Consider the following 53029-nt stretch of genomic DNA (forward strand, 5'->3'; position numbering starts at 1 on the left):
GCGGGGTTTTCTGTTTTGCGGGCATCGACGCGCGCCGGTCCGGACCGGATCTGCCGGCTTTGTCAGGCTGTCGTAAGCTCGGCCCGCTAGGGTCGTTTGGCTATGGTGTTGCAGCCCAGCACCTCAGCCTCCAATAACCTTCGCCCCGCTTGGCTCTCCCCAAGCGGGGTTTTTTCATGCCGGCCGGAGGCCTCACGCGCCCCGCTCCTCCCGCGTCAGCCGCAGCGAGAAGGCGCGGATTGCGGGCGCCGCCAGCAGCACCACGGGCAGCATCGCAGCCCATGCGATCAGCCACGTCACCATCCAGTGCCGCACGAACAGCATGGCACCATCAGCGGGCAAGCTGGCGATTCCGGCTGCGATCAGCGAGGTCAGTCCGGACTGGATCACGCCGAAAACGAAATGACTGTAGCGGCGGGGAATGCCGAGCATGATGCACCCGTGTTGCTTGCCGTGGTCGGGTCAAGCAAGGCACATGCCGTGACGTTCATCGCGACGGCGTTGTGCCGGGAGCCGCGGGCGCTCGATCAGTGCCGCGAGTTCCGTGCACATGCAAAAGTGGCAATGAGGACAAGTCGCCTGTTCTTTCTGAATGGCGGAACCCGTCAGGCAGCGACACGGGACGACCAAACGCTCCGTGGTTCTCCGACCATGAACAGAGTTCCTCAGCCGCGCCCGATCGCATCCGCGCAAGGTCTGATGGTCCCACGCTACCTTGCGGAGGCCGCATCTTTCGGAATCCGATTTCGTTTGTTTCGGAGCGCGCGCGCTTTCAAGATTTCCGTGAACTATCCAAGGCTTACCAGCAGATTTTGCTTGTCCCCGGAATATTTAGACGCCCAACGTGTTCCTGTGATCGAGGGTGAATCGTGGGAGGTGACCATGAATCACAGGGGCGTTGAGTTCACCGTCGCCAAGACGGCAATTCCTGGTATCTGGCAGTGGCAGTTCCGCATCGGCGAGCAGCTCAAGAGCGGCAAGACCGAGACCAAGATTGATCTCCTGGCAATCCGGCGGGTGCAGCTGCGTATCGATCGGGAACTGAAGGCCGTCGGGCGCAAGATGGCCTGAGAGCGGCCGTGTTCCGCATCGTCGCCGGCGGCGGGCGGCTAATCCGCGCTGGGCAACCGCCGCATGGTGAATTCGATGTCGCCGCCCGGCAGCTCGCGCCAAGTCTCGACCGCGCTCATATAGCCGGCCTTGGGATAGCGGGTGAAGAAGGCCTGCGCCCTCGCCCGCGCCGCCGCGCGCGGCAGGGTGAAGGTCTCGCGCAGATAACCATCGTCGCTGCGCATCGCCGGCTTGTCGCCGATCTTGCGCCGGCGCGCCATCCGCTCGGCAAGATCCCGCGGACGATCGGCCATGACCTCCCTCCTCTACGCAACAACTACCGACAATGTAGGGAGCGGGCCGGACGAAGAGGAGTCCCGGCCGGAGGCGTCAACCGCCTCCGCTCGGGCGGCAGGATCAATTCGCGGTCGCGCCGGACTTCTTCTTCGGCACGCTGGAGGCAGTCGATGCCTTCGGCGCGGCCTGCTTCGGCGGCGGATCGGAGCGCATGCCGCCCCAGGGATCGTTGGACGCCTTGGCGTCGGGGATCTTCTTCAGCGTTTCCTTGTAGGCCTTATCGCGCTCGACATCGGCGGCCTTCTCCTCGGGGGTCTTGCCCGGCCCTTCCTGCAGCAAATTGATATTGGGCATTTGCGCGTAGGCCGGTCCCGCCAGCACGGCCAGCAGCACCGCCGCCATACGGAAAAGCTTCATCATGCACTCCTCGATCATCCACAGGGGGCGGATCAACCGCGCCCCGTCATTCCTGTCAACGGCTTGTCTGTCAACGGCCCGTTCAGGGCCGAATGCCGCGCTAGAGCCGGTCCGATCTGCACGATTTCGGGGCGTGCAGCCAATCGTCCCAGATCGGGCCGCATCGGGTGCACCCGTTCAGCACCAGGCCGAGCGCCACCAGCCAAAACATGAGGACATACCGACGCAACATCGCCCACCTGCTCCCAAGCATGGCATCATATCGGGCCAAGTCAGGCATTTTCAAGCCGACCGGACCGCTCCAGGCCGGGTGACTTTGCCGCGCCGATCCGCGCAGAATGGCCGAAATATCCGGCAACAAGGGAGGACACACCAGCAATGCCATCGCAGCCAGAAGCCGAGTTCGGCATCATCGATGCCAGACGCATCCTCGGCGAGGTCTTTGCGCCCTGGGTCCAGGATCTCAACCTCTCGGTCGAACGCATCGAGCACGTACAGCCTGCGGATGCGCCGGACTGGCAGCCGGGCGCGCTGCTGCGCATGCCGTTCTCGGAGCGGCTGTGCCGCAACGGCGGCGTGGTCTGCGGCCAGGCACTGATGGCGCTCGCCGACACCGCGATGGTGATCGCGAACCTTGCCGCCAGCCGTGGCTACCGTCCGATGACCACGGTCGACCAGACCACGCATTTCATGCGCGCGGTCTCCTCCTCGGACGTGCTTGCGGATGCTCGCGTGGTGCGGCTCGGGCGCACCATGAGCTTCGGCCGCGTCACGCTGCTCTCGGCGTCCGACAACAAGCAGGTGGCGATGGTGTCGAGCGCATTCGCGATGCTGCCGGGGTGAGCATCGCCCGAAAAGCAGAGAGCCGCGTGAGCGCAAAAGCGCTCCGCGGCTCTCGATCACATCGGATCAAGGCAACATGCTGAGGCGCGATTACTATCGCACGTCAGGAGTTGCGCAGATCACTTGCCGAGCACTTCGTCGGCTGCGGTGACAATGCTGACGTTCGGATTGGTGCCGCAATAGGTGCCGAACTTCTTGGCGTTGTCGACGAACACGTCGGTGTCGATGATCGCGTTGTCCTCGTCGCCCTTGTACCAGCCGTCCATCCAGGTCAGCACCATCTTGATGGTGTCGTCGCCGCTCTCGAGGAATTGCTTGCAGCTCATGGTCGCGAGATCGAGCTTGGTGGCGTGGGCGGGCATGGACGACAGCGAGAGCGCTGCAGCGAACAAGATCGAAAGCTTGGTCTTCATCGGAATCTCCATCGGCGCGTAAGGCCATAAAAGAAAGATTTATCAGGAAAGTCGGCGGGTGACTCACCGCTCCAACGTCGTAAACGAAGTCTGAAGCGCAGTGCAAGTAGCGCCAGTATTGAGTTTATTTCAACGTAATTTCTATGCACTACTTCACAATCGTCGTTATGGATTAATGCCGATGATCGAGAAGCGTGCAGCGCCGCGTCACCGTATTTTCAAGGGTGGAACGCTCACCTTTGAAAATCGCGGAATCGCGTGCACGGTACGAAACATATCGGAAAGCGGCGCTGCAATCGACCTCGATGCTCCCGTCGCATTGCCGCAATCATTCACGCTCTCGATCGCGCGCGACAATTTCGAGCGGAATTGCCGCGCCGTTTGGCGCAGCGACAGGCGCATCGGATTAGCTTTCGTACAGTAGTACATAGCGTGTGAATGTCTGTTCGCATGGCGCGCGCGATGCGGTGTCATGCTCGCGTGATACGATTTCGGCGACGCCAGCGCAGGCCCGCGATCACGAGCGCGATGATCGCGAGCACGATCGCCGACGATGTCGCAAAGAACCGTCCGCCCGGACGATCGATCGTGCGTGACCACAGCGAGGGCCCCTCGCCGGGCCGCGCCAGGCGAAACGCAACGACGCTGTCGCCGATCGAGGTGCCGACCTCGGAGTGACCGCCGGCGCCGATCGCGACATATTGCTCGCCCTTCCAGAGATAGGTCATGGGATTGGCGACGCCTGGCACCGGCAGCCGGCCCTGCCACAGCTCTCTTCCGTTGCGCGCATCGAAGGCGCGCAAATAAGCATCCATCGCACCAGTGAAGACGATACCGCCCGCGGTGACCGCGAGCCCGTTGACGAGCGGCGCGCCCCAGGGCAGCGGCAGGCCGAGCGGCGCCAGATCCTCGGTGGTGCCGACCGTCGAACGCCAGAGAATCTTGCCGGCCTTCAGATCGACCGCGACCATCTCGCCCCATGGCGGCTTGTTACAAAGAAACCCGAGCGGCGACATCGCCACCGCGCGCGACATCGCGAACGGCGCGCCCGTCTGCTGGCCAAAATCATGACCAGGCGGCGGATTGAATCCGGCAGCTTCCGCGCGCGGGATCAGCTTGATGAGATGAACGGCGCGGCCGGTGTTAGCGTAGAGGATCTGGTTGACCGGATCGAACGCCGCGCTGCCCCAGTTCACGCCGCCGCCGGTGAAGGGAAACTCCAACGTCCCCCCCTGTACTGAAGGCGGCGTGAACAGGCCCTCATTGCGCGCCTCCGCGAACTGGCGCTCGCAGAACGAACGGCGCAAGCCCGGCAGCAGCGAGAGCGCATCCTCAGTCGAGATTTTCTGCGACGTCAGCGCCGGAACATGCGTCGGGAACGGCTGCGTCGGCGACAGTTGTTCGCCTTCTGCGCCGCCTTGCGGCACCGCGCGCTCTTCCACCGGCCACACCGGCTTGCCGGTGTCGCGATCGAGCACGAAGACAAAGCCCTGCTTGGTCGGCTGAATCACGACGTCGCGCTGACCGTCCCCGGTGTCGATGCGCGCCAGGGTCGGCTGCGCCGGCAAATCGTAATCCCAGACGTCGTGATGCACGGTCTGGAAGGCCCATGCGATCTCGCCGGTCTCGATGCGCAGCGCGACCACCGAATTGGCGTGCTCGTTATTGCCCGGCCGCTTGCCGCCCCAAAAATCCGGCGACGGCGAGGACGTCGGCAGGAAAACCAGCCCGCGCGCCTCGTCGACCGACATCGGCGCCCAGACATTGGCGTGACCGGCCTCGATGCCGTCGCGCTTGAGCGGCTCGAAGGTCCAGCGCGTTTGACCAGTGCGCGCGTCGAACGCGCGCACCACGCCGCTCGGCGCGTCGACGCGGCGGTTGTCGCCAATGGACGAGCCGACCACGACGACACCACGGCCGACAGCCGGCGGCGAGGTGATCTGGAATTCGCCCGGCCATTCGAGCTTCATGCCGATCTCAAGCTTGATCTCGCCGCCCTTGCCGAAATCGGCACAGGGACTTCCCGTCTTCGCATCGAGCGCGATCAGGCGGACGTCGTTGGTGCCCATGAAGATGCGCGACCGGCAGGCGGCGTTCGCGGGCGCCGCGTCATCGCCCCACCAGGTGACACCGCGGCAGACATAGCGATTGGCGGGACGCTGATTGGTCGCGATCTTCGGATCGTAGCGCCATTTCTGCGCACCCGTGCCGGGATCGAGCGCGATCACCTCGTTGAAAGGCGAGCAGAAGATCAGGCTGTCCTCGACGAACAGCGGCGTCGCCTGGAATTTGGTTCGCCGCATCACTTCGAGCGAGCGCGCGGTGAGATCGCCGGTGTGATATTCGAAGGCGCGGACGAGTTGGCCGACATTGTCGGGCGAGATCTGTTGCAATGGCGAGAAGCGCGAGCCGCCGGCATCGCCGCCCCAACTTTCCCAAGCGGAGCATGGCCGCACTGCAAACAACAGAAGCCCAGCGAGTGCGGCCGGAATTCGCAGGCCGGTCCGCAACGCCCGTCTCACTCTATTTTGGTTTCTTGGCTGGCTCGCTTGGACGGGCTCCGCTCCAGGGATCGTACTTCTCCTTGGGTTCCGGAATGCGCTCGAGCGCGGCCTTATAGGCCTTTTCATCGACCTTGGGCTTGTTGTCCGCCTTGGGGCCCTCATTGCCCTGGCGCTTAGCGCCGGCGCCCATCTGCGCCTGCGCCGACCCAGCTGCCAGCGCCAACACCGCAGCCGCTATGACCAAAATCCTCATTGGCGCAATTCCCCTCATCTGGGGTACAAACTAGCCTGCAATCCCGTAATAGCAAATGCCGCGGGTTCCAGGCCTTCTGGATATCTTGCGCTCAGCAAATCTTGATCAGCCCGGACTTCGTCGGATCGCATTCGTGCCTATCTGTTGGCCCGCAGGGGACCTTCACGGATGTTGCGGATTATTGCCCATGTGACGCTGCTGGCCGGCGCGCTTGCGCTTGGGGCCTGCGGCTTTGCCGACAGCCGCGCGCCCGTGCCCGAGTTCATGCGCATCAAGGAAGCCGAGCAGCCGCCGCACGAGCCGCCCCCCGACGTCAAGCGCGTGGTGCGCGAGCAGATCGATAGCGTCTTCCTCAACACGTCCTATCCGCGCGAGGTGCATGTCGCTTCGCCGCATCGCGAGGTGCGCGGACCGGGCTGGACAGCCTGCGTCCGCGCGCAGCTCACCTCGGCAACCGGCTCTTCGCTCGGCCCCCAGACCTATGTCGTGACCATCAACGGCGGAAAGGTCGTCGATCGCCGCCGCGCGGAGGCTGACGACATCTGCGGCACGGAAAGTTATGAGCCGATCTAGCTCGGTCGTTTTCAGACGTGGTCATCAGACCGGACTCGCACCGCAAAGGTCCGGCCAGTATAGCGAGGCCATGCCAGAGTTCGACGCACGATACGAAGCCCTTCGCCGCCGTGACGCAGCAATGGACGGCATCGTGTTCGTCGCGGTGAAGACGACCGGAATCTACTGCCGCCCTGTCTGTCCAGCAAAAACTCCGCTCGCGCGTTGCATTCGATCGAAGCGCCGCCGCTGCCGAGCAGGCCGGCTTCCGCCCCTGCCTCAGATGTCGTCCAGAAACCGCCCCGTTCTGTCCAGCGTGGAAGGGCACACGGACAACGGTTGAACGTGCGCTCGCCTTCATCGAAGCCGGAGAGCTGGATCGCAGCAGCGTGGATCGGCTAGCCGAACGACTGGGAGTCGGTACGCGTCATCTGACGCGCTTGTTCGCCCGGCATCTCGACGCATCCCCGCTGCAAGTGGCCCTCTCGCTCCGTGTGCAGCGCGCCAAGCGGCTGCTTGACACCAGCGATCTTCCGATCGCGGCCGTGGCGGAACGCTCCGGCTTTTCAAGCGTGCGACGTATGAGCACGGCGTTCGCGCAACTCTACGGTCGTCCGCCTTCGGCATTCCGAAAAAGAAGCTGCGAGCGCAGGTTCGCGGTCGGCTGAGCAACAACGAGGACATCAATGGCCAGCAGGATCTACGGAACAGTTGATGCCGAACGTCAGAACCAGATGAGCGGGCTCGAATTCGTCCAGGGCCTTGCAGCTGGAACACTCCCCCTCAACACGATCGCGCAGACCCTCGGCTATGACGTGGGAAGCCGAGAGCGGCCGTGTCGTCGTCGCGCTCGTGCCCACCGGCGCTCACCTCAATCCGGCAGGCACGGTGCATGGCGGCCTCACGGCCACCTTGCTCGACAGTTGCATGGGTTTGGCAATCCAATCGACGCTTGACAAGGGAATCGGCCAGACAACGCTCGAGTTCAAGATCTCGCTGCTGCGGCCGATCACGCCGGAGACAGGCCCGATCACGGCCGAAGGCAGGGTCCTGAATTGCGGCCGTCGCATTGGAACGGCCGACGGACGCGTGACAGATGCCAAGGGCCGATTGCTTGCCCATGGCACGACGACGTGCCTCATCTTCCCGACGTGAGACGAGAGGAACAAACCGCGGCATGCGAGCGGTTCCGGGAAAAACCTGTAAGTCGCCCGGAACGATCCCCGCCTCCCCTTCTTGTTACCGCCGAGGGCAGTTTCGGAGGAGGACAGGATGAGGAATTTTACGATTGCACTGCTGGCTGGCGTCGGCGCCCTCGCGGCGGCGAGCGGCGCAAAGGCCGCCGATATCTACACGACCAGCGAATACGCCAACCCCGCGCTCGTTCAGCAAGTCCGGCTCGTGTGCGATGATGCCGGCAATTGCTATCGCACCCGCGGAGGCGCGCGCGTGATCGTGCGCGACTCCTATAATTCGATGCCGCGCGAGCGATATTACGAGCGCCGCAGCTATCGCGACTGGGACGATGGTCCGCGTGGCGGCGTCGGCATTCGCGCACCGGGCGTCAGCGTAGGCGTCGGTGTCGGCGGCGACCGCTGGTAGTCGATGAAACCATGAGAGACGGGACCGGACGAGACAGCTCGTCCGGTCCCGTTCCGTCAGGTCTCGAGCGGATCGGCCGGCGTGACGATGCACGTTGACGACGGGAGCTGCGCGATGAAGCGCGCGAGCACCATGCCGGCGCACATCGCGGCGACGAAGATGAAGGCCGAGGTCGAGCCGAATCCGAGCGCGGTCAGCGCCGGTCCGGGACAGAAGCCGGCCAATCCCCAGCCGATGCCGAAGATGGCGGGACCAACGATAATCTTGGGATCGATGTCCGTTCGCGTCGGGACGTAGAAGCGTTCGGCGAAGGACGGCCGCGCGAGTTTCAGGACGCGCCTGAATCCGATGAAGGTCACTGCGACCGCGCCGGCCATGACGAAGGCAAGGCTGGCGTCCCACGTCCCTGCCGGAATGCCGCCGACGTCGAGAAAGTTCAGCACCTTGGCCGGATTCGACATGCCCGAGACGATGAGGCCGAGGCCGAAGATCAGGCCGATCGCAAATTGAATGAGAATCGCCATCGGCTCAGCTCCAGTGCCGCATCACGAAGACCGTGGCGACGCCCGCCGCCATGAAGGTGATGGTCGCGACCAGCGAGCGCACCGACAGCCGCGACAGGCCGCAGACGCCATGGCCGGATGTGCAGCCGCTGCCCCACACCGCGCCGAAACCGGTGAGCAATCCGGCGACGATCAGCACCGGCGTTGGCGCAGCGATCGTTTGCGCCGGCAGGCTTCCTGTGACGAGGCGGACCAATAGGGGCGCGGCGATCAGGCCTGCGACGAAGGCGAGCCGGCCGGCGAGTTCGCGGTCCTCATAGGGGGGAAACAGCCGCGCCGCGATGCCGCTGACACCGGCGATCCGCCCCGTCGCCCACATCAGCAGCACGGCGGACAGGCCGATCAGCGCGCCACCGAGGAGCGAAGTCATCGGCGTAAAAGGTGTGACGATCATCGTGATCCTCCGGGTCGAGAGCTATTCTTGCGTATCCATCGAGGCATCCGGCCGCCTGTCGCCCGCATGCTCAATGAGACGTTAATAATACCACTGGAATTGAAGCGGCGTCCCAACGGTATTTTCCAATCTTTGCGCTAAGCATGACCATGTAACACGGGCTCAGCCCGCGTGAACGGGGACGGGACGTGGTCGACATCGCGCATCAGGCAGCGATCAATCCGGCATCTGCAAAAGATGCCGCGATGGCGCGCGCGCTCGTCCCGCTCGCAGCGATCGACCCCGGCCAATGGCGCGCGCTCGCGCAGCGGGCGATCGAGCCGAACGGATATTACCTGCCCGCCTGGGAACTCGCCGTCAGCGCCACCGCGCGCGGCCGCACCGATGCCTCGGCGCTGCCCGCATTCGACGGATCTTCGAAGCGGTTGATCGGGCTGATGCCGGTAATCTCGCTCTGGCAGGCCCTGAAGATCCCCCTGCCCGCGCTGGTCAGCGCGCATCCCTATGGCACGCTGTGCAGCCCACTGATCGACCGTGACGCCCCGATCGAGGCGGCCGCACGCCTGTTGCAGCAGGCGCGCGAGGCCGGCGCGCATGCGCTCGTGCTGAACGACGTCGCACTCGACGGCGCAGCGATGAATGCGCTCAAAGAAGTTCTCAATCGCGACGGCCTGAAGCCCCGCGTTCTCTCTTCCTACGTCCGCGCCAGCCTCGATGCGACGCAAGACGGCGAGACGATGCTCCGCAATGCGCTCGGCACCAAGAAGCTCAAGGAGCTGCGCCGCCAGCGCCATCGCCTCCAAGAGCACGGCCCCGTCGTGTTCGAAATCGCGCGCAAGCCGGACGACATCAGGCCAGCGCTCGAAACATTTTTGCAGCTCGAAGCCAGCGGCTGGAAGGGCAAGCGCGGCACCGCGTTGATCCAGCATGCGGGCGACGCGACCTTCATCCGGCGCGCCGTTCCGGCGCTGGCAGACACGGCGCAATGCGAGATCATCACGCTTCGCGCCGGCACGACGCCGGTCGCCGCCGGCATCGTGCTGCGCCATCAGGACCGCGCGTTCTTCTTCAAGCTCGGCATCGACGAACGCTTCGCGAGATATTCGCCGGGCACGCAGCTCACGCTCGATCTCACCCGTCACCTCTGTGCCGATCCGGCCATTGCGAGTGCGGATTCCACCGCGAGCGCCGACCACCCCATGATCAATCCGATCTGGCGCGGACGCATTGCCATCGGCGACGTGCTGATTCCGCTGCGGCGGAACGATCCGGTTGTGGCTTTGATTCACGGAGCCCTGGTCAGCCTCAACGTCGCGCGCGAGGCCGCGCGACGTGTGGCGCACCGCCTCCGCAAGTCAGGGAAAGCTACTCCGCCGCCTGTGCGTTGATCTCCGCCGAGACCTCACGAATGGCGCGTGCGAGCATGTTCGGATCCTGCGCGCCGGAGACGGCGTATTTCTGCGCGAACACGTAGGTCGGCACGCCGGAGATGCCCTTCTCGGCGGCCTCTTGCGCGTCAGCCGACACGCGCGCGACTTCCTCGTCGGAGGCAAGGCGTTTGCGCACATCGTCGGCATCGAGGCCCACATCGGCCGCCGCCTGCACCAGCACGTTCACATCCGTCAGATCGCCGCCGTCCCGGAAGTACAGCTCCATCAGGCGCTGCTTCATCTCGGGCGCCTTGCCGATCGCCTCGGCCCAGAAGATCAGACGATGGCAGTCGGTCGTGTTGGGCTGGCGCGCGACCAGCTCCGGCTTGTAGACGAGGCCCTCCTCGCCCGCGGCCGCAACGACGCGTCCCGCAATGCCCTTATAGGCTTCGACCGAGCCGAACTTCTGGGTGAGATAGGCCTCGCGGCTGATACCCTCGCGCGGCACCCAGGGATTGAGGAAGAACGGGCGGAAATTCAGCTTGACGGGAACGTCGGGCACCAGCGCCAGCGCGCTTTCGATGCGATGTTTGCCGATATAGCACCACGGACACACCACGTCGGAGACGACGTCGATCTGGAGCGGTTTCAGCGTGCTCATGAGCGCCTCCTTCGGGCGGTTTGGGTTTGACCCAAGATAAGCCGAACGCGCCCCGAGGCAAGTGCGCCCGATGAGGGTGCTAGGCCATGGCCGCCGCCGTCTGCTTCAACCATTCGGATGTGCGCTCGTCGGCCGGAAAGAACGTCTCCAGCGCCAGCTCCGACAGGGTGATGTCCACGGGCGTGCCGAACACCATGGTGGTGGAGAAGAAACTGAGTATCTCCCCGTCATGCCGCAGCTTGAAGGGGATCGCGACATTGTCGCTCGACAGCGGCGCTGAGCGCGCCGGGATGGGGTAGCTTTTGAGATCGTTGTACAGCTTGATCAGCTCAGGATCGGCGGTCGCCTCGCATTGGCGGTGCAGCCGCTCCAGCAGATGCCCGCACCATTCCGCAAGATTGACCGTACGCGGCGCCAGCGCCTCGGGATGGAAGGCGAGCCTGAGCACGTTGAAGGGCTGGCCGAGCAGACGCTGCGGGATGCCGTCGAGCAGCGGCGCCACCATGCGGTTGGCGGAGACCAGGTTCCAGTGGCGGTCATAGGCCAGCGCCGGATTGGGCTCGTGCGCTTTGAGAACGAGGTCGATCGCCTGGCGGGCTGATTTCAAGGCGGGATCCTCCAGCCGACGCTGCGGAAACGCGGGCGCGTAGCCGGCGGCGACCAGCAGCACGTTGCGTTCGCGCAAGGGCACATCGAGACGCTCGGCAAGCCGCAGCACCATGTCGCGCGAGGGCGCGGCGCGGCCGGTCTCGACGAAGCTTAAGTGCCGCGCGGAGATCTCGGCATCGCCCGCGAGATCGAGCTGGCTCATGCGGCGGCGCTGCCGCCATTCGCGCAAATGGTCGCCGATATGGACCGGCTGGCTGGGCTCAGTGCGTGCCGTGGATGCATGTGCGTTCATGGTCGAAAACCTAGCACGCGGATTTCAGCGCTTCCATTACGTCTGAGGTAATCGAATTGGGCCCGCGACGCGCGCATCTTCGGTCGCAACAGGAGATGACCATGATCGCGCTGCTGCTCTACCGGACCGTCGCAGACCACATCGCACCCTGGGCCATGGCATTCGCAACCCGGGTGCTGGCGCGCAGCCTCAACATGCCCGAGCCGCTGGTGCATTCGACCGGCAACTATGTCGTCGCGCAGGTCACAGCCTTCGAGCACGGCGTCGGCAGGAGCCTCTGCCCGTTCCGCCTCGCACGCCTGCTCCGCGTCTGGTGGCGCGGACTGCAATGACCTTTCACCTCGAGCCCACCCCAACCATGGAGACCCCACGATGATTGACGCATCCACCTTCCTCCGCCGCGCCCTGCTCGCCGACGCGATCTTCAGCGGCGTCGCTGCGCTCGGCTTCACCTTCGGCGCCGTCGCATTCGCAGCGCTATTCAACCTGCCTGAAGCGCTGCTACGCGAGACCGGCCTGTTCCTGATCGCCTACACCGCGCTGGTTGGCTGGCTAGCCGCGCGCGCTGTGGTGCCGAAGCCGCTGGTGCTGCTGGTTGTGGTCGGTAACGCCGCATGGACGGTCGGCAGCATCGCGCTACTGCTCTCCGGCGCGGTCTCGCCGAACCTAGCCGGCGAGCTCATGGTCGTGGCGCAGGCGATCGCCACCGGCGTGCTCGCGGAGCTGCAATATGTGGGATTGCGCAAGAGCGGGAATGTGGTGGCAGCGTGAGGCCACATCACTTGCTGTCGTCGCCCGGCTTGACCGGGCGACTCAGTCCTCCGAGACAGTAGACGCATACGGGTAAGCTGCGGCGTACCGGATGCCCCGCTTTCGCGGGGCATGACACCGCGGTTAACGGCTATGCCCGCTCGCCGTTCTTCTTGCCAACGGCCTTACCATTGAGCTTCTTCTTTTTGGCCGCCTTCGTGCCGGCCTTCCCTGCTTTGCGTTCCGCGCGCGCCTTCACCTTGGCGCGCTCGACCCGCGCCTCGGCGCGCAGCTTCTTGCGCTTGGCTTCGCAGGACGGGCACTTGCAGCCGATCGGCTTCAGATAGGCTTTGAAGTAATCGGTGCCGTAATCGTAGTTGATCTCGTCGCCCGGCTCGATGTTCCTGATGGCGCGGATGAAGACCTTGCGCTCCCGCGGCCGGACGTCGGATTCGGCGTTGGGCCGGCAGGAATGGTTGATGTAGCGCGCGAGGTTCTTGCGCACCGAACCGTCGATGGTCCAGCGGTTATTGAGCTCGAACAGATATTTGTTCTCGATGGCGTCATGCGCGGGAATCCGCGAGTCCAGGATCGGTCCGTAATAACGGATGATCCGGGTGCCTTTCTTGATCGGCATGGTGGCGAAGAGGCCGAGTCCGGTCTTGGAACGGCCGACACGATAGGATTTGCGGGATGCGATGTCTGGCATGATCGAGAGAATGAGGACGCGAACGAGGCCCGATGCCTCAAGCGAAGCCGCTCTTCTAGAACGATTCCGCGCCGCTGTCAGGTATATCCCGCCCTTGTTTGAACCTTGCCCACAATGAAGACGTCTGATGGTACGGAGTTCCCGCTGCATCAGGGCGTTGTCATGAAGCGTATTGCGTTCGTTTGCCTGGCCGTGCTGCTTGCCTGCTCGCATGCTGGCAATGCCGACGCCCAATCGCTGGGCAGTACATACACGTCTGCCGCGCCAAAAGACTGCCGCCAGATCGGCAAGCCCAGCGAGCTCGATGGCAGCACGACGCGGGTGTGTCCGGGCAAGGCCGGGCTCGTGGTGCTGATCTCAGAGGACGATCTTCGCGAAATCGTCTCGGTCGGCCGCAACCGCAAGGTGGCAGCCGGGGAGCCGGCGGCACAGGTCTGGTTCGGCCCGTTCAATTCGTCGGAGAACACCGTCGAATGGCGCGCCGCGGGCGCAAAGCCTTTTGCGATCATCCAGCGCTGGCACATCGCCGATGGCACCGACCTCGACAGGCAGGGCCGTCCGAACACCAAGGCCATGCTGGTCGTGACCCGGCTGCCGCCGGGGCCGGTCTGCCATGTCGCCTATATCGATGCCATCGCCAATCCGAACGCCAATGAACTTGCGCGCAAGGCCGCGGACGATTTTGCCCGCGGCTTCAACTGCGACAAGGACGAGGTGGAGATCGTCGGCACAAGCGGGCGCGCGGTTGAGCTGGCGACGAGGCGCTAGGGCTATCCCGATCGATCAGGGGCCGGGCAGCTTGCCCGTGACCGGCGCCATCAGCATCGTCTCGAACAGGCGTTCGGGCGTCGTGCCCTCCGGCAGCCGCCCCAAAATGTCCTCGAGGCGCCCATCGAGCAGCAGCATGGTGAAGCCGTGCACCATCGACCAGGCACGCGCGATGGCGGCGCCCTGGTTCAGCGTCAGCGCATCGCCGCTGATCTGCTCCTGCCGCATCATGCCGATGGCATTGGCAAGCCCGGCGAAAGAAGCTTCGGCCGCCTCGTTCAGCGAGGGCCGGGAATAATCGAGCCGTTCGGTGCGGAACATGATGCCATACATGCCGGGATGGGCCTGCGCATAGGCGACATAGGCTTTCGGCCGCGCCAGCGCGCGCGCGAGCGGCGTGGTCGCAGCATCGCAGGACGACGCCATCGCGGCGTTGAACTGGCGGAAGCCGACGGCCGCAAGCTCGCTGAGAAGGCCGGTAAGATCGCCGAAATGATGGGTGGGCGCGGCATGCGAGACACCCGCCTCGCGCGCCACCGCGCGCAGCGTCAGGCCGGAGAGCCCGTCGCGCTCCAACACCCGCTCGGCGGCCTCGAGCAACGCCTCGCGCAGCGCGCCGTGATGATACGGCGTCTCGGCCTTCGCGGCCGCTGGCCGTCGCGCAGGACGCGACGGTGTGGCTGACGCCTTCTTCGGAGTGCGCGCGACGCGCGCGGTTTCAGTCCTGGTTTCACTTTTGCCCATGCGCCAAGCTATATGACGCAATATTGACAGTGTAAAGATTTCGCTTGACCAGAACCGCCGGCAAGGTTATTTCATCTTTACGATGTAAAGATAGGGAAGGATACGCTATGCAGCAGGCTGCCGTCACAGAGCGCCGCAATAATATCGCGCCGATTCCATTCGAGGCCGACGCGCCCGTCCTGAAGATCGTCGGCGAATTGCCGCGCGAGCTGAACGGGGTGCTCTATCGCAACGGGCCCAATCCGCAGTTCGATTCCCCCGGCGCGCACTGGTTCGTCGGCGACGGCATGCTGCACGCCTTCCATCTCGAGAACGGCCGCGCCAGCTATCGCAACCGCTGGGTCCGCACGCCGAAATGGCTCGCCGAGCACGATGCCGGCCGTGCCCTGTTCGGCGGCTTCGGCCGCAAGCTGCCGGATGCGCCGGCGACCATCACCGACGGCGGCGTCGCCAACACCAACATCATCTTCCATGCCGGCAAGCTGTTGGCGCTCGAAGAAGCGCACCTGCCGACCGAGATCGAGCCGGGCACGCTGGCAACGCGCGGCTATCACAATTATCAGGGCCGCGTCGCCGGTAGTTTTACCGCGCATCCAAAGGTCGACCCTGTGACCGGCGAGCTGGTGTTCTTCGGCTACAACGCCGCGGGGCCGCTGACATCAGCCCTCTCTTACGGATCGATCGATGCTTCCGGCAAGGCCACGCGCTTCGAACGCTTCGAGGCGCCCTATGCCAGCATGGTCCACGATTTCATCGTCACCGAGAACCATGTGCTGTTTCCGATCCTGCCCATTACCGGCAGCATGGAGCGCGCGATGAGCGGACGGCCGCCCTATGCCTGGGAGCCGGAGAAAGGTGCTTATGTCGGCGTGATGAAGCGCAACGGCACCGCGAGGGACATCGTCTGGTTCCGCGGCGAAGCCTGCTATGTCTTCCACGTCATGAATGCGTGGGAGGAGGATGACCGCATCGTCTCCGACGTCATGCAGTTCGAGGAAGCACCGCTGTTTACGCATCCCGACGGCACACCCACCAATCCCAACAAATCGTTTGCACGTCATTGCCGCTGGACCTTCGATCTCTCAGGGAATACCGACCGCTTCCAGCAGATTTATCTCGACGACCTCACCGGCGAATTCCCCCGCATCGACGATCGCCGCGCCGGATTGAAGAGCCGTCACGGCTGGTACGCCTGCGCCAACCCAAAGCTGCCGATGTTCGGCGCGCTGTCCGGCATCGTCCATGTCGACGGCGCCGGAAAACGGCTCGGCCATTATCTGCTGCCGGCCGGCGACACCATCTCCGAGCCGGTGTTCGTCGAGCGGTCGAAGGACGCGGCGGAAGGCGACGGCTGGTTGCTCGCGGTGGTCTGGCGCGCGCGGGACAACCGCAGCGACCTCGCCGTGTTCAACGCCACTGATGTCGAGGCCGGTCCCGTCGCGCTGGTGCAACTCGGCCACCGCGTGCCCGACGGCTTTCACGGCAATTGGGTGGGGGCGCAGTAACGCGTCGTCATTCCGGGGCGACGCGAAGCGTCGAGCCCGGAATGACGGTAGAGGAGTTTTTCATGCACATGCCCACGATCACCGCAGACTGCCTCGCCTTCCTCGCTTTGACCTGCACCGCGCTCGCACTCCAGATGATCCGGCCGCGGCGAAGCAGCCCTGCGATCTTCAACGGCGGCATCCTGCTCGCCGTGGGCCTCTTGATCGCCTCCGCGCTGCCGATCCTGTCGCACCTGCCCTGGGCGGAATTGGCCGAGGAGGCATCCGACCAAGCCATTGCAGCGCTCCATCTTTTAGAGGTTACCTACGTCATTTTGACACTGTAAAGATTTCACTTGACCCGGCCTCGCGCCTGAACTACTTATCTTTACATCGTAAAGATTAGCCTGACCGAGCAGCCCATGGCGATTTTCCTGATCCTCGCGCCCTACGGCGCTTACACCTTCCTGATGCTGGTGACGTCAGCCATTTCAAGCGTGTTCACGGCCTCCGCGATCTGCCTCGCCACCGTCGCAATCGATGTTGCGCGCGGCCGCTCGGCGAAGATCCTGGCCGTGGGCTCGGCGATCCTGTTCGCTGCCATCGGCCTCTACCTCGCGCTGATTGACCCGAAGCTCGGCACACTCGGTGTCAAGCTGTCGGTCGATATCGGCATCTTCGTCATCTCGCTCGGCTCGATGCTGGTGCGCCGTCCGTTCACGCTGCAATACGCGGTTGAATCGGTCCCGGCCGAAACCGCGGCGATCCCCGGCTTCCTCACCGCCAATTACATCATCACAGGTGCCTGGACGGCAGCCGCGCTGCTGATGGCGGCCGCCAACATTGCCCTGCTCTACTTCCCCGGCCTGCCGCTCTGGTCGAGCCTTGCAGTCGCCTTCGCTGCCCGCAACAGCGCGATCTATTTCACAAAGTGGTATCCGGAATATCGCCAGATCAAGTACGGTACGCCCGCCCGCGCGCTGCCCCAATCTCATTGAAGACAGGACAGACGATGAAAGACGTATTCCGCCGGCTCGTCTCCGACTTCCTTTCCACCATCGTCTTCGTGGTAATCTATCTCGCGACCGACAACGTCATCCTCGCAACGGCGGTCGCCATCCTCGGCGCCATCGGCCAGGTGGTATGGTCGCGGATCAAGGGTCAGGCGCTCGGCTACATGACCTGGGCAAGCCTCGGCCTCGTCATCGTGCTCGGTGGTGCAACGCTGCTCACCAACGATCCGCGCTTCGTGCTGGCAAAGCCCGCGATCGGACATGTCGCGATCGGCTTCATCATGCTCAAGCGCGGCTGGATGCTGCGATACCTGCCGGCGATCGTGACCGAGACCATTCCGGAATACGTCACCGTCGCGGGCTACGCCTGGGCCGCGCTGATGTTCGTGCTCGCCGCAGGCACCGTCGCGGTCGCCATGACGGGCGACCTGAAGCTGTGGGTCTTCTATATTTCGGTGGTTCTGGTCGGCGCGAAGATCACCGCGTTTGCCATCCAGTACGTCGCCTTCCGCCTCCTCGTCGGCAGCCGCATTCGCGCCGCGCGCGCTTGAGACCGCGTCAAAGAGAGCGTTAGGCACGCCCCGCGAGTTAGGCTATAGGCGTCCCTGGCGAACCCAGCGGATTGTCGCAAGGCGCCCGGAAAAAAAGTTGGGAGACGCGAATGGCCGTGGACGGCAACTGGAATCTGACCATGACGACGCCGATGGGCGAACGCCAGGCGACGCTGACCTTGCTGAGCTCCGGCGGCACACTGACGGGCACGCAGGGCGCCGATGGGAATTCTGCCGAGATCTTCGACGGCACCATCAGTGGCGATGCCGTCAATTGGAAGGTTTCGATCACCAATCCGATGCCGTTGACGCTAGAATTCATCGGCACCGTCTCGGGCGACAGCATGAGCGGCGAGATGGGCATCGGCCCAATGGGCAGTTTTCCGTTCACGGGCACCCGCGCGTAAGCCCGCGCTGCACCGATGCGCGTGCTCCGTCTCATCGCTGCAACGATCCTGTGTGTCGCGACACAAGCGCGCGCGGATGACACCGAACCGGCGTGGCGCGCAAGCGCGCTCGCCATGGTGCCCGCGGGCTATGTCGCAGGCCTCGCCTATCGGACCGATGGTTCGTCCGGCGACCTTGCCGTTTATCCCGCAACGTCGAACGATCCGAAGACGCCGGCCAGCGTGTTCGCCGCGCGTCAGGCCCTCATCGTCACGCTGACGCCGGATGCGGCGCGCGCGGTCTCAGCCGAGCTGAAGCCGCGCCGCGGGCCGGATCCTGACAACGACGACACTGACTTCGCAAAGCTGCACGCCGACCTCTCAGCCAAGCGCGCAACGCTGCCTGACGGCACCGAGCCCTGCGATCTCGGCGCCTGGTCGATCGACAAGGATCCAAGCGGCCTCAACGTGCGCGCCGAGCCGTCGGCAAAGGCGCGCGTGCTCGGAACGCTGCCGCCGCCGTACCGACTCAAGCTCGGCGGCAGCGAGAACACACCCGACAGCGGCTGGCTCACCGAATTCCGCATCATCGGTTTCAAGGACGGCTGGTTTCTGATCTGAAGGCGCAAAACCGCCGGGCAAGGACTACGAAGACGAGAAACGATATCCGCGCAGCGCGCCAAAGCCCTATGCGGGGCGCGGCTGGGTCGCGTCGAACAAGGTCGGCGCCGCCTACGCCAATGGCGCCACGCGCATGGGCGGACTTTTCCAGGCGCCCTTCGTCGATGCGAAGTGGATGCCGGCCCAGCGCGAGCTCGGCGGCGCGATCGACCGACGGCGGCCCGAAGCGCATCTTTGCCTGCAGCGGGCTCTGGGGTCTGGTCGAGAGCCAGGACGGCGTCCGCGGCTGGTGGCGCTCGCTGTGCTCGAACCAGGTCACGAATTGCAGTTAGCTCTCTCGTCTCCCTCGCCCCGCTTGCGGGGAGAGGGTTGGGGTGAGGGGGAGTCTCCGCGAGGACGGTGACAGTTGGACTCGTGGAGAGTCCCCCTCACCCGGACTTTGCGCCACGCGCAAAGTCCGACCTCTCCCCGCAAGCGGGGCGAGGTGAAGAGCTCAGCCTAAATTCAGCTCCTTGAAGAAGTCGTTCCCCTTGTCATCGATGATGATGAACGCCGGGAAGTCGACGACTTCGATGCGCCAGATCGCTTCCATGCCGAGTTCGGGATATTCGAGCACCTCGACCTTCTTGATGCAGTGCTCGGCGAGGTTCGCCGCCGCACCGCCGATCGAGCCGAGATAGAAGCCGCCATACTTCTTGCAGGCCTCGCGCACGGCGGGGGCGCGGTTGCCCTTGGCCACCATCACCATCGAGCCGCCGGCGGCCTGGAACTGATCGACGAAGGAATCCATGCGGCCCGCGGTGGTCGGACCGAACGCGCCGGAGGCGTAGCCCTCGGGCGTCTTGGCCGGACCGGCGTAATAGACCGGGTGGTTCTTGAAGTAATCCGGCAGCGGCTCGCCCCTCTCCAGCCGCTCGCGCAGCTTGGCATGGGCGGAATCGCGCGCGACGATCATGGTGCCGCTCATCGACACCCGTGTCTTGGTCGGGTACTTCGAGAACGTCGCCAAAATGTCCTTCATCGGCTGGTTGAGGTCGATCTTGACGACCTCGCCGCCAAGCGACTCCTCGACCTGCGGCAGGTATTGCGCCGGGTTGTGCTCGAGCTCTTCCAGATAGACGCCGTCCCTGGTGATCTTGCCGAGCACCTGTCGGTCGGCCGAGCAGGACACGCCAAGCCCGATCGGCAGCGAGGCGCCATGGCGCGGCAGGCGGATCACCCGCACGTCGTGGCAGAAATATTTGCCGCCGAACTGCGCGCCGACGCCGAGCGACTGCGTCATCTTCAGGATTTCCTGCTCCATCTCGATATCGCGAAACGCGTTGCCGTCAGGCGAACCGTGTGTCGGCAGTGCGTCGAGATAGCGGGCGGAAGCGAGCTTCACCGTCTTCATGCAGAGCTCGGCCGAGGTGCCGCCGATCACGATGGCGAGGTGATAGGGCGGGCATGCCGCGGTGCCCAGCGTCAACACCTTCTCCTTCAGGAAGGCGAGCAGCCGGTCCTTGGTCAGCACAGAGGGCGTTGCCTGGAACAGAAAGCTCTTGTTGGCGGAGCCGCCGCCCTTGGCCATGAACATGAACTTGTAGGCGTCATCGCCCTCGGCGTAGATCTCGCACTGCGCCGGCATGTTGTTGGCGGTGTTCTTCTCCTCGTACATCGAGAGCGGCGCGACCTGCGAGTAGCGCAAATTGCGACGCAGGTAAGCATCGCGCGCGCCTTCCGACAGCGCGGCCTCGTCGTCACCGTCGGTGATGACGTTGCAGCCCTTCTTGCCCATGATTATCGCGGTGCCGGTGTCCTGGCACATCGGCAGCACGCCGCCGGCCGCGATGTTGGCATTCTTCAAAAAGTCCAGCGCGACGAATTTGTCGTTCGGGCTCGCCTCGCTGTCCTCCAGGATCGCGCGGAGCTGCTTCAGATGGCCGGGCCGCAGATAATGGTTGATGTCGCCAAAGGCCGCCTCCGACAGCGCCCGCAGCGCCTCGCGCGACACCACCAGCATGTCTTTCCCCAAAACCTTCTCGACCCTGACGCCCTCGGCCGTGATCTTCTTGTAGGGCGTCTCGTCCTTGCCCAGGGGAAACAGCGGGGTGTGCTTGTAGGGCGGAACGGGTTTTGCGGGGTCGGGAAAAGCGGTGGGAGCGTTCATGGAGCGAATCTCGGGGTTTTGGAGCCCTCTCGGGCCTCTCAGCATAGAAGCGTTCTAAGCTTTTTTCCCGTAAAGGGAAGGCGTTCCGGCGCGGTCGGGGCATCCCGATTCGGCGGCATGGCGGCCCTCTTCCGGCGAGGACCAGCCGGGCCGCGAGCCCATCATGATGCTCGGGAAGACTTCGGCGCACCCCTTGCGCTTCGCCTCCGCCGACGCTTGAATGCGCGGCCTAAGGGGCTTTCCATCATGATTTTCAAACTGAACGTCCGCGGCGCGATCCTGGTCGCCGCCGCCATCACCGGCCTTGTGACCCTCGCCTCGCCCGCGCGCGCCGATCGCTGCGACGACAGCGCCAAGGAGCTGTCGAACCAGGTCGACCGCCTCAAGGTGAACTTTCGCGCCGCCAACGTCGTCTACCTGACCCATCCGGCGGCCAAGGAGTTGTCCGTGGCCTGCCGCGGCGACAAATATTCCATCGAGCTCTATGCCAAGGGCGATCGCAAGCCGACGCCGGAGTTCTTTGCGCTGGTCGGATCGATGGCGGCGATCGTCTTCACCGTGACGAAGGACGACACCACGACGGGCGCGACACGCTGCCTGAAGCGGATGGGATTGTTGCGCGGTGACAAGGTCGTCATGCGCTACCGGCGTCTCAATATGGAATGCACCCGCACCAAGACGGACGCGTCCATCGTGATCACGCGCGGCAAGGACGAGTAGAAGGGCGCTCGCTCTCTCCTCGTCTTTGCGAGCGCAGCGAAGCAATCAAGAGTCCCTCTGCGGCGACAGTCTGGATTGCTTCGTCGCAAGGGCTCCTCGCAATGACGAGGAGAGGGCAAGCGTCCCTCGAAATCATACAACGCGAAAGCGGCCTCATCCCGCCACACCAAATCCCTCGCATTTTAACGATTGGCTTGACGGAAGTTTCGTCCCTCGCAGGGCAAGGTCAATTGTTTCCATGTGTGAGGATTTGTGGATGAGTGTTTCGACCGTAGCACCGCCGCCGATCGCGATCGTGGTGCCGAGCTACGACACGACCAAGCAGCAGGACGACCAGAGCAAGACCAAGGACAGCGACCCGACCTACAAGCCGACGCCGCCCGCGCCGCTGCCGCCGGGTCAGGGCACGCGGATCGATCAGCTCGCCTGATCAGGCCCATCAAGGATGAAACGCCCGATCCAGTCGATCGGGCCTTTCGCGTGTCCGGCCGCATCTTTGCCGGATAGCGGGCCCAACATCGTGCGCGGCTGACCCTGAGATCTGCGCATGATCGCAAAACTGCTGTTGCAGAATACGATCACTACCGTCGGGATGGGCGCGCTGCTGTTCGCGTGCGCCGGGACCTTGCACTGGCCGTCGGCCTGGGTGTTCCTCGCGACCTGCGGCCTGCTCGGCCCGCTCTGCGGCTGGTGGCTTTATCGGATAGATCCCGCGCTACTCGCCGAACGTCTGCGGCCGGTTTTGCAAAGGGACCAGCCTGCGGCCGACAAGGTGTTCATGACCGTGTTCGTCGTCGCGATGCTGGCCTGGCTAGCGGCGATGGGGCTCGACCGGCGGCATCTCGCCTCGGACATGCCGGTTGCGCTCCAGGTGCTCGGCCTGGTGCTGTACCTCGCCTCTACGCTGTTCACCCTCTGGGTGTTCCGCGAAAACTCGTTCGCCGCGCCCGTGGTGAAGCTGCAAGCGGAGCGCGCGCAGCGCGTGATCTCGACCGGGCCCTACGCACATGTGCGCCATCCCATGTACAGCGGCATGATGTTGTTCTTCGCCGGCGTGTCGCTGCTGCTGGGCTCGTGGTGGGGAGTGGCGATGACGCCCGTCTTCCTCGTCCTGTTCGCGGTCCGCATCCGCATCGAGGAGCGCACGCTGCGCGAGGGCTTGCCGGGCTATTCCGACTATGCGACGCGCGTGCGCTATCGCCTGCTGCCTCGCGTGTGGTGAGTGCGCATCACTCCCCTCGGCACTGCACGGAAAAGCGTTCGCTCTCCTCCGATCGACTGACGTCGCCGCAACCGAACCCCGCTAGAGGGAACCCGCACCCATTCAAGGGAGACGCGACGATGTTCTGCAAACCCCCCTGCCCCGACGAGCATGAGCTCGCTCCCGTCCCCGATGATTCAAACCATCGATCTGGCCCGGAGCGCGCACAGATGCTCGGGAGCCACGACGCGTTCGGGCGACTGATCGCGCCTGAAACGGCCGGTCCGGAACGGGGGCTGCCGCCAGCCCCCTCCGGACCGGCTAATCGTCGAGCTCCTTGTAGCGTCGGAAGATGCCTTGCTCGTTGAACGGAATGCGGCGCTCGCTTTCGAGATAGGCCTTGATGTTCGGCCGCGCGGCAATGCGGTCGCGCAGGCCGACGAGGCCCGGGATGTCTTTCTCGAACGCCTTCATACGTCTGGGAAAGGCGTAGCGCAGCCCGTCGACGATCTGGAACAGCGAGAGATCGACGTAGGTGAGCTTACGGCCGGTGACATAGGCGCCGCCCTTGTTCTCAAGGAGCTGCTCGAAATAACCGAGATATTTCGGCACGCGCTCCGTCCAGAAATCGGCCGTGCGCTTCTTCGCCGCCGGCTTCTGGTCCTCATAGTAGAGCGAAGGCCCGAGCGGGTGATGGGTGTCGTGAATCTCCAGTACGAGATCAGTGATCGTTAGCTGAAGCTGGTGCAGCCAGAGTTTGCCGGCCTCCGTCTTCGGCGCGAGCCCATGGCGGGCGCCGAGATAGAGCAGGATGTTGGCGGTCTGGCCGATGACGAGCTTGCCGGCTTTCAGGAACGGCGGCGCAAAGGGCGGCGTGCCGTGCGCGTCCATCATCTTCATCATCGCAGCCGTCCCGCGCGCCCCCCGCGCGACGTCGACGTAAGCCGCCCCCGCCTCCTCCAGCGCCAACCGCACATATTCGCCGCGGCCCTGGATCTCGGGCCAGTAATAGAGCTCGTATTTCATGGGAGGGGGTCCGTGAGCGTTGGGGGGGTCCCGACCAACGTAGCACGCGGCGGCGGCGCGGGCGCCCCGAAAGCCGTGTCGATTAATTGCTTCCCGGGACCGTGGCGCCGGGCGAGCATACCAATGTGGGACGATCCTCAAGCGATCGCCCAGGGGAGGACGCGGGATCTGCTGCGGGACCGTTCGGGGCGGTATCCGCGATCACATCGGGGCTGCCGCCGAGCGCGGCGCGAGGGGAGATCGTCATGCACTGGAACACCGTCCGCCCAATCGCGGCAATTGCCGGTTATGCCTCGCTTTGCTGCCTCGCCATTGGTCTTGCCATCGGTCCGGACCGCGCCTCGGCCGCGGAACTGCTCAAAGCCCGGCTGGCGCAAAATCTCGGACCTATCTCCGGCCTTGCGATCGTCGCCAAATCGAAGGGGATTTTCGAAAAGCACGGACTGGACATCACGGTCTCGAACTTCACCTCCGGCAAGCAGTGTCTGGACACCGTGATCGGGGGCGGTGCCGACATCGCGACGACGGCGGAGGCCCCCGTCACCGCTTCGGCGATGGCAAACCAGCCCATCGCCTTCGTCGCCGGCATGGAATATTCCGATCTCAAGACGCTCGTCGCGGCCAAGGCCGGCGTCAAGACCAAGGCAGATCTTCGCGGCAAGCGAATCGGATTCACGGCCGGCACCGGTAGCGAGGTTTACACGGCGACCTTGCTGAAGTCGGCGGGATTGACGCCCAAGGATGTCACCCTCGTCAATCTGCGGCCGCAGGAGATGCTGCCGGCACTTGCGGCCGGAAGCATCGACGCGTTCGATACCTGGGAGCCCCACGTCGCCAACGCGAAGAAGGCCCTGGGCGAAGCCGTCGCTGAGGTCGATACAAAGGGCACCTACTCCGAGACGTTCAATATTGTCGTCATGAGGTCCTACCTGGACGCCAACCCTGCCCTGGTCGAGAAGTTCATCGCCGCACTGATCGATGCCGAGGTCTGGATGAAAGCACACCCGGATGAAGCGATCACGGCCGTGGCGGAGGCGGTCGGCATGAAGCGGGATGAACTCGCCCCGATCTGGGCCGACTATGTTTACCGGGTGCGTCTCGACGACCGGTTGATCGAGATTCTCAAGACCCACTCCGCATGGCGCCTCGAGAGCGGCAACCATCCTCCGGGAGCGGTGATGCCCGACTTCAGCAAGGTCGTCGTCACCGAGTCGCTGAAGAAGGTCGATCCCACACGCGTCACCCTGTCGTGGAAATAGGCGCCCGCACGGCCATGCAGGAAGCCACTTCAACACGACGCGCGATTGCCATCCGCACCGGCGGTCGCGCGCGGCGGCCGGATTCGGTTCGTCTTCGCCGTCTCAATATTCTGGTCGGGGCGCTGTCGCTTCCCTTGTTCGTCTGCCTCTGGGAACTCGTCTCCCGCTCCGGGGCCGTCAACATGGTGCTGTTCCCGCCGCCGACGGTGGTTGCTGCTGCCGTGCTCGAGTGGATACGTAGCGGACAGTTCTTTGGCGATCTGCTGGCCAGCCTCTTTCGCGTCACCACGGGGTTCATCATCGGCGGCGCGCTCGGCATCCTGTTCGGCATTCTCACCGGCCAATTCCCCGTTATCTCGAGCTTGCTGTCTCCGCTATTCCATATCCTGCGGCCGATTCCGCCGATTGCCTTCGTGCCGATCGTCATCCTCTGGTTCGGCCTGTCGGAGGCGGGAAAGCTGTTCCTCGTCGTATGGGGCGTGTTCTTCACGGTGTGGCTTTCGACCCACATCGGCGTGCAGAAGGTCGACCGCGGCCTGGTTCGGGCGGCGTTGATGCTTGGCACGCCCCGGCGGCAGATGCTGCAGGAGATCGTGCTGTTGGGCGCGCTTCCCTACATCGTGGTCGGGCTGCGCACCGCCGTCAGCATCTCCTTTTACACGCTTGTCGCGGCCGAACTGGCCGGCGCTTTCGCCGGCATCGTCTATAGGATCGAGATTGCGCAGCAGAATTTGCAAACCGGCCAGGTCATGGGCGGGCTCGCAGCGCTCGGGTTGATTTCGTTCATTGCCGACAGGCTGTTTGCGGCTCTTGCGGAACGGCTTGTCTGGTGGCGCTGATGTCGGGACCTCGATCGAGCATGAAACTGGCCCTGGCAAGTTCGTCGGCCTCCGTCGAGGAGGTGCGGAAACAACCGGCCATTCAGGTCTCGAACCTGAGCATCGTTTTCGACACCAACCGCGGGCAGAACATCGCGGTGGATCGCGTTTCCTTTGACGTGGCGCCCGGCGAGTTCGTTTGCATCGTCGGGCCTTCCGGCTGCGGCAAGTCGACGGTGCTCAATACGATCGCCGGACTGGAAGTGCCGTTTGAAGGCGACATCCTGGTGGAGGGCGCGCCTGTCTACAGTCCGCGCCCCGATGTCGGCATGGTGTTCCAGCAGCCGCATCTCTTTCCCTGGAAGTCCGTCCGCAGGAACATCGCCCATGGCCCCAGGATGCTTGGAAAGTCCAGGACGGAAGCGAATGCCATCGCCGACAATCTGATCGCGATGGTCGGTCTCACGCGTTTCGCCGACGCCTATCCGAACACGCTGTCCGGCGGCATGCAACAGCGCGTGGCGATCGCGCGCGCGCTGGCCAATCAGCCCCGCGTGCTGCTGATGGACGAGCCCTTCGGGGCTCTCGACGCGCAGACCCGGGCGGTGATGCAGGACAATCTGCTGGCGCTGCGCGACCGGATCAAGGCGACGATCGTGTTCGTCACGCATGACATCGACGAAGCCATCGTGCTGGCCGACCGCGTTCTCATCATGAGCGCAGGACCCGGCCGCATCTTGCGCGAAGTCGCGGTCAAGCTGCCGCGCCCGCGGTCGAGCTCCGTCATGCTCGAGCCGGCCTATCTTGCCCTCAAGAAGGATTGTCTCGACGTCATCCGCGCAGAAGGGTTGCGGGCGTTCAATCAGTCGGACGCGAACTGATCGCCGGAGCCCGCCAATCGTGAAGCGGATCGCAACGGGCTGGCATGGTTCTTGAATAATCGACGCCGGGTCTCACATGCGGAGCCGGCGATGCACAGGGCGAACAGCGCGATAGCGGCGGGTGTGATGCTGGCGGAGTCGGACGGTCTGGTCAGACCGCTGCCGGGCTTGCTGGATGGTCTCAACCGCGCTGATTGCAATCGCTTGCGTGCGATCGGCCGCGAAAAGCTCCTGGAAACCGGCCAACTGGTTTGGTCCCAGGGCGACGCACAGGCCGGGATCTACCTGATCAGCGAGGGGCGCATACGCAGCTACTATGCGGCGCCGTCGGGGCGCGAGGTTACGCTCGCCTACTGGTTTCCCGGCAACTTCGTCGGCGGCCCCGACATCTTCGGAACCGGCCCGCACATGTGGACATCGGTTGCGGCCGAACGCAGCCGGTTGACGTTCATGCCCGGACCGGCGCTGCGGCGGCTTGCGCTGGAATCGCCGACGATCGCCGTCGCCTTGCTGGATGCCCTCGCATTCAAGGCGCGATGCTATTCGGCGATGGCCCAGATGCTCGGAACACGCTCGGTGACCGAGCGGCTGCACAGCCTGCTGATCTTCCTGTCGCACGTCTACGGCGTGAAGCGCGACGGCGAAATCGTCGTCGGCATGCCGTTTACCCACGGCGACCTCGCCAATCTCATCGGGTCCACCCGCCAATGGGTGACGGTGCAGCTCGCGCGGCTCCAGGAGGACGGCGTGATCCGATACGACAGATCCATGATTTCGATCCTGGATCTTTCCATGCTCGGGCAGTCTGCGGAATAATATCCGTGCTTCAGCCGCCCGGTTTTAATTCGAACGCCGCTCCGCCTGCACTGGCCTCGAACCGCCGCGCCAGTCCGATCAGCGCGCGATCATGCCAGGCCGGTGCCAGCAGGGTCACGCCCATCGGCATGCCGTTCGGCAATGTCGCGTTCGGAATAGCCACGCCGCAGAGATCGAGCAGATTGGCAAAGTACGAGTAGTAGCCAAGACGATTGTTGAGGGTGATCGGATCGCGCTGCATCTCCTCCAGCGTGAACGGCCGCGGTGCGGTCGGGACCACAAGCGCATCGATGCCCGCAAAGATCGCCTCGGCGTTGCGGCGAAGCCGGTGCAGCCGGTGAATGGCACCAAACGTGTCGGTCGCCGAATAACCTGCGGCTGAGCCCAGCACGGTCCTCGTGACATCGAGCAAGGAACTGGATTCGACGTCCACGAGCGTAGCGATGGCCGAGTGCCGCTCCGCCACCCAGGGACCGCTGAACATCAACTCCCCGGCTTGGCGGAACGGGGCGAAGTCCACCTCGATCGCCGTTCCGCCGATCTGCGCAAAACGCTCGCAGGCGCGCTCATAGAGTTCGCCGCATTCCGGCATCCCGAAGCATTCGAGATCTGCCGACGCAAGGCGGCCGAACCGGAACGATGGCGCCGCCCCGTTGGCGGGGAGAAAGGTTCTGGGCAGGCGGCTGTAGGGATCTTCGAAATCGAACCCTTCGATGATGTCGAGGATCGCCTCGCCATCGCTGACGCTATTGCAGAACACCGAAACGCAATCGATCGTCGGGCAATTCGGCACCAGCCCGCGTGATGACACCAGCCCAATTGTCGGCTTGATTCCGACGATGTTGTTGAACCCGGCAGGTATGCGCCCCGAGCCGCCGGTATCGGTGCCGAGCGCGAAGACGACGTGCCCGGCCGCCACGGCGACCGCGGACCCGGAACTGGAGCCGCCCGCAACATAGCGCGCATCGGCCACCGATGCGCAGGCACCATGGGGCGAACGTGCGCCAGACAGGCCTGTGGCGAACTGATCGAGATTGGTCTTTCCGAGGCAAATTGCGCCGGCCGCGGTGAGGCGTTCGACGCTGTGCGCGGAATGCCAGGGCGTGTAGCTGAACGCCGGACATGCGGCAGTGGTCGGCATTCCCTCGACATCGATATTGTCCTTCACGCCAAAGGGAATGCCGAGCAGCGGAAGATTTTCGCCCGTCCGCGCGCGCGCCACGAGCTTACGGCATTGTTCGAGCGCCTCCTCCCGCGGGCGGAGATGGATCCAGCAATTGCGGTCGCGCTCGGCCTCGATCCGGTCATACGCCGTTTCGATCGCCTCCAGCAGCAGGGACGAATTCCTGACGATGGCCTCGTGATTTGTCCTGGAGCGCGCGACAGACTGGTTCACCGGATATCTCCTTCTCCAACTCGCAGGCGCGAAATTGCGGGAGCTCGGCGCGGCCAACAAGCAATTAAGTGCTTCGCCCGAATGGCCGCCTGGAGAGGAAACGTGCCGCCCAAACAAAAAGGGCGCCGTGCCGAGGCACGACGCCCTTCCATGTCGCTACGTCTGCGATCAGTTGGTCTGCTGGATCGCCGACAATTCCCAGGCACCGCCCGGACGGCGGGCGAAGGTCCAGACTTCGGTCGCCTCGCCCGGCTGCTCACTGCCGGCGACGATTGCGCCGGTGTTGCGGTCAACCGTCTTGTCGGTGAGCCCGAAGCGCAGCGCCACCGTGGCGTAGTCGGTCTCGCCTTCGCGCCAGGATTCCGCGAGGTCGCCCTGCAACAGCTTCACATTCGTGACCTTGTTGACGACGTTGCGCGCGCGGTTCTCGCCGAGATCCCGCTCGAAGTAACAAACCATCTCCGGGGTCGCCAGCGTGTGCAGCTTGGCCACATCCTCGTTCGACCACGCAGCCTGGACATCGCCGAGCAGGCGCTCGAACGCCTCATAATCGTCAGGCTTGATCTCGAGCGGCGCGTTGTTGGCACTGCCGAAACCGAAGCCACCGATACCGCTGCGATTATTCGTCTGCGGTCCGGGACCGGCAGCGGCGTTAGCATTTGCATAAGCCGCCTGCGGCGTGTGGCGGCGCTGCCACCACGACATCGCCAGCCGCACCACGAACACCACCAGCACGATCTGGATGATCAGGCCGAAAATCGACGACAGGCCACCGAGGCCGCCGAACAGGCCGCCACCGAACAGCATGCCCAAGAGGCCTGCGCCGAGGAAGCCGGCTGCAAGGCCGCCCATGAAGCCGCCGGCGCGACCGAACAGGCCGCCGCGTGCAGGCGCAGCCGCGGCCGAATTCATGCCTGCACCCGGCTGGGTGTAGGTGCGGTTGAACTGCGAGGCCGAGCCCGGCGCCGTCGTGGTCGACGGCGGGGCCGAATAGGTGCGCGAACCGCGCGAACCCGAGGACATGCCGCCGCCGACGCGGGCGTCAGCGGACGAGATGGCGAGCGCGGTCGGCAGCGCAAGCGCCAGCACGACGGCAATCGTCTTGAAGAGAGTGCGGGACCGTTGCGAGAAAGTCATGTGCGTTTCCCAAATCCCCGGCATGGGGACGTATCCATAAGATGGGCAGACTTCCCCAAAAGTGAAGACGGTTTCGGAACCCATGGCTGCGGCCCTCAGTCGCGGGGATGTGGCAAAAGCCCATATTTGACGGGGGGTTGCCGGGGGGCGGGGGAACAATGGTCTCGGGTTACCGGCGGGTTAACGCGGTGAATTCCGCTTTTTCCCCCGTCCTCGACGGAGAACGAGGAAAGACCGCGCTGACCTACCCCGCCTTCGCCATCGTCTCCTTCACCGCCGCCACGAGCTGGCTCAGCGTGAACGGCTTCGGCAGGAAGTCGAACTGCTGGCCCTCGGGCAGGCTCTTCTCGAAGGCGTCCTCGGCGTAGCCGGAGACGAAGATGAACTTGATGTCGGGATTCTTCTCGCGCATCGCCTTGAGCAGCGTCGGGCCGTCCATCTCAGGCATCACGACGTCGGAGACGACGAGATCGATCCCGCCGCTCTGCTCGTCGAGCAACTCCATCGCCTCGACGCCGTTCTCGGCCTCGACCACGGTGTAGCCGCGCGAGCGCAGGCCGCGTGCGTTGAGCGCGCGAAGACCCTCTTCGTCCTCGACCAGAAGGATGGTGCCCTGCCCCGTGAGATCGGTGCGCGGCTTCGCTTCCGCAGCGGACGCGGCTTCCTTCGCGGCGCCATTGGTGGCGACAACCGCCGCCGGCTGCTCGACCTGCACTTCCGGCTCGGCATGATGGCGCGGCAGGAAGATGTGGAACGAGGTGCCCTGCCCCGGCTCGGAATCGACGTAGATGAAGCCGCCGGTCTGCTTGACGATGCCGTAGACGGTCGAGAGCCCGAGGCCGGTACCCTTGCCGACTTCCTTGGTCGAGAAGAACGGCTCAAAGATCTTGTCGCGAATGTCGGCGGGAATGCCGGTGCCGGTATCGGCAACCTCGATCCGCACATAGTCCGCAGCCGGCATGCCCTTGTAGGCGAGCTTGGCGGCTTCTTCCGCGGTGACGTTGGCGGTGCGGATGATCAGCTTGCCGCCTTCCGGCATGGCGTCGCGCGCATTCACCGCGAGGTTGACGATCACCTGCTCGAACTGGGAGACGTCGACCTTGACCGGCCAGAGGTCGCGGCCATGGATGGTCTCCTGCTTGACCTTCTCGCCGATCAGGCGCCGCAGCAGCATGGCGAGGTCGGAGAGCGCATCGCCGAGATCGAGCACCTGCGGCCGCAGCGTCTGCCGCCGCGAGAACGCCAGCAACTGCCGCACCAGGGTCGCAGCGCGCGTCGCGTTCTGCTTGATCTGCATGATGTCCTGGAACGACGGGTCGGTCGGCTTGTGCGCGTTCAGCAGGAAGTCGTTCGCCATCATGATGGCGGAGAGCACGTTGTTGAAGTCGTGGGCGATGCCGCCGGCGAGCTGGCCGACCGTCTCCATCTTCTGCGACTGGTTGATCTGGTTTTCCAGCGCACGCCGCTCGGTGGTCTCGAGCATGTGGACGATCGCCGCTTCCGCGTCGTTCTCGGCCCCGTCGACCGGCGTGACGAAGAACTGGCCCCAGCGCTCCTTGGTGCCTTCGAGCGCGACCTCGACCGGCGCGATATCGGCCTGGTTTTCGGCCGCCTGGTTGATGGCTGCGATCAGCAGATGACGGTCGCGCGCATTGACCGCGCGGAAGATCGATTTGCTGCTGGTGTCGAGCCCGAGCGCCTGCCCGAGCTTGGCGTAGCGTGCGTTGGCGCGCACCACATTGCCGCCGCGGTCAACGGTCGCGATCGCCATCGGCGTATGGTCGAAGAAGCGCATGAAGCGCACTTCGGCGGCACGATCAGGATCGCTGCGCTCGTCGCGGGCGCGGCTGATGACCAGCGTGCGCGACGGCCCCGGCGCACCGTCGGCACCGAAGGCGAGCTTGTGATAGAGCCGCACCGGCATGGTCTTGCCGGTACGCATGCGCAAATCGATGTCGAAGACCTCGGTCTTCACCTCGCCCGGCACCGCCACGATCGCGGTGAGCAGCGAGGCGCCGTCGCCGGAGACGATGTCGGTGAGCTTCAAGCCGCCCGAGCCGATCTCGGCGAGATCGTAGTCGAGCCAGTTCGCCAGCGTCGCGTTGACATAGGCAAGCTCGCCGGCCGGATTGACCGAGAAGAAGCCGCACGGCGCGTGATCGAGATATTCGATCGCGTGCTGGAGTTCCTGGAACACGTCCTCCTGGCGCTCGCGGTCGCGGGTGATGTCGGAGATCGACCACACCGCATACTTCGTTTCGCGCTTGCCGGTGCCGAGCGGGCGCACGCGCATGCGCAGCCAGCGGCCCTGGCTGCCATCCTGGCCGGAGATGCGCACCTCTTCCTGCTGGCGCTTGCCCTCGCGGGCGGCCTTGAGCAGGCGGAACACGGCTTCCGAGACGTCGGGGTTGCCGATGAAGACGCGCTCGACGGGGCGCACCTCCTGCGGACCGGTGGCACCGGTCAGCGTCAGATAGGCGGCGTTGGAATAGACCACATGGCCGCGCGGATCGGTCACCGCGAGGCCGTCGAAGGCGTGGTCGGCGATGCGGCCCATCACGGGATCGTCGAGATTGCGGTCGACGAAGCGGATGATGCCGGCGGCGAAGGCGAACAGGTTGAACAGGCCGACCATCGCCAGCACGGCAAGGATACCGAGGATATAGGGCTGCGCAGCCGCACGCCCGAGCGTCATCAGTCCGATGGCAACCGCGACCAGGCCGGCGGCCACCAGCAGCACCAGCACAATGCTGCCCGAGCGCGGCGACGGCTCGTGCGCCGCAACGGGCTCTCGCGTGAGGTCGTGATCGGTCTCGGCAGTCATCTCAAACTGGCGCAGCCTGTCGGCAGAGAATCAACGCGCTAAGCAGCGCGCGGGGTCCTCCCTGCCTGAATTGGACCCGCAGACGCAAGGGCAGCGAAGGTGAAAGGTACGCTGATTCCCAGATTACAGCCATTTCCGGTGTTTTTCGGGTGTTTTTATCACCGCCCGGCGCCGAAGCCGCTCTTCAGCCGCATGACGTAGCCGATGATTTCGGCGACTGCATGGTAGTGCTCGGTCGGGATTTCCTGGTCGATTTCGACGGTGGCGTAGAGCGCGCGGGCCAGCGGAACGTTCTCGACGATCGGGATGTCGTGCGCCCGCGCGACTTCCCGGATCTTGAAAGCGATATTGTCGACGCCCTTGGCGACGCAGATCGGCGCAGACATGCCGCGCTCGTAGGACAGTGCGATCGAATAGTGGGTCGGGTTGGTGATGATCACGGCGGCCTTGGGAACCGCTGCCATCATGCGCTTCCTGGAGCGCTGCTGGCGCAATTGCCTGATCTTGCCCTTGATGTGCGGGTCGCCTTCGGACTGCTTGAACTCTTCCTTGATCTCCTGGAGCGACATCTTCTGCCGCTGGAACCAGCTGCGATACTGGAAGAAATAGTCGCCGATGGCGATGATCGCGAGCGCCGCAACCACCGCGCCGAGCAGATGGATGGTCAGGCTGGTGGTGGCACCCAGCATGGCTGCCGGATCGAGCTTGACCATCGCCTCCATGCGATGCCGCTCCGGCCACAGGATCGTGGTCATGACCACGCCGAGCACGATCAATTTGCCGATGCCCTTGAGAAAATTGGCCGCCGCCTGCTTGCCGAAGATGCGCTTGAAGCCCTCGGCGGGCGACAGCTTGCTGAATTTGGGCGTGAGCGATTCGGCCGACCACACCAGCCGGTGCTGGAGCATGTTGCCGGCAATGGCTGCCAGCACCAGCATCAAGAGCGGCACGCCGAGCGCCGCGAGCACGGCGACTTCGATCTGCTGCATCAGCACGAGCAGAGCCCTGCCGTCGGTCTTGATCATCCAGGAGTTGGCGAGCAGGTTGCGCATCGGCGTCATCAGCCCGCTGCCGACCGAGCCCGAGAAGGTCGAGACCACGAGCGTGCCGCCTGCGATCATGAACCAGGTGTTGATCTCCTGACTTTTCGCAACGTCGCCGCGTTCGAGCGCTTCTTCGAGACGTTTTTGCGTCGGGTCTTCTGTTTGACTCTCTGGATCGTTGTCTTCCGCCATCGATCACCTATTTCAGCGGCATCATCTGGTGCATGACACCGATGAAGTAATCCAGATACGTGCCCATCATCGCCGTGAGCACCACGGCGAGCACCAGGAAGCCGGCGAAGATCGAGAGCGGCACTCCGACGAAATAGACCTGCATCTGCGGCATCAACCGCGCCAGCACGCCAAGCCCGATGTTGAAGACTAGGCCGAACACCAGGAAGGGCCCCGAGAGCTGCAGGCCGAGCAGGAACGCCGCGGAAAAGGCGCGCGTCGCAAGCGCCGCAACATCGCCGCTCGACACGGTCTCGCCCGGCGAGAAGATCGTGTAGCTGTCGTTCAGCGCTGCGATCACCAGATGATGGCTGTCGGTGGCAAACAGCAGCGTCACGCCCAGCATGGTCAGGAAATTGCCGACCAGCACGCCCTGCTGTCCCTGCGTCGGATCGACCGAGGTGACGAAGCCGAGCCCCATCTGCTGCGCGATCACGGCACCGGCGACCTGGAGCGCCGACAGCGTCACGCGCGCGGTTGCCCCCAGCACGATGCCGATCACGATCTCATGCAGCATCAGCACCAGCAGTGGCGCCAGCGAGCCCATGTCGACCTGGTAGGCGTTGCGGTGCAGCGGCAGGATGATCAGCGTGAGCAGCAGCGCGATCGACAGCTTTATCCGCGTCGGAATGTTGGTCTCGCCGAGACCCGGCAACAGCATCACCATCGCACCGATCCGGGCGAAGGCGAGCATGAAGGAAGCGGCGAGCGCCGGCAGCAGCGAGACGTCGATGCGCATGACGGACGCACTGTGCCTCAGCCGCCGATGATTCGCGACGAGATACGGAGCATGTGGGAATGGAGTGCGTCGGCCATGAAGGGCAACGCCAGCAGCAACGTGGCGAAGATGGCCAAAATCTTCGGCACGTAGATCAGCGTCTGCTCCTGGATCTGCGTCAGCGCCTGGAACAGCGACACGATGACGCCGACCACCAGCCCCACGATCATCAGCGGCGATGACACGATGACGATGGTCCAGATCGCATCGCGCGCGACGTCGAGGGTTTCGGGTCCGGTCATTCTACTTGCTCGCTTTCGGTTGTCTCACGCTTCGACGAGCGCGAATGGCGAGTAGCGAATGGCGAAGCGGAGACCATCCCCACTCGCCATTCGCCACTCACTATTCGCCCCTCATCAGATCGGCATCTTCATGATGTCTTCATAAGCCGCGATCACGCGGTCGCGGACCGAGACCAGCGTGGATACCGCGACGTCGGTGTCGGCGACCGCCGTCACCACGTCCATCACGTTGGCCTTGCCGGCGGCCATCGCCACCGTCTGCGCGTCGGACTTGCGGCCGGACTCCATGACGCTGCCGACAGCGTCTTTCAGGAGCGAAGCGAAGGACTGCCCGCTCGCTTCGCTGCCCTTGCCGGCAGCGGTGTTTTCCAGCACGCGGGCGAGGTTTGCATAGGCATTGGCGGCAATTGTCGGTGTTGCCATGGCTCAGATGTCCTGTTCAGCTCTTGAGGATGTCGAGGGTGCGCTGGATCATCCGGCGCGTCGCACTGATGATGTTGAGGTTGGCCTCGTAGGACCGCTGCGCGTCGCGCATGTCGGTCATCTCGACCACCGAGTTCACGTTGGGATATTTGACGTTGCCGGTCGCATCCGCCGCCGGATTGTTCGGCTCGTATTTGGTGCGGAAATTGGACTGGTCGGGCTTGATCCGGCCGAGGGTGACGACCTGAGCGTCGAGGGTGCGGTCCAGCGCCGAGGAGAAGGTCGGCACCTTGCGCCGATAGGGATCGCCGCCGGCGCTCTGCGACGTCGAATCCGCGTTCGCGATGTTTTCCGAGATCACCCGCATGCGCCCCGCCTGCGCGCGCAGGCCGGAGGTCGCAATCGCCATCGAGCGGGCAAAGTCGCTGCTGTCATTCGCCATGATGCGCTTCCTCTAGCTCTAGCCCTTGCCGATCGCGGTCTTGAGCAGGTGCAGGCTCTTCGAGTAGAGCGAGGTCGCTGCTGCGTAATCCATCTGGTTGCTGGCGGCCTTCATCATCTCCTCTTCGAGATTGACGGCGTTGCCAGCAGGGCGTGTTTCAAAACCCGCATTCTTGTTCTGGTCGAATCCCGAGGCTGCGCCCGATGGCGTCATGTGGGAACCGCTGGTGCGGGTCATCGCCAGGGGGCCCATCGAGCCGGTGACGGCGCCAGCCTTATCGAGCTTCGGCTCGACCAGGTCGCGCGGCCGGAATTTGGGCGTGTCGGAATTGGAGACGTTCTCGGACAGGACGCGCTGGCGTTCCTGGTGCCACTGCATCTTGGTGCGAAGCGCCGACAGCACCGGGAGGTCATTGATGGACATCGTCGCGGCTCCTTCCGCCTGCTGCGAACCTTGGGGCCCGAAGCTAGGCAGAATTTGCCGCGTGTATGGTTAACAGGTGGTTAAGGATGCCCTCAACGTATGTCCCCGCGCGGGACAGGGTTTTGTGATCCCGTGATTCTACGCCCCCAAAAGCGGCATTAACCCAACCGCTTGGCGGCGCATGCGCAGGCCAAGAAGTCGTTTTGGATCGAGCGATTCATAGGTTATTAAGAGTTGGGGACGGCAAAACTTGCCGTGGGACATTAAGAAATCGCAGTTTGGGGCATCCGACGCCGATGGTTGGCGCATCTGACCATGGGCACGAAAGAAGCGCCATTTGCCGGGGACAAGTATGAACGGTAGCCCTATCACCTTCATCGTCGCGTTCATCGTCGTACTGGCGTTGATCGGCCTCGCCGCTTGGCTGGTCCGTCGATTCGCCAGCACGCGGCTCGGCGCCAACACCCAGCGCGGCAGGATGCCCCGGCTCGCCGTGATCGATGCGGCCGCGGTCGACGGCCGGCGGCGGCTGGTGCTGGTCCGGCGTGATAATGTCGAGCATCTCCTGATGATCGGTGGCCCCACCGACATCGTGGTCGAGCCCAACATCGTTCGCGCCGCGCCCGGCCGCGACCAGCTCCCGCAGCGTCCCAACGCCGCTGAACCGCCGCGCCTCGCGCCGATGCCCGATGCCGGCGGCTGGGCCGACGAAGCCCCGCGCCCCGAATTGCTCGATCATCCCGAGCCGCAGATGCCCGAGCCGCCGCCGCGGCCCGCGCGCCCGTCCTTCGCCGACGAAGTGCGCCGGCCCGCGCCCGCTTTGGCCGAACGCCGCAGCGAGCCGCCGCTGGCAGGCTTTGCGCCCGAGCCGCTCGCTCCGCGTCCCGAGCGCGAGCCCCGGCCTGAGCCGCTGCCGCCGCGCGTTGCCCGCCCCGAGCCACCGCTGATGCCGCGTCCGCCGCGCCAGAGCGAGCCAGTGAAGGTGCCACCCGTCCGCGCCGAGCGCGCCGCCGCGCCGCCGCCACCCGTCCCGCAGGCTCCGCCCGTTCCGCCGCCGGCTCCCGCTCCCGCCGCGCCCTCGAATGCCGAGCAGAATCTGGCCGAAATGGCGCAGCGGTTAGAGGCAGCACTTCGCCGCCCGGCCGGCGAAACAATTGCGCCCCCGGTTGCGCCGGAGCCGCCGGCCGCTCCCCCGCGCGCCGCACGCAGCGAGCCACCGGCCCCGCCGGCGAAGCCTGCCGCGGAAAAGACCAGCTTTGAAAATCTCGAAGACGAGATGGCCTCCCTGCTCGGCCGTCCGAAGCCATCGTGAGGCTGCCGACCCTCCCGCGTAGAGTTCTTTTTGTTTCTGTCCTGATCGCCGCGGCTTCGCTCGCGATGCCGGCGCATGCGCAGGACATCAGCATCAATCTCGGCGGCGGCGCTGGTGGCGGCGGCGTCACCGAACGCGCGATCCAGCTGATCGCGCTGCTCACGGTGTTGTCGATCGCACCGTCGATCCTGATCATGATGACCTCGTTCACGCGCATCGTGGTCGTGCTGTCGCTGCTGCGCACCGCGATGGGTACGGCGACCGCGCCGCCGAATTCGGTGATCATTGCGCTCGCGATGTTCCTCACCTTCTTCGTAATGGGGCCGGTCCTGCAAAAGTCCTATGACGAGGGCATCCGCCCGCTCGTCGCCAATCAGATCAGCGTCGAGGACGCGCTCCAGCGCGCCTCCGTTCCCTTGCGCGGCTTCATGCAGAAGAACGTGCGCGAGAAGGACCTGAAGCTGTTCCTGGACCTCTCCGGCGAGCCGCCGCCCGCCACCCCCGACGAGCTCGCGCTTCGCATCCTCGTGCCCGCCTTCATGATCTCCGAGCTGAAGCGCGCCTTCGAGATCGGCTTTCTCTTGTTCCTCCCCTTCCTGATCATCGACCTCGTCGTCGCCTCGGTGTTGATGTCGATGGGCATGATGATGCTGCCACCCGCGACGATTTCGCTGCCGTTCAAGCTGATCTTCTTCGTGCTGGTCGACGGCTGGTCGCTGGTGGCGGGGAGCTTGGTGCAGAGCTACGGGGGGTAGCGAGCTCGGAGCGACGTCAGCGGCACCGGTCGAGAGGCCCGGAGGTAGCAGAGATGCTACCGCGTCATCTTGATCTGCCGCACGACCGGGATCGTCGGCAGCGAGCCGGTGTGGTCGGTCTCGTCCTTGGCCTGCGGAGCGGCCGGTGCGCGGGCGGTGGCATCGGGGAAGCGCTGCTTCATCTCGCGCAGGAAGCCGTCGAGCGTGTCGACGCTGGCGGCAAGCTTGGCGATCTCGCCGAATTCGGCGCTGGAGGACGCGGACGGCTTGCTGGCGATGTCGAACGCGGCGCGGTCGGCGCTCTCGCTCATCAGCGGCGCGTACTTCTCGCGGAAGCGCGACGTGCCGATCGAGTCGTCGGCGAGCGCATAACCGACGGCGGCGCGGATGATGTCGCTCTTCTCCACCGCGTTGAGCGGCTTGAAGTCGCGGAAGCGCTCGCCGTAATAGAGCTCGATCTGCTCGGCGGATTCGCGCCAGCGCCGCGCCGCCCAGAAGATGTCGGAGCGCAGACGAAGCACCTCGCGCCCGGAAACGTTGGAGACGATGTCGAGCGCAAGGTCGTGGCGGCCGACGTCGCTCTGCGCCCGTGCCTCCAGCAGCAGGCGCTGCTGCCGGAGTTCGCCGGAGAGATCACTGATGCGGCTCGCGCGCAGCGCCGTGATCGCCTTGTCCGGCCTGCGGTTGGCGAGATAGATCATGGACAGGCGCGCGGCGACCTGGGCGCGGGCGGCGCCTTCGAGGCGGTGATCGACCTGGTATTGCAGCAGCTCGGCGGCCTGGTCGAGCAGATCGATCGAAGCGAGACGGTCGGCGAGACGCCGGATCAGTTCGTCGCCGCGGCGGCCGATCGGCGTCAGCTCGCGGAACTCGTAGAACATCCCGAGCGCCTCGACGACGGGCAGATCGTCACCCTTCGGCCCCAGGAAGATCTGCGTGAACAGGTCGGAGGCGAGGTCCTGCGCCTGGCGCGAGGCCTCTGCGTTGGGCTGAAGCTTCGTCGCAGTGCGCGCCGCCGTGAGCGCGTCGCGGTAGCGCCCGTTCTCGGCATACATTTGCGACAGCATCTGGAGGGTCTTGACCTCGATGGAGTCGCCGCGCCAGGTCATCGACAGCGTCTCGAGATCGCGCAGCGCGTCTTCCTTGCTGATCTCGTCGCGCTTCTGCCGCAGCGCGACCTCGAGCTGCTTGGCTTCCGCCGCAGCCGGCCGGTCGCTCGAGGCAACCGCAAATTTGTAATCGTCGAGCGCGTCCTTGTCATGGCCGAGCGCCTCGGCGAGCTTGCCGCGCAGCACGGCGAAGCCGGGCGCGGCCTCGGCCGGTACGCCGACGATCTCGAGCTCGCTGCGCCGCTTGGAGGCGCCGGCATAGTCCTTGACCTCGAGGGAGGAGCGCATCGCGTCCATCGTCACGATGCGCTGGATGTCGAGCGGCAGCGAGGCGATGGCGAACTCGACATTCTTGAACTTCTCGCGGGCGTCCGCCCATTTACCCTGGCGCGCATAAGCGAGCGCTTTCCAGAGCTGGGAATCGTGGCTGTTGCCGATCACGGGATTGGCGAGATCCTTCAGTCCCTGTGCAGGACGGCCGATCAGGATGCTCGATATCGCATGCATGATCAGCGCGCCGCTCTCCTCCTTGTTGAGGGGATCGCTCAGCATCAAGTCGGTGACGGACTTGGCCTCGTAGTACATCGCGCGCGACATGTAGAACTGCGCGAGGTCGAGCCGCGGCAGCGAGCGCTGCGCCGGCTCGACGACGGAGATCGCCGTGATCAGATCGCTCTGGCGCGTCCAGAAGTCCTCCGACTGGCCCTTGCGCCAGCCTTCGGGGCTGAACACCGGGCGCACTGCGGTCGGGGCGCGCTCGGCGGAGATGTCGACCGGCGACAGCGTCAGTCCGCCCTTCTTGCCGAGAATGACCTTGTCGGACCCGACCTCTACGCCGACCTCGTCGGAGTTCGGGCGGATCGCGATGCCGTGCGCGGATTCCAGCAGCGAGAGATCGACGAGATCCTGCCGCTTGATGAAGCCGCGCACCGGCCGCTGCCCGGTGACGACATAGAGCATGTCGCCGGCATCGGGATCGGTGAGCTTGTGCAGCAGGCCTGGATTGGCGAAGGGGATTGCGATGTTGGCGAGCGCGGGATCGGTGATGTTGCGCGACATCATCAGTGGCAGCGGCGTCGCCTGGATCTTGTCGGCGAGCGTCAGGAGCCAGTTGGTCTCCTTGCCGACCTCCTCGCTCGTCAGCGAGTAGACCAGCGGCCGGGTGAGACGGATGCGCACCGCCTGCCCCTTGTCGAGCGGCATGCGGCTGACCTCCCCGATCATCGCACCGCCCTTGCTGCGGATCGCCTCGACATCGATCGGCTTCGGCGTATCGAACACCAGCCAGACGGTGTCGCCGCGGCGGAACGCCGCCGCGGGGGTCGAGACCTGAAGCGGGAACGTCACGCGCAAGCCATCGCTGTCGCGGCGCGCATCGACGCTTGCGATAGCCGGCTGCGGCGCGGCCTGCGCCTCGGCGGGCGCAGCCTTGACAGGCTCCTTTGCAACCTCCCTCACGACCTCCTTGGGCGCTTCGGCAACTGCGGGCTTGCCGGGCGCGGCTGGAGCTTCGGCAACAACCGCCGCGGGCTTAGGGGCTTCCTTGGCTGTTTCCTTGATTGTTTCCTTGGCTGTTTCTTTGGGCGCTTCCGCAGCGTGCGGAGCTTCAGCCACGGAAGCCGGCGCAGGCTTCGGCGCTTCGGCAGCCGGCATCGGAGCAGGCGCTTCCGACTTCCCCTCGGGCTTGATGTCGATCTTCGCTTCGCGCGCAATCGTCTCCGACGTCGGTGGCGCCACCTCGCGGTGAGCGTCCTTGGGCTTCTCGGCCGCCGGCTTTTCCGCGGCCGGCGCCGGTCCATGACCCTGGGCCGCTGGCTTGGCCTGCGCGATCATGGACTCGGCCGTTGCGGCCATCTTGCCCTTGTCGGGCTGGAAGGAGATGTCGACGACGTAGTTCTTGTCGTCGCGGAAAGAGTGCACGTCGGAATCGCCGATCAGCGCGACCTCGACACTGGTCTGGTCGATGTCGGCCTTCTGCTTGATCGAGGCGACGTTCGGCGGCGCGGCGACGACCGCGTCGGCCAGGTCGAAGCTGAGATTGGCGTTGAAGGCGAGCGTGAGCTTCTGCTCGTTGAGCACGGAGGAGACGCCGACGCCGTCGGGCATCTCGAACACGAAGCGCACGAAAGTCGGCTGGATCGAGGCGCGCACGCGGATCTGCGGACGCTTCTTGGACTCGGCCGCGGCGCGCTGGGCGCGCAAGGCACGTTCGGCGACGCGGGCGCGCTCGGCGAGCTCCTTGACCACGTCCATGGGCAGGCTCGGCGGCGGCCCCTTCCAGCCCTCCGGCAAGAGGTCGACGAAGGTGCGCTCGCCGGCATTCATGGTGTTGACGGTGACGCGCCGCGCCAGCGACAGGCGGATGGCGCCACCGTCGGGATCGCGGCGGGCGGAATTGACGTAATCGGGCGCGCCTTCCGGCACACGATCGACGGGAACGTCGACGGCCCGGTCGAAGCGGATGATGAGAATGGAGCCGGCCGTCGTCACCTCGGAGGGCACATCCTCGCCGAGCTTGATCACGAGACGGGCAAAGCCGCCGCCAGCCGAGAAAGTCGCCTCGCCCCGGATCGCATCCGCGGCCCGGGCGGGTGCACTGAGGCCGATCAGCAGGCAGGCCGCCAGCACGGGCGCCGTGCAGACATGACGCGACAGCACCCACGCCAAAGCGCGGGCTCGCGACATAAATCCAGCGGCAGCCTCTCGCGCCATTGGCGGTATTTCTTCCGGTTCGATTGCCCATGCCGGCACTGGCGCCGGCCCATGCCGTCGATTGTAGGTTTTGGCAATTAAGGGCTTCTTAAGTATGAGCCCTCAATTCGGCTTTTGCGTCGGCTTGCCGTCGATCTTGGGCAGATCGCCGGCGGAAGCGGATTGATCGCCGCCGCCATTGGCCCGGCGGGCCATCTCGACGGTCAGCCGCTCGGCGGCCTCCGGCGACATCAGTCCCATGATGTCCGACATCTTTCGCGGCGCGATCGCCGAGGCGATCTCGATCAGCACGCCCATCTCGAGCCGGTCGAACACCCGCGCGGCATCCTTCGGCTTCATGCCTTCATACATGGTGACGAGGCCCTTCATGCGCTGGGCTTCGGCGGCCTTCTGCTCGGCCTGGGTCGTGGAGATGCGGGATTCCACCGCCTTCATCTCCTCGACCTTGTTCTCGATGCGCTTCTCGGCCGATTTCAGCAGGCTTTCGCGGATGTCGATCTCGCGCTGGCGGGCCTCGATTTCCTGGCGGCGCGCCTGCAAGCGTTCGAGGATGGCGCGCTCGGACGCCGGTATCTGCGGCGGGGCTTCCTCCACCTTGACCGCGGTGCCTTCGGACTTGGTCTCGGGAGCTGCCGGCTTGGGCGCCTCCTTCGGCGCGCCATGGGTCGAGCCCGTGATATCGGGGTCGTCGCGGCCGGTCGGAAAATTCAAATTCTCCTGCGCCCAGGATTTTTTGACCTGGTTCGGCTGGTAGTCGAACACGTAGCCGCCATTGATCACGAGGCCCGCGACCTTGAGCATGGCGAGACCTGCGACGGCGACCAGGACGACTGGAATGACGCGGATGTTACGGAAGGACTTCATACCATGGCTTTATGCGGCAAGGCCGTTGGATCGCCGGCGCTCGGAGAAGGCTTCAGCCGCAGCCGCCACCGCCTTCGCCGAAGAGGGCTTGGCCGTGGGCACCGCGAGGGTTTCCGGATTGGTGACGGGGCGCGCGGCGATCGCGATCTTGGACAGGCGCCGCACCACGTTGTCGGCTTCGCTGAGCTGCTTGTAGAGCTGGTCCGACATCTGGGTCGCGGCCGCAAGCTGGCTGCCGAGATTCTCGTTGACGTCGCGCACGGCGAGCTTCAGCCCGCCGATCGCGCGCTCGGCGATCTCGGTCGCGGTGATCAGCTCGCCGATGACCGCCTTCAGCGAATGCTCGTCCGCCTTCAGCCGCGTCAGCCGCTTATTCAGCAGGATACAGTAGCAGATCGTCAGCATCAGCAGGATAGCCACCAGTGTCTCGATCGCCATTCCCAGGGAGTGGTTCATGGGGCCTCCATCATCTTGTTCTGCTCGTCGACCTTCTCGAACATCGCAAGTGTCGTACTTGGCTTGCGCAGGGGTTTCGTCACGCGGATCGCGACGCGGTCGCCGACCCGGCCCATCCGTCCCTCGGTCAACGTGACGTCGCCGCAGCGCACGGTGACGTTGGCATCCGCGCGCATATTGAGCGGCAGCGTGTCGCCAACCTTCAGCCGCATCAGCTGCTTGAGCGGGATGTCGGCCTCGTAGAGCACGGCATCGACGGCGATCTCGGCCTGGTTGATCTCGGTGGCGAAATGGCCCTCCCAGATCGTGTCGCGGCCGAATTTTTCGCCCATGAACATCTGGAGCAGGACGCCCCGGATCGGCTCGATGGTCGCGTAAGGCAGCAGCAGCTCGATGTTGCCGCCGCGGTCTTCCATGTCGATGCGCAAGCGCACCAGGATCGCGGCGTTGGCAGGACGGCTGATCGCGGCGAAACGCGGGTTGGTCTCGAGCCGGTCGATCGTGAAGGTCACCGGCGACAACGGCCGGAATGCCTGTTCGGCATCGGCCATGACCACCTCGACCAGCCGCTTGACCAGCTCGGTCTCGATCGTGGTGTAGGGCCGGCCCTCGATGCGGAGCTGGCTGGTGCCGCGGCGGCCGCCGAGCAGCACGTCGATCATCGAGTAGATCAGGCTGGAGTCGACCACCGCCATGCCGAAATTGTCCCACTCTTCGGCCTTGAAGACGGTGAGGACGGCGGGCAACGGGATCGAGTTCATGTAGTCGCCGAAGCGCACCGAGGTGATACGGTCGAGCGAGACTTCGACATTGTCCGAGGTGAAATTGCGCAAGCTTGTCGTCAGCAACCGCACCAGCCGGTCGAAGACGATTTCGAGCATCGGCAGACGCTCGTAGGAGACCATCGCCGAATCGATGATCGCGCGAATGCCGGAATGGTCGTCGAGCGTGACGTCACCGACGGTGAAGCCGAGGAGGTTGTCGATCTCCTCCTGCGACAGCACCCGCTCGCCGGAGTTCTTGCCGGAGCCGAGATCGCGGCTGCCGTCCTCGACCATGGCCGCCCATTGCAGGGCCATGGTCTCGGATAGTTCGTTTTCGGCAGCGGCTTTCGCGGCCTCCGCGGGATCCTCGGAATCGAGCGACGCCTCCCATTGGGCGGCAATCGCATCCTGGTCCATCTGCTCGTTGCCGGCCATGACGCTAGCCCGTTACCTTCCGCAGCATCGTCACTGGATCACGACTTCCTTGAACAGCACCGCGCTGACCTGGATCGGCGCGACCGCCGCGTTGACGCGCTTGGTCAGCTCTTCCTTGAGCCGGAAGACGCCGGCGGAGCCGTTGAGGTCGGAGGAGCGCAGTTCGCGCACATAGGTCTGGAAGATGTCGGTCACGCGCGGCATCGTCGGCTTGATCGCCTCGATCTGCTTCTCCTCCTTCAGCTCCAGCACGACCTTGAGCTTCAGATATTGCACGCGCTCGCCGGGCGCGCCGGCGAGGTTGACCATGATGTCGGGGACGTCGACGAAGGCCGGCGGCTTCGGCGGGGCCGCCGCCTCGGCATGATGCTCGTCATCGCCGTGACGGAAGAAGAAGAACCAGGTCGCCGCACCGCCGCCGAGGACGGCGAGCAGGCCGACAGCCATGACGATGAGCTTGAGCTTGTTCTTCGGGGGTGCGGCTTCTGCGCCCTCGGCGGCTGCGCCGCCTTCTTCATTCTCTGCCATGGTCGATGGGCTCGCTCATCTCTTAAACGGGTCGAAAGAGCAAAGCCCCCTGGCAGACAGTGACGCGATACAAATGCCCCAGCGCAATGCGCTCCTCTTCACTGCAAACGCTACGGTAATAATGGTTAACGGAATCTTTCGATTGGGCCCCCACTAGGAAAAATCTGCCGGGCAAACATGGCTAACAGACCCTTTCTGCCGCCTGCCCGCGACGTCAAAAAATATTCAAGTTATTGAAATTGCATAATTTTCTGCGTTGGCACGGCTTTCGCTGAGAGAGGGCCGAGACCGAAGGGTTTGGGAGAACCTGACTGTCTCGTTCACGGGGTCGGCCTAAGCGCTTGGGAGAGCGAGGAGGCAGATCTCACTCAGGGGAGATCTTCCGATGCAGAACGCGCTTCTGATCGGCTTGTCACGGCAGATGACGTTGGAACGGCAGATGGATGTCATCGCCAACAACGTCGCCAATGCCAACACCAACGGCTTCAAGGCCGACCATTCGATGTTCGAGGAGTTTCTCAACTCGAACGCGCGTGAGGACAATTTCATCTCGTCGGACCGCCGGGTCTCCTATGTGCAGGACCGCGGCACCTTCCGCGACACCGGCCCGGGGCCGATGGAGATGACCAAGAACCCGCTCGACATGGCCATCAGCGGCGACGCCTATTTCGCCGTGCAGGCCAATGGCGGCGAGCGCTACACCCGCGACGGCAAATTCTCGCTCAACAGCACCGGCCAGCTCGTCACCTCCGACGGCAACCTCGTGCTCGGCACCGGCGGCCCGATCACCTTCCAGGCGACCGACCATGACATCAACGTCGCCCCCGACGGCACCGTCACGGTGCTCGAGGGCACGGCCAAGACCGATTCGATCCGCGGCAAGATCAAGATGGCCTCGTTCGACGATCCGGCCAAGCTGACCAAGCTCGGCGCCAATCTGTACAGCGCCGGCTCCGCCAACCAGCTGCCCGCCACCAAATCCACAGTGGAGCAGGGCTACATCGAGAAGTCGAACGTGAACTCGGTCGGCGAGATGAGCCGCATGGTCGAAGTCATGCGCAGCTACACCGCCATCGCCAATTTGCTCCAGCAGCAGAGCGATATGCACAAATCGGCGATCGAAAAACTCGCCGACGTTCCGGCCTGATTGAAGGAAAACTGACATGCAGGCTCTTCACACCGCAGCGACCGGAATGGCGGCACAGGAACTCAACGTTCAGGTGATCTCCAACAACATCGCCAACCTCCGCACCACCGGCTTCAAGAAGCAGACCGCGGCGTTCCAGGACCTGATCTACGAGCACGTCCGCCGCGTCGGCGCGCAGGCCTCGGACCAGGGCACCATCCTGCCTGTTGGCGTCGACATCGGCGGCGGCGTCAAGACCGTCGGCACGCCGCGCAGCATGACGCAGGGCACGCTGTCGCAGACCGGCAACGATCTCGACCTCGCGCTCTCGGGCGAAGGCTTCTTCAAGATCCTGATGCCCGACGGCAGCTATCAATACACCCGCGACGGCACCTTCCAGATGGACAATCAGGGCCGCATCGTCACCGCGCAGGGCAATCCTGTGCAGCCGACCATGACCGTCCCGAACAACGCCTCCGGCCTTGCCGTGAGCGAGCAGGGCCAGGTCTCGGTGACGCTGCCGGGCTCGTCGACCTCGACCATCGTCGGCCAGCTCGGTGTGACCCGCTTCATCAACAAAGCGGGCCTGCAGCCCGTCGGCAACAACCAGTTCACCGAGACCCCGTCGTCCGGCGCGCCGCAGGACGGCACCGCGAATGCCGAAGGCTACGGCAAGATCACGCAAGGCAGCCTGGAGCAGGCCAATGTCGACGTCGTCTCGGAGATGAGCGACCTGATCGCCGCCCAGCGCGCCTACGAGATGAACGCCAAGGTCATCAGCGCCGCCGACCAAATGATGCAATCGACCACGGCGCTGTTCCGCTGAGGTGATGACGATGATCCGCACCACCCTCGCCACGATCTCCGCGCTGCTCGCACTGGCCCTGCCGGCGCAGGCCGCCGACGATTTCATCGCAACGCCGACGCTGCGCGCGAACGTCACCGTGTCCTCGGACGTGGTTCGGGTCGGCGATCTCATCGACAATGCCGGGTCGGCCGCGCTGATTGCGGTCTATCGCTCGCCCGATCTCGGCACCACCGGCGCCCTACCCGTTGCGCAGGTACTATCGGTGCTGCGCGCCAAACAGGTGATCGGCGTGATGACCGGCGACATCAAGGAGGTCCAGGTCACCCGCCTCGCCCGCACCCTCGCCAACAAGGACCTCGAAAACGCGGTGGCCTCGGCGCTCGAGCGCCGCTTCGGCCTCGGCGAGGCCGCCAACATCACCGTCACCTTCGACCGCGGCGTCGCCGACATGCGGCTGGATGCTTCCAACAGCGGTGCGCTCCAGCAAGTCGCGACCCGCTACGATGCGCGCAGCGGCCGTTTCGACGTCGCCTTCGAGATCAACAATGACAACAATCCGACGCCGACCAAGCTGCGTTTCACCGGCACTGCCATCGAGACGGTGGAAGTGGTCGTGCTGACCCGCGACATCGACCGCATCGAGCTGCTGAAATCCTCCGATATCGCGCTGGAGCGCCGGCCGAAGGCCGAGATCTCCGGCGAAGCCGCCTCGCGCGACCGGACCGTTGGCATGCAGCTGCGCCGGCCGATGCGGGCGGGCACGCCGATCCGCGTCGCCGACATCATCAAGCCCGATTTCGTGCAGCGCGACCAGAACGTCACCGTCATCTACCAGGTTCCCGGGATCTACCTTACCACGCGCGGCAAGGCGATCGAGAGCGGCGCCGAGGGCGACACTGTGAGCGTCCTCAACCTGCAGACCAAGCGCACGCTGAGCGGTGTCGTCACCGGCCGCGGCCAGATCACGATCCAGGGCGCGAGCCAGTCCGCGCCGATGGCGCCCGCAGTCGAGCAGACCTCGTCACTCAAGCGTGACGAAGCGCCTGCCCCCGTCGACACTGCAGCCCTCGTCCGGAACCTGGTCCAGGCCCCCGCGTCGCCGGCCCAGATCGCCCAAGCCCAGATCCCGCAAGTTCAAGCCTCGCAAGCTCCAGCCAAGTCAGAGTAAGTCATGTCCAGTTTCAGTTCGGCTTTCCGTCTTCGTCGCATCGCGATCTCGGCCCTGCTGCTGGCGACTTGCGCGCTGGCGAGCGGCTGCTCCTCGATCGACCGCCTGTCGCAGATCGGCGAGCAACCGAAGATGTCGGCGATCGACAATCCGACGACGCAGCCCGGCTACAAGCCGGTGCAGATGCCGATGCCGAAGCCGGAAGTCGCCTCCTACAATCCGAACTCGCTGTGGCGCAACGGTAGCCGCGCCTTCTTCAAGGATCAGCGCGCCACCCATGTCGGCGACCTCCTGACCGTGACCGTGAACATCACCGACAAGGCCAACATCGCCAACGAGACCCAGCGCAGCCGCACCAACAAGGAAGACTCCGGCATCACCGACTTCGTCGGGTCGAAGACGCTGGGCGTGCAGGCGCAGAAGGTGCTGCCCGGCCGCCTCCTCACCGCCGACTCCACCGCCTCCAGCGACGGCAAGGGCTCGGTCAATCGCACGGAAGCGCTCCAGACCAACGTCGCCGCGGTGGTCACGCAAGTGCTGCCGAACGGCAACCTCGTGGTCGAGGGCAAGCAGGAGATCCGCGTCAACTACGAGATCCGCGAACTGATCGTCGCCGGCATCGTCCGCCCCGAAGACATCCAGAGCGACAACACCATCGATTCCACCAAGATCGCACAGGCCCGCATCGCCTACGGCGGCCGCGGCCAGATCATGGACGTGCAGCAACCCCGCTACGGTCAGCAAGTCATGGACGTGCTGCTGCCCTTCTAAGTTTCTCCCGAGCTCCCACATCGTGTTCGCGAACCTAGGCGCGAACGACGATGTACGACGCGGCCCTCGCCAGCTCCCCTGGCGAGGGCCGCATGTTTTTTCGTGGTGGCGATGCTGCGAGCTACGAGTCAGGTCCGCGCAATGGCGACGCAGCTGCCTCACACTCCGTCATTGCGAACGCAGCGACTTGTCCGCCGAAGCCTCAGCGAAGGCGGAAGCAATCCAGACTGCCACCGCGGAAAGACTCTGGATTGCTTCTCTGCGTTCGCAATGACGACGGAGAGAGTTCAAGTAAACTCGGCCTCCACGACGCCCAGCCCGTCCAGCTCCATCCGTACCTTGTCGCCGGCTTTCAGCCACAGCGTCTTCACCAGGCTTCCCGTCAGCACGAGCTGTCCTGCGTGAAGACCCTTGCCGTCGGCGGCAAGGTGGTTGGCGAGCCAGGCGAGTGCGTTGTGGGGATGGCCGAGCACGTCGGCGCCGGTGCCGTGACTGACCTCCTCGCCGTTGACAATGGCACGGCCTTTGATCGCCTTCAGGTCCGGCACGGACGAGCGCGGCACCACCTCGCCGAGCACGCAGCCGGCGGCGAAGAAATCGTCGGCGATCAGCGTCGGCGCGCCCATCGTCTCCCATTTCACATAGCGGTCGTCGACGATCTCGATCGCGGGATGATAGCTTTCAACGGCCTCGCCGACCCATTCGGCCGTGAACGGCGCCTCGCCGGCGGCAAGGTCCCGCTTCAGCCGCACCGCGATCTCGCACTCGACGCCGACGCGGACATAGTTGGAGGATGCGAGCTTCACACCGCTGTCGTGCACGCCCTTCTGGAACAGGCCGCCGCCGCAAGGGTGCGGGATGCCGATGTACTCCTGCATCACCTGGCTGGTGCAGCCGATCTTGTAGCCGACCAGCGGCCCGACATGCGGCAGCAGCAGATCGTGAAGCGCGCGCTGAACCTGATAGCCCTCGGCCTCGTCGCCCGGGGGAACCTCGAGCGCGGCAAGCGGCGCATGGTTGCGGCGCGCCAGCGCGATCGCCTTTGCGGCTTGGAGAATCTTGTCCATCGGCGCCGGCTCCCACGCTACGCGATCATGCGCGGCAGTGGAGCATCCCCGCCGCGGCGTGACAAGCGTGGCCAAGAGGCGGCTCGATGGTGCCCTCACCCCTTGACCAGGCCGAGCCGGATCAGGCTTTCGGCCGTCGCGAGGATCGCCTCGTCGTTCGAACGCGCCTGCCAGCGGAGCAGCGACTTTGCCTTGGCACTGGTGGAATGCCTGACCTTTCCGAGCATCGGCGCGACCGCGCGCAGCAGCGGAATCCGGTTTGCGGCGAGCCGCACCAGCCAGTCCGGGGCCTGGAGTCGCGGAACCCGGCGCGCACGTGGTCCGAGTTCCCGCCGCAGCACCTTGCCGATATCGAGGATCGACATCGTCGCGCCGGAGACGGCGATGAAGCGCTCACCTTTCGCCTCGGGCGCCGTCATCGCCCGCAAATGCAGATCGGCGACGTCGCGCACGTCGACCACGCCGAAATAGACCCGTGGCACCGCCGGCATGGCGCCGTCGAGCAGCGATTTGACGATCTCGATCGATCCGGAGAAGTCCGGCCCCAGCACCGGACCGAAAATCCCCGCAGGATTGACGACCGACAGCTCCAGCCCGCCGCCCTCGCGCGCGACGAAATCCCAGGCCGCCTGCTCGGCCAGCGTCTTGGATTTGACGTAAGGCTGCACATCGCTGCCGGCGAGATTGGTCCAGTCGGTCTCGTCGAACGGCTTTTCACGCGGCTCGTGGCCGTAACCGATCGCGCCCAGCGACGAGGTGACGACCACGCGCCTGACGCCGGCCTCGCGCGCGGCCCGTAGCACCCGCAGCGTGCCGTCGCGGGCCGGGATGATCATCTCGTTCTCGTCCTCGGGAACACTGGTCGAGAGCGGCGAGGCGACATGAAGCACGTAGTCGCAGCCCGCCACGGCCTCGCGCCATCCCTCGTCTGCCGTGAGGTCGGCGGTGAAGAAGGACAGGCTTTCGGACGACGCTGCCCCGCCCTCACGCAGCATCGCGAGCACATCGGCCTGCCGGTCCGGCCGGCGCACCGTCGTCCGCACCGTGTGGCCAGCCGCCATCAGTTGCAGGACGACATGGATGCCGACGAAGCCGGACCCGCCGGTGACCAGGACAGTGCTCATTGCCAAATACCCCTCGTTGCGTGGGCGAGCGAATTGGGTCCGCCACCCTGCTCAAGGCCGGATCTGGTCACTATCTCCCGGGGGAACAAGTAGAATGGATTTCGAGACCGGTATGGAAAACCTGACCAGTACCTGCGAGGGCGACTGCGATTGCAGCCCCGACCCTGCTTTGCTCGCCGACTTCAAGCGCGCCATCCATGCGCTCGGCGGCAAGTGGAAGCTGGAAATCCTGTTCGCGCTGATGAACGGTGCTATCAGGTTCGGCGCCTTGCGGCGATCGATCGGCGGCATCACCCAGCACATGCTGACCACGCAATTGCGCGAGCTCGAGCAGGACGGATTGGTGTCGCGGACCGCCTTCGCGGAGAAACCCTTGAGGGTCGAGTACGAGCTGACGGATGCGGCCTACGGCCTGTTGCCGGCGTTTAAGGAAATATTGAGCTGGTCCAGGCTTTATGGGGATGCGCGCCTTGCGGTGTCGCTCGAGGCCTGATTGCAGCAATGCGTGAAGCTGCTGGCTCAGCATCTCAGCATACGAGTCGACCTCGTTGATGCGACTCGCAAAACTCACCCCACCTGAAGTGAAGGCTGTTTCTCATCCGAACTCACGTGAGCTCGGAGGAATGGACTCTAGCCCATTGATCGCGATTCACTTTTCGCGATTGCGCTCGCGCGCTGAGACGCGCGACGGCAAGCGACAGGCAAAATGCTGATCGCGGCGCGAAACGGCGCCTTGCGTCCAAAAACAAAGAGCCGCATCGCTGCGGCTCGGACTCTATTCGTCGCGATAGACCTTCTCGCGTTTCTCGTGGCGCTCCTGCGCTTCCACCGAGAGCGTCGCGATGGGCCGGGCCTCGAGCCGCTTCAACGAGATCGGCTCGCCGGTGTCTTCGCAATAGCCGTAGGTGTTGTCCTCGATACGCTGGAGCGCGGCGTCGATCTTGGCGATCAACTTGCGCTGGCGGTCGCGGGCGCGGAGCTCGATGGCGCGGTCGGTTTCGGACGATGCCCGATCGGCGAGATCGGGGTGATTCACATTCTCCTCCTGCAAAGTTTGCAGGGTGAGCTTGGACTCTTTGAGAATCTCATCCTTCCAGGCAAGGAGCTTCAAACGGAAGTACTCCTTCTGCCGATCGTTCATGAAAGGCTCTTTTTCGGTCGGTCGGTAGTTTTTCAACTTTTCCAAGGGCGGCCTATCTGTCTAAGCAACGACTCGCAAACGGAACGGGGTCCGCTGAGCGGGGCCTTATATAGCGGCCTCCTGTGACAGACAATGCTTCCCTGATGGCCCGGCTGGCGCCCCCAAGCCCTTGCACAGGAAGGTTTATCCTGGAGGGCCCGGGGGCGGCCGAAGGCCTAGTATCCGACCGTGAAA

General features: G+C 64.8%; 62 protein-coding genes and 2 pseudogenes (1 of these 64 cut by a window edge). 32 read left to right on the plus strand and 32 right to left on the minus strand.

The features are described 5' to 3' along the window. Positions 1 to 192: 192 nt before the first annotated feature. Positions 193 to 432, minus strand: a complete 240-nt coding sequence (locus tag IVB29_RS29550; protein WP_247506899.1) for a DUF2798 domain-containing protein — start codon at positions 430 to 432, stop codon at positions 193 to 195. A gap of 450 nt (positions 433 to 882) precedes the next feature. Between IVB29_RS29550 and IVB29_RS29555 the strand changes: the two genes are divergently transcribed. Continuing rightward, a complete protein-coding gene (locus IVB29_RS29555) occupies positions 883 to 1071 on the plus strand; it encodes a hypothetical protein (RefSeq protein ID WP_247507011.1) in 189 nt (62 codons plus the stop codon). Between the two features lie 38 nt (positions 1072 to 1109). On the opposite strand, the gene IVB29_RS29560 is transcribed toward IVB29_RS29555, so the two are convergent. Both IVB29_RS29560 and IVB29_RS29565 read right to left on the minus strand, forming a co-directional pair. Further along, on the minus strand, positions 1110 to 1364 hold the full coding sequence (locus IVB29_RS29560; RefSeq protein ID WP_247506900.1) for a hypothetical protein: 255 nt from the start codon (positions 1362 to 1364) through the stop codon (positions 1110 to 1112). Positions 1365 to 1467: 103 nt separating this feature from the next. Then, positions 1468 to 1764 (minus strand): hypothetical protein, encoded by a 297-nt coding sequence (locus IVB29_RS29565; RefSeq protein WP_247507012.1) that lies wholly within the window; start codon positions 1762 to 1764, stop codon positions 1468 to 1470. 378 nt (positions 1765 to 2142) lie between these two features. Here IVB29_RS29565 and IVB29_RS29570 point away from each other — a divergent pair, with 378 nt between their 5' ends. Then, on the plus strand, positions 2143 to 2607 hold the full coding sequence (locus tag IVB29_RS29570) for a PaaI family thioesterase (protein WP_247506901.1): 465 nt from the start codon (positions 2143 to 2145) through the stop codon (positions 2605 to 2607). 119 nt (positions 2608 to 2726) lie between these two features. On the opposite strand, the gene IVB29_RS29575 is transcribed toward IVB29_RS29570, so the two are convergent. Continuing rightward, positions 2727 to 3020: an HdeA/HdeB family chaperone gene (locus IVB29_RS29575; RefSeq protein WP_247506902.1), complete on the minus strand. Its 294-nt coding sequence runs from the start codon at positions 3018 to 3020 to the stop codon at positions 2727 to 2729. A 181-nt stretch (positions 3021 to 3201) separates the two neighbouring features. Between IVB29_RS29575 and IVB29_RS29580 the strand changes: the two genes are divergently transcribed. Further along, the gene (locus tag IVB29_RS29580; protein ID WP_247506903.1) at positions 3202 to 3444 is read left to right on the plus strand and encodes a PilZ domain-containing protein; all 243 of its coding nucleotides are present in this window, start codon (positions 3202 to 3204) and stop codon (positions 3442 to 3444) included. 46 nt (positions 3445 to 3490) lie between these two features. Here the strand turns inward: IVB29_RS29580 and IVB29_RS29585 are convergent, their stop codons facing one another. Both IVB29_RS29585 and IVB29_RS29590 read right to left on the minus strand, forming a co-directional pair. Continuing rightward, on the minus strand, positions 3491 to 5542 hold the full coding sequence (locus IVB29_RS29585; RefSeq protein ID WP_247506904.1) for a pyrroloquinoline quinone-dependent dehydrogenase: 2052 nt from the start codon (positions 5540 to 5542) through the stop codon (positions 3491 to 3493). A gap of 1 nt (position 5543) precedes the next feature. Beyond that, a complete protein-coding gene (locus tag IVB29_RS29590) occupies positions 5544 to 5777 on the minus strand; it encodes a hypothetical protein (RefSeq protein WP_247506905.1) in 234 nt (77 codons plus the stop codon). A 168-nt stretch (positions 5778 to 5945) separates the two neighbouring features. Between IVB29_RS29590 and IVB29_RS29595 the strand changes: the two genes are divergently transcribed. From IVB29_RS29595 to IVB29_RS29610, 5 genes and pseudogenes are all read left to right on the plus strand, one after another. Continuing rightward, on the plus strand, positions 5946 to 6350 hold the full coding sequence (locus tag IVB29_RS29595) for a hypothetical protein (protein WP_247506906.1): 405 nt from the start codon (positions 5946 to 5948) through the stop codon (positions 6348 to 6350). 121 nt (positions 6351 to 6471) lie between these two features. Beyond that, positions 6472 to 6565 (plus strand): annotated as a pseudogene (locus tag IVB29_RS38585) (Ada metal-binding domain-containing protein); the annotation flags it as partial. Between the two features lie 153 nt (positions 6566 to 6718). Next, positions 6719 to 6997 (plus strand): helix-turn-helix domain-containing protein, encoded by a 279-nt coding sequence (locus tag IVB29_RS38590; RefSeq protein WP_346731314.1) that lies wholly within the window; start codon positions 6719 to 6721, stop codon positions 6995 to 6997. 142 nt (positions 6998 to 7139) lie between these two features. Continuing rightward, complete coding sequence (locus IVB29_RS29605; RefSeq protein ID WP_247506907.1) at positions 7140 to 7484, plus strand: PaaI family thioesterase; 345 nt, start codon at positions 7140 to 7142, stop codon at positions 7482 to 7484. A gap of 117 nt (positions 7485 to 7601) precedes the next feature. Continuing rightward, positions 7602 to 7931, plus strand: a complete 330-nt coding sequence (locus IVB29_RS29610; protein WP_247506908.1) for a hypothetical protein — start codon at positions 7602 to 7604, stop codon at positions 7929 to 7931. A 56-nt stretch (positions 7932 to 7987) separates the two neighbouring features. Here the strand turns inward: IVB29_RS29610 and IVB29_RS29615 are convergent, their stop codons facing one another. Further along, a complete protein-coding gene (locus IVB29_RS29615; RefSeq protein WP_247506909.1) occupies positions 7988 to 8455 on the minus strand; it encodes a DUF6691 family protein in 468 nt (155 codons plus the stop codon). Between the two features lie 4 nt (positions 8456 to 8459). Next, positions 8460 to 8888, minus strand: coding sequence for a YeeE/YedE family protein (locus IVB29_RS29620; protein ID WP_247506910.1), 429 nt, complete (start codon positions 8886 to 8888; stop codon positions 8460 to 8462). A gap of 188 nt (positions 8889 to 9076) precedes the next feature. Here IVB29_RS29620 and IVB29_RS29625 point away from each other — a divergent pair, with 188 nt between their 5' ends. Continuing rightward, positions 9077 to 10276, plus strand: coding sequence for a GNAT family N-acetyltransferase (locus IVB29_RS29625; RefSeq protein ID WP_247506911.1), 1200 nt, complete (start codon positions 9077 to 9079; stop codon positions 10274 to 10276). On the opposite strand, the gene IVB29_RS29630 is transcribed toward IVB29_RS29625, so the two are convergent. Together IVB29_RS29630 and IVB29_RS29635 are read right to left on the minus strand one after the other, a co-directional pair. Beyond that, on the minus strand, positions 10254 to 10919 hold the full coding sequence (locus IVB29_RS29630; protein ID WP_247506912.1) for a DsbA family oxidoreductase: 666 nt from the start codon (positions 10917 to 10919) through the stop codon (positions 10254 to 10256). The two genes, IVB29_RS29625 and IVB29_RS29630, sit on opposite strands and share 23 nt — an antisense overlap. Before the next feature lie 79 nt (positions 10920 to 10998). Beyond that, positions 10999 to 11820: a helix-turn-helix transcriptional regulator gene (locus tag IVB29_RS29635; protein WP_247506914.1), complete on the minus strand. Its 822-nt coding sequence runs from the start codon at positions 11818 to 11820 to the stop codon at positions 10999 to 11001. 101 nt (positions 11821 to 11921) lie between these two features. Between IVB29_RS29635 and IVB29_RS29640 the strand changes: the two genes are divergently transcribed. After that, the gene (locus IVB29_RS29640; RefSeq protein WP_247506915.1) at positions 11922 to 12152 is read left to right on the plus strand and encodes a hypothetical protein; all 231 of its coding nucleotides are present in this window, start codon (positions 11922 to 11924) and stop codon (positions 12150 to 12152) included. A gap of 40 nt (positions 12153 to 12192) precedes the next feature. After that, entirely contained in the window at positions 12193 to 12591 is a 399-nt protein-coding gene (locus IVB29_RS29645; protein ID WP_247506916.1) for a hypothetical protein, read from the plus strand. 130 nt (positions 12592 to 12721) lie between these two features. Here IVB29_RS29645 and IVB29_RS29650 read toward each other — a convergent pair whose 3' ends face one another. Continuing rightward, positions 12722 to 13279, minus strand: a complete 558-nt coding sequence (locus IVB29_RS29650; RefSeq protein ID WP_247506917.1) for an SET domain-containing protein — start codon at positions 13277 to 13279, stop codon at positions 12722 to 12724. 162 nt (positions 13280 to 13441) lie between these two features. On the opposite strand from IVB29_RS29650, the gene IVB29_RS29655 reads away from it, so the two are divergent. Then, positions 13442 to 14047 carry a hypothetical protein gene (locus IVB29_RS29655; RefSeq protein WP_247506918.1) on the plus strand — a complete coding sequence of 202 codons (606 nt, stop codon included), beginning with the start codon at positions 13442 to 13444 and terminating at the stop codon, positions 14045 to 14047. A gap of 15 nt (positions 14048 to 14062) precedes the next feature. On the opposite strand, the gene IVB29_RS29660 is transcribed toward IVB29_RS29655, so the two are convergent. Then, positions 14063 to 14791: a TetR-like C-terminal domain-containing protein gene (locus IVB29_RS29660; RefSeq protein ID WP_247506919.1), complete on the minus strand. Its 729-nt coding sequence runs from the start codon at positions 14789 to 14791 to the stop codon at positions 14063 to 14065. Positions 14792 to 14898: 107 nt separating this feature from the next. On the opposite strand from IVB29_RS29660, the gene IVB29_RS29665 reads away from it, so the two are divergent. From IVB29_RS29665 to IVB29_RS38595, 6 genes and pseudogenes are all read left to right on the plus strand, one after another. Continuing rightward, positions 14899 to 16296: a carotenoid oxygenase family protein gene (locus IVB29_RS29665; protein WP_247506920.1), complete on the plus strand. Its 1398-nt coding sequence runs from the start codon at positions 14899 to 14901 to the stop codon at positions 16294 to 16296. Between the two features lie 62 nt (positions 16297 to 16358). Further along, positions 16359 to 16622, plus strand: a complete 264-nt coding sequence (locus tag IVB29_RS29670; RefSeq protein WP_247506921.1) for a hypothetical protein — start codon at positions 16359 to 16361, stop codon at positions 16620 to 16622. 75 nt (positions 16623 to 16697) lie between these two features. Beyond that, entirely contained in the window at positions 16698 to 17273 is a 576-nt protein-coding gene (locus IVB29_RS29675; protein ID WP_247506922.1) for a hypothetical protein, read from the plus strand. A 14-nt stretch (positions 17274 to 17287) separates the two neighbouring features. After that, on the plus strand, positions 17288 to 17839 hold the full coding sequence (locus IVB29_RS29680; protein ID WP_247506923.1) for a septation protein IspZ: 552 nt from the start codon (positions 17288 to 17290) through the stop codon (positions 17837 to 17839). A 110-nt stretch (positions 17840 to 17949) separates the two neighbouring features. Further along, positions 17950 to 18246: a hypothetical protein gene (locus tag IVB29_RS29685; RefSeq protein WP_247506924.1), complete on the plus strand. Its 297-nt coding sequence runs from the start codon at positions 17950 to 17952 to the stop codon at positions 18244 to 18246. A gap of 15 nt (positions 18247 to 18261) precedes the next feature. Continuing rightward, a pseudogene (locus tag IVB29_RS38595) lies at positions 18262 to 19178 on the plus strand (SH3 domain-containing protein). A 161-nt stretch (positions 19179 to 19339) separates the two neighbouring features. Here IVB29_RS38595 and IVB29_RS29695 read toward each other — a convergent pair. Beyond that, positions 19340 to 20995 (minus strand): fumarate hydratase, encoded by a 1656-nt coding sequence (locus IVB29_RS29695; RefSeq protein ID WP_247506926.1) that lies wholly within the window; start codon positions 20993 to 20995, stop codon positions 19340 to 19342. Between the two features lie 246 nt (positions 20996 to 21241). Here IVB29_RS29695 and IVB29_RS29700 point away from each other — a divergent pair, with 246 nt between their 5' ends. From IVB29_RS29700 to IVB29_RS29710, 3 genes are all read left to right on the plus strand, one after another. Continuing rightward, on the plus strand, positions 21242 to 21715 hold the full coding sequence (locus tag IVB29_RS29700; RefSeq protein ID WP_247506927.1) for a hypothetical protein: 474 nt from the start codon (positions 21242 to 21244) through the stop codon (positions 21713 to 21715). A gap of 256 nt (positions 21716 to 21971) precedes the next feature. Next, the gene (locus IVB29_RS29705; RefSeq protein ID WP_247506928.1) at positions 21972 to 22145 is read left to right on the plus strand and encodes a hypothetical protein; all 174 of its coding nucleotides are present in this window, start codon (positions 21972 to 21974) and stop codon (positions 22143 to 22145) included. Positions 22146 to 22262: 117 nt separating this feature from the next. Continuing rightward, positions 22263 to 22937 (plus strand): isoprenylcysteine carboxylmethyltransferase family protein, encoded by a 675-nt coding sequence (locus tag IVB29_RS29710; protein ID WP_247506929.1) that lies wholly within the window; start codon positions 22263 to 22265, stop codon positions 22935 to 22937. 300 nt (positions 22938 to 23237) lie between these two features. Here IVB29_RS29710 and IVB29_RS29715 read toward each other — a convergent pair whose 3' ends face one another. Continuing rightward, positions 23238 to 23942 (minus strand): glutathione S-transferase, encoded by a 705-nt coding sequence (locus IVB29_RS29715; RefSeq protein ID WP_247506930.1) that lies wholly within the window; start codon positions 23940 to 23942, stop codon positions 23238 to 23240. 101 nt (positions 23943 to 24043) lie between these two features. On the opposite strand from IVB29_RS29715, the gene IVB29_RS29720 reads away from it, so the two are divergent. The 4 genes from IVB29_RS29720 (at position 24044) to IVB29_RS29735 (ending at position 27716) form a co-directional block, all read left to right on the plus strand. Next, positions 24044 to 25201: an NrtA/SsuA/CpmA family ABC transporter substrate-binding protein gene (locus IVB29_RS29720; protein WP_247506931.1), complete on the plus strand. Its 1158-nt coding sequence runs from the start codon at positions 24044 to 24046 to the stop codon at positions 25199 to 25201. A 14-nt stretch (positions 25202 to 25215) separates the two neighbouring features. Further along, complete coding sequence (locus IVB29_RS29725; protein WP_247506932.1) at positions 25216 to 26040, plus strand: ABC transporter permease; 825 nt, start codon at positions 25216 to 25218, stop codon at positions 26038 to 26040. A gap of 20 nt (positions 26041 to 26060) precedes the next feature. Beyond that, entirely contained in the window at positions 26061 to 26900 is an 840-nt protein-coding gene (locus tag IVB29_RS29730) for an ABC transporter ATP-binding protein (protein WP_247506933.1), read from the plus strand. 90 nt (positions 26901 to 26990) lie between these two features. Next, on the plus strand, positions 26991 to 27716 hold the full coding sequence (locus IVB29_RS29735) for a Crp/Fnr family transcriptional regulator (RefSeq protein ID WP_247506935.1): 726 nt from the start codon (positions 26991 to 26993) through the stop codon (positions 27714 to 27716). Positions 27717 to 27726: 10 nt separating this feature from the next. Here the strand turns inward: IVB29_RS29735 and atzF are convergent, their stop codons facing one another. The 9 genes from atzF to flgB all read right to left on the minus strand — a co-directional run bounded on the left by atzF (position 27727) and on the right by flgB (position 36655). Then, complete coding sequence (gene atzF, locus IVB29_RS29740) at positions 27727 to 29112, minus strand: allophanate hydrolase (RefSeq protein ID WP_247506936.1); 1386 nt, start codon at positions 29110 to 29112, stop codon at positions 27727 to 27729. Between the two features lie 168 nt (positions 29113 to 29280). Continuing rightward, positions 29281 to 30273, minus strand: coding sequence for a TIM44-like domain-containing protein (locus IVB29_RS29745; protein WP_247506937.1), 993 nt, complete (start codon positions 30271 to 30273; stop codon positions 29281 to 29283). Between the two features lie 220 nt (positions 30274 to 30493). Beyond that, complete coding sequence (locus IVB29_RS29750) at positions 30494 to 33073, minus strand: PAS domain-containing protein (RefSeq protein ID WP_247506939.1); 2580 nt, start codon at positions 33071 to 33073, stop codon at positions 30494 to 30496. Positions 33074 to 33231: 158 nt separating this feature from the next. Then, entirely contained in the window at positions 33232 to 34308 is a 1077-nt protein-coding gene (gene flhB, locus IVB29_RS29755) for a flagellar biosynthesis protein FlhB (RefSeq protein WP_247506940.1), read from the minus strand. A gap of 7 nt (positions 34309 to 34315) precedes the next feature. Beyond that, positions 34316 to 35086 (minus strand): flagellar biosynthetic protein FliR, encoded by a 771-nt coding sequence (gene fliR, locus IVB29_RS29760; protein ID WP_247506942.1) that lies wholly within the window; start codon positions 35084 to 35086, stop codon positions 34316 to 34318. Between the two features lie 17 nt (positions 35087 to 35103). Next, a complete protein-coding gene (gene fliQ, locus IVB29_RS29765) occupies positions 35104 to 35367 on the minus strand; it encodes a flagellar biosynthesis protein FliQ (RefSeq protein WP_247506943.1) in 264 nt (87 codons plus the stop codon). A 114-nt stretch (positions 35368 to 35481) separates the two neighbouring features. Continuing rightward, on the minus strand, positions 35482 to 35790 hold the full coding sequence (gene fliE / locus IVB29_RS29770) for a flagellar hook-basal body complex protein FliE (RefSeq protein ID WP_247506944.1): 309 nt from the start codon (positions 35788 to 35790) through the stop codon (positions 35482 to 35484). A gap of 16 nt (positions 35791 to 35806) precedes the next feature. Further along, entirely contained in the window at positions 35807 to 36232 is a 426-nt protein-coding gene (flgC, locus tag IVB29_RS29775) for a flagellar basal body rod protein FlgC (protein ID WP_027567607.1), read from the minus strand. An 18-nt stretch (positions 36233 to 36250) separates the two neighbouring features. After that, a complete protein-coding gene (flgB, locus tag IVB29_RS29780; RefSeq protein WP_247506945.1) occupies positions 36251 to 36655 on the minus strand; it encodes a flagellar basal body rod protein FlgB in 405 nt (134 codons plus the stop codon). Between the two features lie 352 nt (positions 36656 to 37007). On the opposite strand from flgB, the gene IVB29_RS29785 reads away from it, so the two are divergent. Together IVB29_RS29785 and fliP are read left to right on the plus strand one after the other, a co-directional pair. Beyond that, complete coding sequence (locus IVB29_RS29785) at positions 37008 to 37967, plus strand: flagellar biosynthetic protein FliO (protein ID WP_247506946.1); 960 nt, start codon at positions 37008 to 37010, stop codon at positions 37965 to 37967. Next, positions 37964 to 38722: a flagellar type III secretion system pore protein FliP gene (gene fliP / locus IVB29_RS29790; protein ID WP_247506947.1), complete on the plus strand. Its 759-nt coding sequence runs from the start codon at positions 37964 to 37966 to the stop codon at positions 38720 to 38722. Before IVB29_RS29785 ends, fliP begins: the two co-directional genes overlap by 4 nt. Before the next feature lie 56 nt (positions 38723 to 38778). Here fliP and IVB29_RS29795 read toward each other — a convergent pair whose 3' ends face one another. The 5 genes from IVB29_RS29795 to fliL all read right to left on the minus strand — a co-directional run bounded on the left by IVB29_RS29795 (position 38779) and on the right by fliL (position 45590). Next, positions 38779 to 42543 carry a tetratricopeptide repeat protein gene (locus IVB29_RS29795; RefSeq protein WP_247506948.1) on the minus strand — a complete coding sequence of 1255 codons (3765 nt, stop codon included), beginning with the start codon at positions 42541 to 42543 and terminating at the stop codon, positions 38779 to 38781. Positions 42544 to 42645: 102 nt separating this feature from the next. Continuing rightward, positions 42646 to 43407 (minus strand): flagellar protein FlbB, encoded by a 762-nt coding sequence (locus IVB29_RS29800; protein WP_247506949.1) that lies wholly within the window; start codon positions 43405 to 43407, stop codon positions 42646 to 42648. Positions 43408 to 43416: 9 nt separating this feature from the next. Further along, on the minus strand, positions 43417 to 43863 hold the full coding sequence (locus IVB29_RS29805; protein ID WP_247506950.1) for a DUF6468 domain-containing protein: 447 nt from the start codon (positions 43861 to 43863) through the stop codon (positions 43417 to 43419). Continuing rightward, a complete protein-coding gene (gene fliM, locus IVB29_RS29810; RefSeq protein ID WP_247506951.1) occupies positions 43860 to 45062 on the minus strand; it encodes a flagellar motor switch protein FliM in 1203 nt (400 codons plus the stop codon). Before fliM ends, IVB29_RS29805 begins: the two co-directional genes overlap by 4 nt. 30 nt (positions 45063 to 45092) lie before the next feature. Further along, positions 45093 to 45590: a flagellar basal body-associated protein FliL gene (gene fliL, locus IVB29_RS29815; RefSeq protein ID WP_247506952.1), complete on the minus strand. Its 498-nt coding sequence runs from the start codon at positions 45588 to 45590 to the stop codon at positions 45093 to 45095. Positions 45591 to 45975: 385 nt separating this feature from the next. On the opposite strand from fliL, the gene flgF reads away from it, so the two are divergent. Genes flgF through flgH form a run of 4 tightly spaced genes read left to right on the plus strand, consistent with a single transcriptional unit; the run spans position 45976 to position 49463 of the window. After that, positions 45976 to 46737, plus strand: a complete 762-nt coding sequence (gene flgF, locus IVB29_RS29820; protein WP_247506953.1) for a flagellar basal-body rod protein FlgF — start codon at positions 45976 to 45978, stop codon at positions 46735 to 46737. Positions 46738 to 46753: 16 nt separating this feature from the next. Beyond that, on the plus strand, positions 46754 to 47542 hold the full coding sequence (gene flgG, locus IVB29_RS29825) for a flagellar basal-body rod protein FlgG (RefSeq protein ID WP_092028095.1): 789 nt from the start codon (positions 46754 to 46756) through the stop codon (positions 47540 to 47542). A gap of 10 nt (positions 47543 to 47552) precedes the next feature. Beyond that, the gene (flgA, locus tag IVB29_RS29830) at positions 47553 to 48692 is read left to right on the plus strand and encodes a flagellar basal body P-ring formation chaperone FlgA (protein WP_247506954.1); all 1140 of its coding nucleotides are present in this window, start codon (positions 47553 to 47555) and stop codon (positions 48690 to 48692) included. Positions 48693 to 48695: 3 nt separating this feature from the next. Continuing rightward, a complete protein-coding gene (gene flgH, locus IVB29_RS29835; protein WP_247506955.1) occupies positions 48696 to 49463 on the plus strand; it encodes a flagellar basal body L-ring protein FlgH in 768 nt (255 codons plus the stop codon). A gap of 287 nt (positions 49464 to 49750) precedes the next feature. On the opposite strand, the gene IVB29_RS29840 is transcribed toward flgH, so the two are convergent. Then, entirely contained in the window at positions 49751 to 50530 is a 780-nt protein-coding gene (locus IVB29_RS29840) for a fumarylacetoacetate hydrolase family protein (RefSeq protein ID WP_247506956.1), read from the minus strand. A 95-nt stretch (positions 50531 to 50625) separates the two neighbouring features. Continuing rightward, on the minus strand, positions 50626 to 51654 hold the full coding sequence (locus IVB29_RS29845) for an aldehyde reductase (protein WP_247506957.1): 1029 nt from the start codon (positions 51652 to 51654) through the stop codon (positions 50626 to 50628). Between the two features lie 94 nt (positions 51655 to 51748). Here IVB29_RS29845 and IVB29_RS29850 point away from each other — a divergent pair, with 94 nt between their 5' ends. After that, positions 51749 to 52147 (plus strand): helix-turn-helix domain-containing protein, encoded by a 399-nt coding sequence (locus tag IVB29_RS29850; protein WP_247506958.1) that lies wholly within the window; start codon positions 51749 to 51751, stop codon positions 52145 to 52147. A 282-nt stretch (positions 52148 to 52429) separates the two neighbouring features. Here IVB29_RS29850 and dksA read toward each other — a convergent pair whose 3' ends face one another. Continuing rightward, on the minus strand, positions 52430 to 52795 hold the full coding sequence (gene dksA / locus IVB29_RS29855) for an RNA polymerase-binding protein DksA (protein WP_092028481.1): 366 nt from the start codon (positions 52793 to 52795) through the stop codon (positions 52430 to 52432). Between the two features lie 215 nt (positions 52796 to 53010). Continuing rightward, a protein-coding gene (locus IVB29_RS29860) for an NAD(P)-dependent oxidoreductase (protein ID WP_247506959.1) crosses the window boundary here: on the minus strand, positions 53011 to 53029 show its 3' portion. It continues 593 nt past the right edge of the window; only the last 19 of its 612 coding nucleotides appear in the window; its start codon lies beyond the right edge, outside the window — the gene reads right to left on this strand; it ends in the stop codon at positions 53011 to 53013.

The organism is Bradyrhizobium sp. 1, assembly GCF_023073315.1.
In the GTDB taxonomy this organism is placed as follows: Bacteria; Pseudomonadota; Alphaproteobacteria; order Rhizobiales; family Xanthobacteraceae; genus Bradyrhizobium.

Coding starts and splice junctions, on each gene's coding strand:
- IVB29_RS29550 (WP_247506899.1), bottom strand. CDS start 432: ATGCTCGGCATTCCCCGCCGCTACAGTCATTTCGTTTTCGGCGTGATC.
- IVB29_RS29555 (WP_247507011.1), top strand. CDS start 883: ATGAATCACAGGGGCGTTGAGTTCACCGTCGCCAAGACGGCAATTCCT.
- IVB29_RS29560 (WP_247506900.1), bottom strand. CDS start 1,364: ATGGCCGATCGTCCGCGGGATCTTGCCGAGCGGATGGCGCGCCGGCGC.
- IVB29_RS29565 (WP_247507012.1), bottom strand. CDS start 1,764: ATGAAGCTTTTCCGTATGGCGGCGGTGCTGCTGGCCGTGCTGGCGGGA.
- IVB29_RS29570 (WP_247506901.1), top strand. CDS start 2,143: ATGCCATCGCAGCCAGAAGCCGAGTTCGGCATCATCGATGCCAGACGC.
- IVB29_RS29575 (WP_247506902.1), bottom strand. CDS start 3,020: ATGAAGACCAAGCTTTCGATCTTGTTCGCTGCAGCGCTCTCGCTGTCG.
- IVB29_RS29580 (WP_247506903.1), top strand. CDS start 3,202: ATGATCGAGAAGCGTGCAGCGCCGCGTCACCGTATTTTCAAGGGTGGA.
- IVB29_RS29590 (WP_247506905.1), bottom strand. CDS start 5,777: ATGAGGATTTTGGTCATAGCGGCTGCGGTGTTGGCGCTGGCAGCTGGG.
- IVB29_RS29595 (WP_247506906.1), top strand. CDS start 5,946: ATGTTGCGGATTATTGCCCATGTGACGCTGCTGGCCGGCGCGCTTGCG.
- IVB29_RS29605 (WP_247506907.1), top strand. CDS start 7,140: ATGACGTGGGAAGCCGAGAGCGGCCGTGTCGTCGTCGCGCTCGTGCCC.
- IVB29_RS29610 (WP_247506908.1), top strand. CDS start 7,602: ATGAGGAATTTTACGATTGCACTGCTGGCTGGCGTCGGCGCCCTCGCG.
- IVB29_RS29615 (WP_247506909.1), bottom strand. CDS start 8,455: ATGGCGATTCTCATTCAATTTGCGATCGGCCTGATCTTCGGCCTCGGC.
- IVB29_RS29620 (WP_247506910.1), bottom strand. CDS start 8,888: ATGATCGTCACACCTTTTACGCCGATGACTTCGCTCCTCGGTGGCGCG.
- IVB29_RS29630 (WP_247506912.1), bottom strand. CDS start 10,919: ATGAGCACGCTGAAACCGCTCCAGATCGACGTCGTCTCCGACGTGGTG.
- IVB29_RS29635 (WP_247506914.1), bottom strand. CDS start 11,820: ATGAACGCACATGCATCCACGGCACGCACTGAGCCCAGCCAGCCGGTC.
- IVB29_RS29640 (WP_247506915.1), top strand. CDS start 11,922: ATGATCGCGCTGCTGCTCTACCGGACCGTCGCAGACCACATCGCACCC.
- IVB29_RS29645 (WP_247506916.1), top strand. CDS start 12,193: ATGATTGACGCATCCACCTTCCTCCGCCGCGCCCTGCTCGCCGACGCG.
- IVB29_RS29650 (WP_247506917.1), bottom strand. CDS start 13,279: ATGCCAGACATCGCATCCCGCAAATCCTATCGTGTCGGCCGTTCCAAG.
- IVB29_RS29655 (WP_247506918.1), top strand. CDS start 13,442: ATGAAGCGTATTGCGTTCGTTTGCCTGGCCGTGCTGCTTGCCTGCTCG.
- IVB29_RS29660 (WP_247506919.1), bottom strand. CDS start 14,791: ATGGGCAAAAGTGAAACCAGGACTGAAACCGCGCGCGTCGCGCGCACT.
- IVB29_RS29665 (WP_247506920.1), top strand. CDS start 14,899: ATGCAGCAGGCTGCCGTCACAGAGCGCCGCAATAATATCGCGCCGATT.
- IVB29_RS29670 (WP_247506921.1), top strand. CDS start 16,359: ATGCACATGCCCACGATCACCGCAGACTGCCTCGCCTTCCTCGCTTTG.
- IVB29_RS29675 (WP_247506922.1), top strand. CDS start 16,698: ATGGCGATTTTCCTGATCCTCGCGCCCTACGGCGCTTACACCTTCCTG.
- IVB29_RS29680 (WP_247506923.1), top strand. CDS start 17,288: ATGAAAGACGTATTCCGCCGGCTCGTCTCCGACTTCCTTTCCACCATC.
- IVB29_RS29685 (WP_247506924.1), top strand. CDS start 17,950: ATGGCCGTGGACGGCAACTGGAATCTGACCATGACGACGCCGATGGGC.
- IVB29_RS29695 (WP_247506926.1), bottom strand. CDS start 20,995: ATGAACGCTCCCACCGCTTTTCCCGACCCCGCAAAACCCGTTCCGCCC.
- IVB29_RS29700 (WP_247506927.1), top strand. CDS start 21,242: ATGATTTTCAAACTGAACGTCCGCGGCGCGATCCTGGTCGCCGCCGCC.
- IVB29_RS29705 (WP_247506928.1), top strand. CDS start 21,972: ATGAGTGTTTCGACCGTAGCACCGCCGCCGATCGCGATCGTGGTGCCG.
- IVB29_RS29710 (WP_247506929.1), top strand. CDS start 22,263: ATGATCGCAAAACTGCTGTTGCAGAATACGATCACTACCGTCGGGATG.
- IVB29_RS29715 (WP_247506930.1), bottom strand. CDS start 23,942: ATGAAATACGAGCTCTATTACTGGCCCGAGATCCAGGGCCGCGGCGAA.
- IVB29_RS29725 (WP_247506932.1), top strand. CDS start 25,216: ATGCAGGAAGCCACTTCAACACGACGCGCGATTGCCATCCGCACCGGC.
- IVB29_RS29730 (WP_247506933.1), top strand. CDS start 26,061: ATGAAACTGGCCCTGGCAAGTTCGTCGGCCTCCGTCGAGGAGGTGCGG.
- IVB29_RS29735 (WP_247506935.1), top strand. CDS start 26,991: ATGCACAGGGCGAACAGCGCGATAGCGGCGGGTGTGATGCTGGCGGAG.
- IVB29_RS29745 (WP_247506937.1), bottom strand. CDS start 30,273: ATGCCGGGGATTTGGGAAACGCACATGACTTTCTCGCAACGGTCCCGC.
- IVB29_RS29750 (WP_247506939.1), bottom strand. CDS start 33,073: ATGACTGCCGAGACCGATCACGACCTCACGCGAGAGCCCGTTGCGGCG.
- flhB (WP_247506940.1), bottom strand. CDS start 34,308: ATGGCGGAAGACAACGATCCAGAGAGTCAAACAGAAGACCCGACGCAA.
- fliR (WP_247506942.1), bottom strand. CDS start 35,086: ATGCGCATCGACGTCTCGCTGCTGCCGGCGCTCGCCGCTTCCTTCATG.
- fliQ (WP_247506943.1), bottom strand. CDS start 35,367: ATGACCGGACCCGAAACCCTCGACGTCGCGCGCGATGCGATCTGGACC.
- fliE (WP_247506944.1), bottom strand. CDS start 35,790: ATGGCAACACCGACAATTGCCGCCAATGCCTATGCAAACCTCGCCCGC.
- flgC (WP_027567607.1), bottom strand. CDS start 36,232: ATGGCGAATGACAGCAGCGACTTTGCCCGCTCGATGGCGATTGCGACC.
- flgB (WP_247506945.1), bottom strand. CDS start 36,655: ATGTCCATCAATGACCTCCCGGTGCTGTCGGCGCTTCGCACCAAGATG.
- IVB29_RS29785 (WP_247506946.1), top strand. CDS start 37,008: ATGAACGGTAGCCCTATCACCTTCATCGTCGCGTTCATCGTCGTACTG.
- IVB29_RS29795 (WP_247506948.1), bottom strand. CDS start 42,543: ATGGCGCGAGAGGCTGCCGCTGGATTTATGTCGCGAGCCCGCGCTTTG.
- IVB29_RS29800 (WP_247506949.1), bottom strand. CDS start 43,407: ATGAAGTCCTTCCGTAACATCCGCGTCATTCCAGTCGTCCTGGTCGCC.
- IVB29_RS29805 (WP_247506950.1), bottom strand. CDS start 43,863: ATGAACCACTCCCTGGGAATGGCGATCGAGACACTGGTGGCTATCCTG.
- fliM (WP_247506951.1), bottom strand. CDS start 45,062: ATGGCCGGCAACGAGCAGATGGACCAGGATGCGATTGCCGCCCAATGG.
- fliL (WP_247506952.1), bottom strand. CDS start 45,590: ATGGCAGAGAATGAAGAAGGCGGCGCAGCCGCCGAGGGCGCAGAAGCC.
- flgF (WP_247506953.1), top strand. CDS start 45,976: ATGCAGAACGCGCTTCTGATCGGCTTGTCACGGCAGATGACGTTGGAA.
- flgG (WP_092028095.1), top strand. CDS start 46,754: ATGCAGGCTCTTCACACCGCAGCGACCGGAATGGCGGCACAGGAACTC.
- flgA (WP_247506954.1), top strand. CDS start 47,553: ATGATCCGCACCACCCTCGCCACGATCTCCGCGCTGCTCGCACTGGCC.
- flgH (WP_247506955.1), top strand. CDS start 48,696: ATGTCCAGTTTCAGTTCGGCTTTCCGTCTTCGTCGCATCGCGATCTCG.
- IVB29_RS29840 (WP_247506956.1), bottom strand. CDS start 50,530: ATGGACAAGATTCTCCAAGCCGCAAAGGCGATCGCGCTGGCGCGCCGC.
- IVB29_RS29845 (WP_247506957.1), bottom strand. CDS start 51,654: ATGAGCACTGTCCTGGTCACCGGCGGGTCCGGCTTCGTCGGCATCCAT.
- IVB29_RS29850 (WP_247506958.1), top strand. CDS start 51,749: ATGGATTTCGAGACCGGTATGGAAAACCTGACCAGTACCTGCGAGGGC.
- dksA (WP_092028481.1), bottom strand. CDS start 52,795: ATGAACGATCGGCAGAAGGAGTACTTCCGTTTGAAGCTCCTTGCCTGG.